Raw genomic sequence first — 57,671 nt, forward strand, 5'->3', positions numbered from 1 at the left:
CGAGCGCAATGAAACCAATGTGAAAGGTGTATTTGCTGCGGGTGACTGTACCACAGTACCTTACAAGCAGATCATCATTGCTACAGGTGAAGGCGCGAAAGCATCACTGTCTGCATTTGACTACATCATCCGTTCGGGTCAGTAATCATTTAAATTAAATAAAAACAGCCTGCTTTATGCAGGCTGTTTGCAATTTAGAGATTACGTTAAATAGGCGATATGCTTGAATAGAGTCATTGAGAATTTTTAGAGGAAATTCTGTTCATCATCAGATAATTTAAATAAATTAAAATTCTTTCTGGATAAAACACTGTCCACAATTGCTTACATGTTTAATCTCACGATGCACTATCGAATACAAACATTTCCTCACATAATATAAACACACAATTCAAAATTGATGTTTAAAAATAATAACCATAAAAACTAGTAAAATAAGGAGAAGAATATGCAGTATCAATATCATTGTGCATGCTGCAATAAAGCTGTTTCATCTACCGATACCTCATGTCCAAATTGTGGCTCACACAGCATCAGAAGTCCTTATAGTTTCTGGATGTTGTGCCTATTGGCCTGCTTAGCTGCAGCAGTCATATTTAAAGTGGTTCATGTCTCTTCACAAGCCCAACAGGATGTACCCACCAAAGACACTATTTTCAATGCATTACAACTCGAAGTAAAACAATCTTCCTAATTCAAACAGTGATGATTTTCATGGTTCATTTTTCTCAGGGGCCTGATATTCAGTATCAGGCCGAATCATTTTATAAACACTGATTCTTGCAAGACTAGGTATATATCTTAGAAATTCCGCAATGCTCTGCCCAGTTGATTTACAATAATACAAGTCTTGTAGAGGTTTTGAGTATGGTGCAGTTAATTCGCAAAGGTGGTTTAAGAGAACGTGCGAACCGCAGTCGCAGTTATCAAGGTTCAGAAAATACAGAAGCCACGTTAAAACCAAACCGTTATAGCTCTTCACAAAAAACAAATGAAAAAAAAGAAGAAACTACTGTTTCCCCTATTCCGGCTGACCAAGATCTCTCTCATCAGGATTGATCTTCTTAATTCATTAAAACCAATGCGTCATACCAAAGCCAGATTGCAAAGATCAGGAACAGTATGCCCGAAATCAAATCTATATAGTTGCCTGCACGTTGGTACAGCACTTTGATTTTCGGCTGAGAGATGAGTAGCATCAGCAAAGCAAAAGTCAGGAAAGTTTGTAGTGGAATAATCACTGCCAGCTGTGATTTCAGATAATCTGAAGCTGATGAGCTGAGGGCCAATGAAAAAACACTGCTAAAATAAATCAGTGTTTTGGGATTAGACAGATTGGTCAACAAACCCAAAGTAAAATAATTTTTCGCTTCATTCATCATTATTTGATCATCGCTGGCTTCATGGCGCTGTTTAAATGCCTGTAATCCGCCTTTGAGCATCGCCCAGCCCATTCTTGCCAGAAATGCTCCACCCACAATCATGAGTACTTGCTGAATCCAGGGGAATTGGTCAATCAGCACGGTAAAACCAGCCAGGGTCAGCACTACCCAAACCACGATCCCTGCCGAAATGCCGGCAATAATTTTTAAGGTATTGGCACGGGTAGTAGATGCTGCACTTCGTGCAATCAGCAGGACGTCCGGTCCGGGGCTCAGTTGAGCAATAAAATGCAAACCACAAATGGTTAACAACAAAGACATATTTCTTCTATTAGCAATGACTGAAACCGCAGCATTATAACTTTTGTTTAAATTTTCGCAGTACTTTTATCTTAATTTACTCACATAAAAAAGCCGAATCATTGGATCCGGCTGCATAAATGTAAATCGAAATTATTTTGGATTCACATCTTTCATTTCAATCTTTTTCGCTTCTGGCGTCACTTCACGTGCTTCACCATCAATAATGGTTGAATCGCCACGACCACCTTGCTGATTTTGCATTTCCTGCATCTGACGCATCATTTCTGCAAATGGATTCTGACCTTGAGCACCGCCCATATCGCCCATCATGCCACCCATCATTTTTTCCATCATGGCTTGCTGGCGTTTCATCATGACTTTCATCATCGTCGCTTTAAATGCCTGTTGTACAGCGGGGATCAGCATTAATACCGCCAACACGTCTGTAATCAGACCTGGAATCAGCAGGAAAAAACCAGCTAGAATTTTCGGCAGATTATTGGTCATGGCCGGATCGGCACTCATCTGGCCCATTTGCATTTGTTGCATCTGCGGCATGAGTCCGGTGGCATATTTACGAATCAGATTCATACCGATAAAGAATGCGGCCACAAACCAGAAAAAGACGTACCACATGCTCCCGACGAGGTCGCCCACGCCAATCCACACAAATACTTCCAGGATTACGCCAGCAAGGATAATAAGAAATAATTTCATGAAAATTAATCTAATCTCTATTCAATAATTAAGGATGTAATCAACTGCTTCATCAGGATCAAGCTTTTTTGATACGCTTATGTAACAATATGGGCATTATTTTATTTTTAAAGTGCAGGCATGTCATTAATTATTGGGATTGACCCAGGTTCACGTCTTACAGGGTATGGCATTATTCAAAAAGAAGGTTCCAAACTGTCTTTTGTGGATGCAGGAACCATCAGGACGGAAACTGCGGAAATGCCTGAGCGATTAAAGCGAATTTTTGCCGGGGTTGAACGTATTGTTAAATTCTATGGTCCGACAGAAGCGGCCGTAGAACAGGTGTTTATGGCACAAAACCCGGACTCTGCCCTGAAACTCGGCCAGGCCCGTGGTGCGGCCATTGCAGCACTGGTCAATCTGGATCTGCAAGTCGCTGAATATACGGCACGTCAGATCAAACAGTCTGTGGTTGGCTACGGTGCAGCAGAAAAAGAACAGGTACAGATGATGGTCATGAAAATTCTAAACCTCAGCATCAAACCCCAACAGGATGCAGCGGATGCCTTGGCTGCGGCAATCTGTCATGCCCATGCTTCGGGTAGCATGAGCAAGATGGCAGTACTGAATGCTTTAGGTGGCATGGCACGTGGACGTAGCCGTGTCAGCAGACGTCGTTAATCATTATATGAATATTTGATCTGAAAATTGTCAAACTGATATTCAGCAGGATTTAATTCAAGTTGCTGAATATCAGCTACATCTGCATAAATTGATCCCTTTTGACTACGTATAATCATCTCTTGAATTTTTCTCTCATCTCCAACCACTACAGCCTCTACCTGTGCAGTTGGCAGATTTTGTACATAGCCTTTTAATTCCAGTTCTACTGCCTGAACTGCAAACCAGTTTCGATAGCCTACTTTCTGCACTTTTCCTGAAATCATCAGTTTCACAGCCTGCATCATGACTTCCCTACAGATTAACCACTTTATAAATGGCCTGTTTCATATCCTGTGCCTGCAAACCACGCTGACCATATTTTGCCAACTCATCTCCGGCCAAGGCATGTAAAGTCACGACTTCATGCAGATGAATATTCTCATGCAACTGGGCTTTCAGACTGGCAATCATGCCAGCCAGTACATCGCCCATCCCTCCAGTGCCCATACCCGGATTACCCGCAGTACAGATATACAGCTGATCTTCCAGAATTAGACTGCCCGAGCCCTTCAAGACCCACTGTCCTTGGAATTTCTGCTGTAAGGTATGAATGGCAGCGATTCGGTCAGCTTCGATTTCTTGAGTTTTAGATTTTAATAAAGTCGCGGCTTCGCCCGGATGAGGGGTGCAATAGGTTCGTGGATTTAATTGTTCTGGTTGTGTTGATAGAAACCAGAGTGCATCTGCATCTAATATGATTTCCAGTTCTGATTGCTGAAGTGCAGAAAACCAGAACTGATACTGCTGTTCAGCCCAGAGATCACGTCCCAGGCCCATACCAAAACAAACGGCATCTACTTGCTGCAACAGATTATCACGCTGATCTTCATCTAGGGCATTCATATCCCGAAGCATGATATTTGGTGCCCGTGAAAGGATTGCCATATGATGTTTGGCATCACAAATGACAGTCACTTTACCCGCTCCTGCTGCAAATGCAGCTTCCGCTGACATGATTACCGCACCGCCCATATCAGCATGACCGCCAATCACCAGCACATGTCCATAACTGCCCTTATGTCCAAAGGCCTGACGTTTGGGTAAATGGATGTGAGTACCAGATAATTGAGCAACAGGTTTCAATTCAGCATCGGTTGGAATTGCAGATATACATTCCACCTGCCCAGCGTAGGCTTTCCCCTGCCCGGTAAACAAACCTGTTTTAAGCCCCAGTGCCGTATAAGTATAATCAGCCTGAATAGCGACTGGCAAAGGTTGCCCAGTATTAGCATGGAGACCACTTGGAATGTCGATTGCGATCTTTAAGCCCTTTTGAGCATTAATACTTAGAATCATCTGTTGCCATGTGTCATTCAGATCACGGTTAAGACCTATCCCAAATAACGCATCAATATAGACATCATATTCAGTCTGAAAATCAAAATGCGGATAGACTTTTATGCCTGCATCAAGTGCTTCCTGACTCGCCGAAGCCAGATCCTGTGAACCACCCTTTTCTGCTGCATAAATCTCTATCTCAAAACCAGCCTGCTGTAGGTACTTCCCAACCAGATAGCCATCTCCGGCATTATTACCCTGCCCACAACAGACCGCGACCTTTTGAACATTTTCTTCAACAAATAAAGGAATCAGGCGCTGCACAATGCTCCAGGCGACTTGCTGCATCAGACCATAAGAACTGTTTTTTCGGGCAAACCAACGCTGCTCCCAAGCTTGAATACTTTGGCTATGATAAACGGGGCTATGGTAAACTTGTTGCTGCATTTTTTATTCCCTGTTCCCGGTTTATGACTACACCCGATTCTCCCGCGCAAATTCAGGTTTTTCAAGAGGATTCAGAAGCCCTCAAAGCATGGATCAAAGTACAAGCGCTGGAATTAGGTTTTTCTGATTGTGTCATTGCCCGGCCGGATGCTCAAGCAGAATTGCCACGTCTGAAGGAATATCTGGAGCGTGGTTATCATGGCGATATGAAATTTCTGGAAGAAAATCTGGAAAAACGCGCTGATCCAACACTATTAATTCCAAATACTAGATCAATCATCTGTGTTCGTATGGATTATCTAGTCGAATCACCTGAACCGAGAATGGTTCCCGATGCACCAAATTCTGCAATTATTGCCCGCTATGCCCGTGGTCGTGATTATCACAAGACCATGCGTGGTCGGCTAAAAATGCTGTCAGCTAAAATCAAAGAAAAAGTCGGAGAATTTGAATCACGTCCTTTTGCCGATTCAGCACCCGTTTTTGAAAAGTCTCTGGCTGAAAATGCCGGTATGGGCTGGACTGGTAAACATACGCTGCTGATTCATAAAAAATCCGGTTCTTTCTTTGTACTCGGCGAACTGTTTACTTCACTGGAACTGCCATTTGATGAACCGACGACCAAACACTGTGGTTCTTGTACGGCCTGTATCGATATCTGCCCGACACAGGCGATTGTTGAGCCGTATATGCTGGATGCACGGCGCTGTATTGCCTATCTGACCATTGAATATAAAGGCATTATTCCTGAAGATCTTCGTCGTGGCATTGGTAACCGGGTATTTGGTTGTGATGACTGTCAGTTGATTTGTCCCTGGAACAGCTTTGCCAAGACGACGACCATTGCAGATTTTCATCCACGGCATGGACTGGATCAAGCCAGCCTGCTGGATTTATGGCAATGGGATGAGCCCACCTTTTTAGCTTCGACAGAAGGTAGTCCGCTACGGCGTACCGGTTATCAAAGCTTTATACGCAATATTGCTATTGGTTTAGGCAATGCGCCGTTTAATCCAGCGATTATTCAGGCCTTACAAAACTCTCGCGCTCAACATGATGAAGTTGTACAGGTACATATCGATTGGTCGATTCAGGAACAACTTTCTAAATCCAGATAATTGTCTATTTTTACCTGGTGTCACAGATTCCCTTAAAAGCCTTACACACCTTATTTTCAGACTGTGGCATAAATTTAAATAGTCTCAGAAATGAAATGGAGGGACGATGATGTCATCAAAAAATCCAAATCAAGAGTTGCTGGAACAGCTGCAAAATGAGCACCAGAATCAAATTCAGCAACAGCAGCAACCTCAGCAGCATGGGCCAGTTAATTCGCCTAAGAACAATCAGCATGAACAGGATGAACGGGTTTTAAACAAACAGCATCGAGCAGATCTGCAAAATCAGAATATTCATGGCAATCACCGTGAATAGGAATAAATCGCTTCTGAAGTTAATAAAGCCCGCCTTAGGTGGGCTTTATGATATGAGTTTAAAATTTATTTATTTTTCGCTTGATAAACCTTTTTAATTAAAGATTTTCTATTTATCAGGTCAGATTCAACTCCAATCACGTAAATAGATTATTTTTGATCGAAGTTAGAGGTATTAGCAAAATTATGTGCCGTAATCAGGATGCCATATTTCGCATTGAGGTAATCCCCTACCCGAATGACATCACTGCCATTGGCATGTTCTACTGTAAGTGTCTGAGTAATGGCATTATAATTTAGTGACTCGAAACTTTCCTGATGCAGACTAAGCCAATGTAAGGTATCTGCGAGATTTTCATCAACAATATAAGTTTCAGCCTGAAAGTCTTTACTCATTCTGCCCCCATTGACGTTTTAACAATGCCATATTTTAACGGAATATTTTTAATTTCAGGCATAAAAAAGTGAGCAAATGCTCACTTTTCTGGGGGGTAGGTATTAATCTTTACTGATGCCACACTTGCGACATTCTCGCTGTGTGCCAATTTCTTCCATGTGTTGATATTCATAAATGTGCAAGCAAAATATTTTTTTCAAAAGCTGAAGCATTGTCAAAACTCCCGTTTCATCATTATTTAAATACGCTTCTGTAGCCCACTCTTCCTGAGTGTCTATTATTTTGATTAAAAAACCACCCCTTACTTATAATCATCTTTTTTGAAAATGTAAAATCAATTTCATGCATTTTTTCGACTTTCCGATAAAGTTAAATTTCAATTGATTCATCCTTTTAATCAGCTAAAGTGATGCATATCGCAATTTCATCATCTTAAATAATGTTATCTATAAAAAAAGCGAACCGGGGTTCGCTTTTTGAATCATTTTAAAAGAATCCGGCTGGTTTGGTTGAGTAGCTGACTAACAGGTTTTTGGTCTGCTGGTAATGGTCCAGCATCATCTTGTGGTTCTCACGGCCAATGCCTGATTTCTTATAACCACCGAAGGCCGCATGTGCCGGATAGATGTGATAACAGTTGGTCCAGACACGCCCTGCCTCAATCGCACGGCCAGCACGATAAGCGGTATGGGTAGAACGTGACCAGACACCAGCGCCCAGACCATAGATGGTATCGTTGGCAATCTTGATCGCATCATCAAAGTCTTTGAAGGTGGTCACGGCCAATACCGGTCCAAAAATTTCTTCCTGGAAAGTACGCATGTTGTTGGTACCTTTAAAGATGGTCGGTTCAATATAGTACCCCTGACCAACTTCATGACGTGCACCACCACCAACGAGCACTTCTGCACCCTCGCCTCGACCGGTTGCGATACAACCGAGAATTTTGTCCTGCTGTTCCTGCGATGCCTGCGCGCCAATCATGGTTTCGGTATCCAGTGGATGACCTGTTTTGATTCGTTTAACCCGTTCAACCGCCAGTTTCAGGAATTGATCGGCAATACTTTCTTGTACCAAGGCACGTGATGGACAGGTACAGATTTCTCCCTGGTTCAGGGCAAACATAGTGAAGCCTTCCAGTGCTTTTTCCAGGTAATCATCCTGCTGTGCCATGACATCTTCAAAGAAAATATTCGGTGATTTACCACCGAGTTCCAGGGTAACAGGAATAATATTTTCAGTGGCATATTGCATGATCTGCTGGCCCACAGAAGTCGAACCGGTAAAGGCTATCTTGGCGATACGCGGATTCACTGCGAGTGGACGTCCCACTTCAACGCCATAACCATTGACGATGTTTAATACGCCTTCCGGTAACAGATCCTGAATCAGTTCCACCAGCACCAGAATACTAACCGGTGTCTGTTCTGCAGGTTTCAAGACAATACAGTTACCTGCTGCCAAAGCCGGTGCCAGTTTCCAGGTTGCCATCAGAATCGGGAAGTTCCATGGAATAATTTGCCCCACCACGCCCAAAGGTTCATGGAAGTGGTAGGCAATGGTATCTTCATCGATTTCTGAAATGCCGCCTTCCTGTGCACGGATACAACCAGCAAAGTAACGAAAATGGTCAATTGCTAAAGGAATATCAGCCGCTAAGGTTTCACGGATCGGCTTGCCGTTGTCCCAGGTTTCAGCCACTGCCAGAAGCTCCAGATTGGCTTCCAGACGGTCAGCAATTTTTAACAGAATATTAGAACGAGTTGTTGGAGAAGATTTACTCCATTGTGCTTTGGCTTTATGCGCAGCATCTAGTGCCAGCTCAATATCTTCTACGCTGGAACGCGGCACCCGGGTAAATACTTTACCGTCCACAGGTGAGAGATTATCAAAATATTCGCCTTTGACTGGCGCTATCCATTGCCCGCCAATAAAATTTTCATACTGGGCTTTGAAATGAACTTTTGAGCCAGGCTGATTCGGATCGATATAACGCATATGTATTTCCTTTGCTTATTTTAATCTATAAAAAAGCCGCATCTACAGCTTTGGTATAAGGTACACCCGTACATTATTTGATTAACATAACCTGCATAAGGTTGGAGAAAGGTTGGAACTCAGCAGGTTTACATTTCTTTTGATTCTTCATAAAAACAATAATAATTACATCGGATGTAAATCATGAATTATTGTGAGGATAAGGAATGATGACAGAACAAAGTTTGATACAACACAGGCAGAAAATTGACCAACTGCGTCAAAGTAGCAGTTTATCGCCATTGCATGCTGCACAGTTAGAACAGAGCATTGTCAGCTCCTGGCAACGCTCATCTTCAGCAGATATACCGAAGGATCGTTTGGCAGCCCCGCTGATCGATATCCAGAAAGTCTGTTCATCCTCGGCTTTAAGCCATGCTTTACAATATTGTGCTGAAAATCTAAGGCATATTGCTGAACAGTCTTCTATGGTATTGGCTGTAGGAGATATTGGTAGCACCGTTCTCTGGACAGCATCCTGTCCTGAAATGCGTAAAGTTGCTGAAAATGTGCATCTGATTGAAGGCGGACAATGGCGGGAGGAACTGGTCGGTACCAATGCCCTCGCGCTGTCGATCAAAACCCAGCAGTCGAGTTGTGTATTTTCAAGTGAACATTACATGTCATCAGCACATGACCTGGTCTGTTATGCCGCGCCGATTATTGATCCTTATTCGAAACAAATCCTGGGTGTGATTGATCTGTCAACAACCTGGCATAAGCATAACAATTTAGGGCTGCTTGCTGCTGAGCATTGCTCCACACTCATTCAATCGGCTCTATTGGAATATCAGAAACAGCGTTTGTATATTCGCGCTTTTTCCGTCCCAAATGTAATTTTCAATGGCAAGGCACTGGTTCTGACACCACGCCAGATTGAAATTCTGGCAATTCTGGCTTTATGTCCGCAAGGCCTAAGTCTGGATAATCTACATCAGGCCCTCTATGGCGAACGCAAAGTCAGTATCGGCACCTTAAAAGCGGAAATGTCACAGCTACGTGATATCTTGGGTGGTATGCTCGGTTCCCGACCTTATCGTTTACTCGCTCATGTAGAAGCAGACTTTTTACAGACAGAACAGTCCCTGGATGCGGGTTATATCGATTCTGCCTTGAAGTTATATACGGGTATATTTCTGGCAAAAACAGAGAGTCCATTTTTATGCGCCTGGCGGGATTGTCTGGAATCACGACTTAGTGATGCCATTTTTAAAGCCAATGAAACTGATGTACTACTCAAGCATGTGGCACGTTTCCCGGAAGCCATTGATGCTGTAGAACGCCTGATTGAGCTGATGCCAAAGAACCATCCGGTGCATCAGACCTTACTTAAGTTTCACGATATTTAAGCCTTAGGAGCTTTTGACTTTCAAGTTGATAATAGGCTTGATTTATCTAACAATAATTTTTAATTGAATCGAATATAAAAAGTTATTCAGCACTTTAAAATTATAATTTTTATAAAACTTTTTCACTGCATCCATGACAAGAATCACCTTGTAATAAGGTATATGATTTAATCATTTTTATAGAACTCATTCACCCCCTATTAATCAGTGATTCCAAGATGGAAAAACACTCTATATATCTTTTTGAGTTAACTAAATTTTAGTTAAAAAAAAGAGCAACGCCTGCTCTTTATCCTTATCAAGGGTGTAAGGATAAGCCAAGACAATCATATGGGGATACACTTGTCTTGGCACACTTCATAAGAAGTGCGAGCAGGGTTGCAAAAAATGTAAGTCTGCCGAGTGGAGAGATGACTTACATTGAGGCATTACATTGCCGCTTTAAAAATGTCGACTACTTGCGCATGACTGGCCTTACGAGGGTTGGTCAGCATGCAGGCATCTTTTTGCGCATTTTCTGCCATGATGCCAAGGTCTGTTTCTTTTACACCGAGTCCTGTCAGACCAGATGGAATTCCAATGGAAGCTGAAAGCTGGCGAATGGCATTGATTGCTTCATAGGCTGCTTCAGTGACTGTTAGTCCTTCTGTATTTACACCCATCAACTGAGCGATTTTTGCATAACGATCTGGACAGGCAATCAGGTTAAATTCGCATACATGCGGGAGTAAAATGGCATTACATACACCATGCGGCAGGTTATAGAATCCGCCAAGCTGGTGTGCCATGGCATGCACATATCCTAAGGATGCATTGTTAAATGCCATACCTGCCAGATACTGTGCATAACTCATCGCATCACGCGCTTCGATATTATCGCCATTCGCTACTGCTTGGCTCAGCCATTCACTGATCATGGTAATGGCCTTTTCAGCGCAGGCATCGGTAATCGGATTGGCCGCAGTCGACACATAAGCTTCTACCGCATGTGTCAAGGCATCCATACCGGTTGCTGCAGTTAAGCCTGCTGGTTTGGCAACCATCAGTTTAGGATCATCAATTGCGATTAACGGTGTACAACGCCAGTCCACAATCGCCATCTTTACATGGGTATCAGTATTGGTGATGATACAGAAGCGGGTCATTTCCGATGCTGTACCAGCTGTGGTATTGATGGCGATCAGTGGTGTCATCGGTACTGTACTTTTATCAATACCTTCGTAATCGCGGATATGACCACCACCTGCTGTGACCAGACCAATACCCTTGGCACAGTCATGCGATGAACCACCGCCTAGCGAGACAATGAAATCACAGCCATTGTCATTGTAGGCTTGCACGCCATTATGGACGTTAATATCGGTTGGGTTTGGCTCTGCGCCCGGGAAGATATAGCTGTCGACACCCGCCTCTTTTAAATAAGTTGCGATGGTATCTGCGACACCAAATTTGTATAAGCCGTCATCGGTCACAATCAGGGCTTTTTTTGCACCTAGATTTTGGGCTTTAGCACCAATTTCTTTGGCACAGCCTGGACCGAAAAGTGAAACACAAGGGATATAAAAACCGTTGGTTTGATCTGCAATATTCTTAAAAGCCATGGTGTGATTCCTTCTACCATTCATCTTATTATCGGTGACCCTCACCGTCATTAGAGTATTGAATGAAGCTAAAAAGAATCCTACCTTTGATAAAGTTTTGAATTTTCATTATTTTCTAATTATTTTAGATATTTATTTTTATGAAAGGGATAAATAAAAAAGCACTTAGACGTTTACTTCTAAGTGCTTAATAATTTGGTGGGCCCACACAGACTCGAACTGTGGACCAACGGATTATGAGTCCGCTGCTCTAACCGACTGAGCTATAGGCCCTATATACCGAAAACCTTATTTATCAATAGGTTTAGGCGACAAGAATACTAGCTAAGATTTTTTTAAAAGACAAGCCTTTTTATGCCCACTTGCACACTTCATCAGCAATTATAAATTAGAAAAAAATAGACACTTTGGAAATTCCTCATACTTTAGAAGGCTCTGATAGTCATTCAGAAGGAAAATTTCCATTTCTTTACAAAACAGAGCTGCTATCAAAATATATTTAAAAATTAGCTTTGACTATACTTTTATACTTTTTATATATAATTATTTAAATACTTTGAATGGCTGAATTAATTTTTATATCCGGATCAATTCAGCTATGAAATTAATTAAAAGTTTAAGCTTCGTGCTCCAAATTCTCTTTTTTGCGCATATCCAGATAAATTTCGATCAAAGACCATACAACAATGAGTGCAAAAATGAACAATGAGAGCACCAAAGCCGTTAAATAAGTCATTCTTTATCCTCTCTAGCAAACATGATTGGAAGTGTCTTAAAGCCGAAACATATCCCTGGACTTCGACAAAAGTCTAATAACTATTTTTTGTACTGAACAGCCATTTTTTAGCATTTTTAAGAGTATTTTTATCTATTATAAGATGTTTAACTAATTAAAATTAATTTTGTTATTGTTTTTAGATCTTAATTAGCCCTTACTCTATATATTTATTCACTTGCTTTTTGAATGTATTTAAGGCTTTTAAATTAATTCCACTTGACGAAATATAAGAACAAGCACAAATTATGTTTTTTTTTCACACACTCCATCCCCTATGTTTAAGAAATTCATTGGCGAATCTGCGTTTAAACTTGCAGGCTGGCAATATCACGTTGAACCAAATGTGCTTGAAGACAAGCAAGTGATTGTGGGCTTTGAGCATACTTCAATGATGGATGCCGTGCTTTCTCTGGCCTTATTTCAGATATACGACATCAAAATTCATACTTTGATTAAAAAAGAATTATTTAAAGGTCCATTTAAGCCATTATTAGAAAACATTGGCGGTATTCCGGTAGATCGTAAATCGAGCAAGGATATTGTGACCCAGATGGTTGAACTTTTTCAGAGTAATGAAAAATTCAATTTGGTGATTGCACCTGAAGCGACTCGTGCCAAAAATGGTGAAGAGCGTCGACCAATTCGTACCGGTTTTTGGCATATTGCCAAAGCAGCGAATGTGCCTATTGTACTCATGTATGCCAACTCTAAAACCAAACAGGGTGGCATTTTCGGAAAAATTTATCCAACAGACCTTGAACATGACTTGGCTTTAATGAAACAGCTTTATAAAGACAATGTCGGTCTGGATATCGTGATCCCTGAAAAAAAATAATGTATGTCCATGAGATGTTATGCATGACCTAGCATCTCATTTCTTCTTCTCCTTCTATACTCTTTTCCACAATAAATATTTTTTATTTTTAAACTAAATTATTACCTTTAATCCCCGAATAAATTTCTCAGTGCGTCTATTTTTTTGTCATTATCGTTAAATCTAAAAACCAGGCTCTTTTTTTAAAAAAAGCCCTTATGGTAGAATTTGCCCAATTCGATAGGCATACAGCCAATCTACAAGGAGCATATTTCGCATGGCGGGTCATTCCAAGTGGGCCAATATTAAGCATCGTAAAGCAAAACAAGATGCTAGCCGCGGTAAACTTTTTACCAAATATATTCGTGAATTAACTACTGCTGCAAAACTCGGCGGACCAGATGCGGGTAGCAACCCACGTTTACGTGCTGTTGTCGAAAAAGCATTGTCTGTAAACATGACACGTGATGTGATCAACCGTGCGATTCAACGTGGCGCAGGCGGCGAAGATAACGACGATCTTAAAGAAGTAACTTACGAAGGATATGGCGTAGGTGGTGTTGCCGTAATTGTAGAAACAATGACAGACAACCTGAACCGCACTGTACCTGACGTACGTCACTGCTTCTCTAAAACTGATGGTAACTTAGGGACTAATGGTTCAGTTGCATTCCTGTTCACCAAACGTGGTGAGATTACTTTTGAAGATGTGTCTTTAGAAGATCAAATCATGGAAGTCGCTCTTGAAGCTGGTGCTGAAGACATCGAAGTTAATGAAGATGAAATCCTGGTCATTACTACACCAGAAAGCTTCGGTACAGTTCAGGATGCTTTAGCTGCTGCAGGTTTAAAATCTGATAATGCTGAAGTTGTGATGAGCCCTTCCACCAAAGCTGAAATCACGGATATAGATCAAGCGAAAAAAATCATGAAAATGATTGATATGCTTGAAGATCTGGACGATGTTCAAAACGTTTATACCAACGTTGAATTCTCTGAAGAAGTATTGGCTCAGCTAGACGCTTAATCTTCAGGAAAACAAAAACGCACTTTTGGGTGCGTTTTTTATTTTGATCTATCTTATTAAATCATTTTGTAGGTGATTTCAATCAATTTACTTAGTTATTCGGAGACAAATATTTAGATAGTGCTATCTCTTCAATTAAACTTTATTGAGTAAGCCACTGCAGTTAAAAACATTATATTCCTTGATCACGAAGCTGGAATGCAGTGCGACTACATGTTCAATCTTGCCGATCTTGTTAAGCAGGATCTCACTGTAGTTTTCCATATCACGTGCGACTACTTCGACAATAAAATCTGCCGATTGCCCTGTTACCAGAAAGGCATTAATCACTTCAGGAATACTTTCCAGCTCACCCAGAAATTTGGCAAAAGTGTCACTATCATGTTTGCTTAAGGAAACCTGCAAAAGTACATGCAGACTGAAACCAAGCTTTTGATAATTAATTTCCCGTTTTAGACCACTAATAATATTATGGTCAATCAACTGTTTAATACGGCGGTGAACCGAGCTGACCGAAAGATTCACCCGTTCAGAGAGTTCATTCAAATTGACATCTTCATGGGTCAAAATTTCAAGAATGTGCTTATCAAAACGATCTAATTCCATCTTTAATCTCTTGCCACTTTATTAAAATACATCATTATTTTACGCATAGTATTAATATTTTTTTCATAAATTACCAGATATTTGCAAAAAAATACCAGATGATGATCTAGAGGAAATTTAAGTCCTTTCGATAGCCATTCATCACATAAAATATATTTTAGATAAACGCAAATATCTAATAAACCCTTATTATTTATCATAAATTAATCTATTTAAAGCTTTATTCAGGCAAATAATACTATTTTCAAAACGTGATTATTCATGCTTAGATTTACACTTGTATAGAAATTGAATAAAAATTAGTCGTTTTATTTACAACGCAAAATAATCAAAACAAGACAAAAACGCAAGGAACGGTTATGGCTTTCAGTATTTTTAGTTCAATTAAAAGTAAACTCAGCCCGGTGCTCACGACAGAGACGCAAAACAAGAGTTTACTTAGCGGTTTTTTAGGTGGCAGTCTTTCTGGCATTATTGGTTCTATCACGGGTTCTACTCCCGCTACTCCTTCCCTAGATTCCCTCTTAAATAGCTTACTTTCAGGTAAGAGTTTAAGTTCAAGCTCCCTGACTGATTTAATTACTCAATTTACCGGTTCGAATGCTACAAAACTCGATATTAACAGTTTAATTAGCAAACTCACTCAAGCCAACGGCGGCAGTTTTGATCTGGGTTCGATCAGTAATCTGCTGGGTAGTTTAATGGGTAACAATACATCAAATTTAGATTTAAATGCCGTGATTAAATTAATCAGTGGGTTAATTGGTGGTAGTTCCGGTAATTTAGATCTCAGTAAAATTGCTGACCTGGCTGGTAACCTTCTGCAAGGCGGTGACATTGATATCGCGCAGATCGCTCAACTCGTTGGTGGCTTAATCGGTGGCTCTGGTGGTCTTGAAGGTATCGACATCGGGGCAATTGCAGGCTTGGTTGGCGGCTTAATCCAAGGTGGCGACATCGACATTGCACAGATCGCTCAGCTTGTCGGTGGCCTGATCGGTGGCTCTGGTGGTCTTGAAGGTATCGACATCGGGGCAATTGTAGGCTTGGTTGGCGGCTTAATTGAAGGCAATGGTGACATCGATATCGGTCAGATCGCTCAACTGGTCGGTGGCTTAATTGGTGGTTCAGGTGGTCTTGGTGACTTCGACCTAGGTGCGATTACCGATATTATTTCTGGCTTCAGCAATAATGGCGGTGACTTCGACCTTTCACAATTGACCAATTTACTTGGTGGTCTCGTGAGTGCGAATGATAGCTCTAATCTGAGTGGCTTACTGGGTGGTTTAGGCGACCTAGGCAATGGTTTAGATTCAAATGCATTTGAAGGCTTACTTGATGGAAGTCTAGGCGACTTAGGTTCGAGCATTATTCCAGAATTAGGTGATCTTATTTCAGGTGGTAGCTCAGTTGATAACAATATCAGTATTACTGAAATTATTCCGACCATCAAAGAAACAATTTCCAATATCTCGAGCGGTAGTCCATTACCGAAGTTTGACTTTAGCTCACTTCTCAGTGGCTTTAATAAACAGAGTGATATTGATCTCACAAACCCTTGGGGCTAAGTATCAAATAAAAAAACGCGCTTTAAGCGCGTTTTTTTATTTCACTATTTAACTTATACACCGCGCCAATCAATACGAGCATTACGTTCATGACGATAGATGTTTTTAATATATTGGCCTAAAGGCAATTCCGAGAGATAGGTCTGATAATCCCGATATTCATCTGACATAGATTCAAAGCTGTCACGCTCCCACGGCGTACCGGAAATTGCCAACAAAGGTGCCAACATTGAACAGACTGCAATATCAGCCAGACTAAAACGCGATCCCGCAAAATAAGCTCCCTTATTCTCGATCAGTGTCTGGTTCAGCTGTTCAACTGTCTCTTTAATATATTCACGGGACTGAGCAAGTGTATCTTCAGTAAGTGCATAACCTTTGCTGAGAAGAGTTTTAAGCAAAGGCTTGGAAAATTTTTCGAACTGACGTAGATATCCCTTTTCACCGATCAGGATCTCCATCGATTCATGATCATGGGATAAAGCCTGGGCCAGCATCCAGCGACGGATATGACGTCCCAGTTCCTGAGTCATTTCATCAATCTCCAGCACTTTTTGACGTAAGCGCCCTTCTACTGGTAATAAACGATGCTCAGGATAATGTTCATCCAGATACAAGGCGATCTGAGTCGAATCTGCAATCCATTGCTCCTTGTCACGCAAAATTGGCAGACGGTTCTGTCCGGTTTTAAGACGAGCAAAGGCACGATGCGCCCCTGGCATGAGGTTTTGTGCGACATAATCCAGTTCTTTATGATCAAGCATCCAACGTGCTTTTTCACAAAAATGTGATAAAGGAAACTGGTATAAGGTGCGCATAAAATCTCCATGTTGATTATTAAATTCGGTCGCATTAAAACCATCTATTTCAGTTGGATACTTTAGACACCCTTCATTGGAAATACAATGTGCTTTTAATTCAAAATTAAGATGTTGCTTATTCAACTCCACAATGTTTATTTTTATACATTTTTTTGTCTTGTTTATATTTAAAGCAGATATGTCTTTTTAAAAGTCATACTTATAGGTTAAAAAACAAATTAAATCCTTTTGTTTTTTAACTATTTACTATATTCAAAATTGATAAAAACCTAGCAGTTTTTGTCCTAAATAGGTTTTTTCATAAGCTTTGCGAAAGCAATTACTTAATCTCATAAAGCTTAGCCTGTAACGTTTTGATATCGATTTAGGATGTCATTATGTCTCGTTTAACTTTTGAAAAAGTTCATATTATTGAAAATGATCACGACGCAATTAATGCTGCCTACCATGTTGCAGACTTTGCTCTGGAAGGCCGAAATCAGCGTGATCAGCAACGTGTACTTCCTCTTGCTGAAATTGACCTGTTCAGCCAAAGGGGTCTGGGCGGTATACGTATTCCAAAACAGTACGGCGGTGCCTTCGTTTCCAATAAAACCCTGGCGCATGTATTCCGTATTGTGAATAAAGCTGACTCGAGTGTCGGGCAAATCCCTCAGAACCAGATCGCATTACTCAACATGATCCAGATCATGGGTACAGAACAACAAAAAAAGTTTCTTTATAGTGAAATTTTAAAGGGTAAACGTCTGGCCAATGGCGGTCCGGAACGTCATACCAAAGATACTAAAACTCTGGCGACCACGCTTACAATCGAAAATGGTCGCTATTTTGTCGATGGCGAAAAATTCTATTCAACTGGTAGCAGCTTCGCGCACTGGCTGGCAATTAAAGCGATTCATCCTGAAGGGCATGTGGTGCTCACTATTGTCGACCGGACTACTGACGGTGTTGAAGTGATTGATAACTGGAATGGTTTTGGTCAACGCACCACCTCTAGCGGTACCGTTAAACTGCAACATGTCGAAGTCGATCCACTACTGATTTTTGATGAGCGTCTGTTAGGGAATCAACCAAGTTACCGTGGTGCCTATTCTCAGCTGATGCAGGTGGCAATTGATGTCGGGATTGCTGAAGCGGCTTTTGCCGATACGTTGACTGCCATACATAAGGCTCGTCCGGTTGTGGATGCACAAGTCGAAAAAGCCAGCTTTGAGCATTACACCCTGCAGGAAGTGGGTAAGTCATCTGTGTTATTAGATGCCGCGATTCTACTGCTGGATGAAGCTGCTGAATATCTGGATGAACTGGATCAACTGGAAGCAGTGACCGATGAGCAGGCAGCCAAAGCCTCAATTCTGGTGGCTGAAGCCAAGGTCTATGCCAATGATGCAGCCTTAAATATTTCGGAAAAATTACTGGAATTGGGCGGCAGCCGCTCCAGCCTGAGTCAGCACAATCTGGATCAGCATTGGCGCAATGCCCGGGTACATACCCTGCATGACCCGATCCGCTGGAAGCTGCATGCACTCGGGGATTATTACCTGAATCATAAACTCCCTGCCCGCCACGCCTGGATTTAAGGAGATTTGCCATGACTTCATTTCAAAACATTATTCCATTTCAATCCGAGCAGCTGGCGCAAGCTCATATCATCCAGTCTGATAAGGAAGCCTTAGAAATTGCCCGTAATCTAGCAGATCAATTCAAGGTGGGTGCGGTACAGCGTGATGCTGAACGTATTCTGCCGTTCGAGGAAATCGAAGCTTATAGTCAGTCTGGACTCTGGGCAATTACCGTGCCTAAAGAATATGGCGGCGCAGAAGTGTCTAGCTATACCGTAGCACAAGTCATTGCCCTGATGAGCGGTGTAGATGGCTCAATTGGCCAGATTCCACAAAATCATTTTTATGGTCTGGAAATTCTGCGCAATAACGGTACTGAGCAACAAAAACATAAACTCTATGCCGAAGTGCTAAAAGGCGCCCGTTTCGGTAATGCCCTGGCTGAGTTCAAAACCAAGACTGCCGCACAACGCCAGACTGCAATCCGCAAGACCGAGCAAGGATATGTAATTAATGGAGAGAAGTTCTATTGTACCGGTAGCCTATTCGCACACCGCATTCCGACACTGGTCGTAGATGAAAATGAGCAGCAATTTCTGGCTTTCGTCCCACGTGACAGCGCCGGTCTGACGCTGATTGATGACTGGAGCGGTTTTGGTCAGCGCACGACTGGCAGTGGTACAGTAAAATTTGACAATGTTCCAGTGCTTGAAGAAGATGTCGTACGTTTTGATACTGCCTACTCTCGTCCCACCATTTCTGGTCCTTTCGCACAATTGCTGCATGCTTCTATTGAAACTGGTATTGCCCGTGCTGCCTTTGAAGAAACCTTAAACCGCGTGCGTCAGGCACGTCCGTGGATTGATTCTGGTGTGGACCAAGCCAGAGATGATCCACTGACCAAATTTGAACTCGGCCGCGTAGTTGCTGATGTACGTGCTTCTGAAGTTTTACTCAAACAGGCTGCGTACGCTGTCGATGCTGCCAAAGCCAATCCGACTGAAACCAGTGTTGCCAAAGCCTCTCTAGATGTGGCTAAAGCGCGTGCGCACAGTACCGAAACTGCATTAAAAGCATCTTCCAAACTTATTGAACTGGCTGGCAGCCGTGGTAGCCAGCGTGAAGATGGTCTGGACCGCTTCTGGCGCAATGCTCGCGTGCATACCCTGCATGATGCTTCACGCTGGAAATATTATTTCATTGCTAATTATTTGCTGAATGGTGTTCTGCCTCCACGCCGGGGGACGTTGTAATGACAAATATTATGAACAGCTCGAAAGCGAAGGAAATCCTGCTCAATGCCTTTGATATGAACTGCGTAGGTCATATCAATCATGGCCTGTGGACTCATCCACGGGATGAATCGCATCGTTTTAATGAGCTGAGCTACTGGACCGATCTGGCAAAAATGTTAGAACAAGGATTGTTTGATGGTCTGTTTATTGCCGACATCACCGGGGTCTATGACGTCTACCAGAATGGCATTGATCTGACTCTAAGAGAATCGATTCAATTACCGAGTCATGATCCAAGCACCCTCGTGTCTGCCATGGCAGCCGTGACCCAGCATCTCGGTTTTGGTGTCACGGTGAATCTCAGCTATGAATCGCCATATCAGTTCGCCCGCCGTTTTGCCAGTCTGGATCACCTGACCCATGGCCGTATCGGCTGGAATATTGTCACCGGTTATCTGGACAGTGCACAACGTCTGATTGGTGAAAATGGCCTGAAAGACCATGATCTGCGCTATGAACAGGCCGAGGAATTTTTACAGCTGTGCTACAAGTTCTGGGAAAGCTCCTGGGAAGATGATGCTGTCTTAAAAGATAAGCAGCAGCGTATCTTTACTGATCCAGCCAAGGTGCATCAGATCAATCACCAAGGCCAGTTTTATCGCAGTCAGGGCGTATTCCAGGTTTCCCCTTCTGTTCAGCGTACGCCGGTACTATTCCAGGCTGGTGCATCACCGCGTGATATGGCTTTCGCTACCCAGCATGCTGAAGGCATGTTTATTGGTGGTGAGCATCCAGACAAGATCAAGAAACAGGTCGATCAGATTCGTCGTCAAGCGGTTGAACAAGGCCGTGATCCTGAAGCAATCAAAATTTTTGTCGGCATTACCGTCGTGACTGCAGCAACGGATGAACTAGCACAGCAAAAGCTGGATGAATATCGCGCCTATGCCAGCCCTGAAGCAGGTCTTGCACATTATTCCAGCTCAGTTGGCATTGACCTGTCCAAATTTGCTGATGATGAACCAATTCTTTACAAGAAGACCAATAGTATTGCGACGGTTAATGACAAATTCAAAGAGCAGCAGATCACACCCAATGACCTAAAAGCTCAACATGAGCTGGGTGGTCGTTATCCACTGATCGTAGGTAGTGGCGCAACGGTGGCAGAAAAACTGATTCAGCTGATTGATGAAACTGGTATTGATGGCTTCAACCTGACCCGCACGGTGGCACCTGAATCGCATCAGGATTTTATCCAATTTGTGATTCCTGAATTACAGCAGCGCGGACGCTATAAAACTGAATATGAACAAGGCAGTTTCAGACACAAACTGTTTCAGCAAGGTGACCGCTTACCTAGCGCGCATCCAGTACAGCAATTCCGATGTCAAAACTCTGCCTCTACCGCGAACACAAACTTAAAGCAAAAACAATCAGCATAAATTTATTTTGAGGTGCAACATGGCACAAACAGCTAAAACAAAATTCACCATTATTGGGGTGATTATTGCCGCCGTGATTATCGGCTTGGTGATCTGGAATCAACAAAAGAAATCCGGTTCGGATGAACTGGTGATTGGGATCAGCCCGTCCTTCGCTAAACCTTTACAAGTCGCAGCCGAAGAGGCCAAACAGCAAGACATCAATGTCAAACTGGTCGAGTTCTCAGACTGGAACACACCAAACATCACCCTGAATCATGGTGACATTGATGCTAACTTCTTCCAGCATCAGCCATTTTTGGATAATGCGAAGAAAGAAACTGATTTTAAAATCAAGGCGTTTGCCAAAGGTGCAGCAACTCATGTTGGTCTATATTCCAAGAAAATTAACAGTCTGGATGAACTTAAAGACGGCGCGAAAGTTGTAGTGCCAAACGATCCAGTCAACCAAGGCCGTGCTCTATTGTTATTACAACAGGCTAAACTGGTGACTTTAAAAGATCCGAATAACCACCTTTCTAGCCTAAAAGATATTGCAGTGAATCCGAAAAATCTGCAATTCGTTGAGGTTGAAGGTCCGCAAACTGCACGTGCCATTGATGATGTTGATCTGGCTTTCGGTTACCCGCACTATCTACGTCTGGCTAAAACAGCTGATCCAGAACAGGCATTGCTATTTGACTCTAACAAGGACAACCGTTACGCGATCCTGTTTGCGGTACGTGAGGACTATCAGGACAAAAATGACAAGCTGAAAAAATTTGTTGAAATCTATCAGAACTCACCTCGCGTGAAGGAAGCATTAGATGCTGACTTCGGTGCGAAACTCTGGTTCCCGGGCTGGAAATAAGGTGTAGTTATGACACAAGTAAATTCGTCAAATTCGAATGCAAAGAAGTGGATCATTGGCGGCGTCATCCTCGCACTTATTCTTGGTCTGGCGGCTTACCGTTGGACCAAGGGTCAGCAGCAGGAAGATGTACTGACCATTGGCATTAGCCCACCTTATGCAGACTTATTGCAAAGTGTGGCTGATGAACTGAAACCGCAAGGTATTAATGTGAAACTGGTTGAATTTTCCGACTGGCATGCACCCAATGTCGCGGTACAGAATGGCGACATCGATGCTAACTTTTTCCAGCAAAGTGTCTACTTAAGAAATGCCATTCGTGAAACCAACTTCGATTTACATAGTTTCGCGCCCGGTACGGGTAGCCATGTCGGTTTATATTCTAAGAAATATAAATCGCTGGATGAGTTACCACAAAATGCCCGTGTGGTCATTCCAAATGATCCGGTGAATCTGGCACGTGCCTTGATCCTTCTTAACCGTGCAAAACTGATTGAACTGAAAAATATCAACAATGAATTATCAACCGTTAAGGACATCAAGAATAATCCTAAACAGTTGCAGTTTATTGAAGTTGAAGGCTCACAAACGGCACATGCCTTGAATGAAGCTGATCTGATCTTTGGTTATCCACATTATCTAAAACTTGCTAAAGCAGCAGATCCACATGATGCTCTGTTCCTGGATCCAATCGACAAGAAATACGCCATTCTGTTTGTGACACGCAAAGACTATGAAGATAAAAACCAGAAACTGGCGACTTTCGTAAAAGCTTTCCAGAATTCTGAAAAAGTCAAAGCAATTCTGGACCAGGATTTTGGTACTGGTATGTGGTTTGAAGGCTGGAAATAAGGTGAATACTATGGTGAGTTTTGGTTCTCAGGTGGCGTTTTCCGTCCCACATATCAAAATCCGTGACCTGAATAAATACTATGAGGTACAAGGCAAATCGGTACATGCCTTGAAAAACATCAATCTGGATATTCCTGAAGGCAAGATCTTCGGGATTATCGGGAAAAGTGGTGCGGGGAAATCCTCGCTGCTACGTACCCTAAATGGTCTGGAACAGATCAGCGAAGGTCATATCCATATCCATCAGCAGGATTTGGCTGGCTTAACCCATGCTGAACTGATCCAGCTTCGTCAGCGTATTGGCATGATTTTTCAGCACTTCAACCTGATGTCTGCCAAAACCGTCTGGGAAAATGTAGCTCTGCCTTTAAAAGTTGCAAATTATAAAAAATCAGACATTGATGCGCGTGTAAACGAAGTGCTGCAACTGGTCGGCTTAAGCGATAAGGCTCAGAACTACCCTTCTCAGCTATCCGGTGGCCAAAAACAGCGTGTCGGTATTGCCCGCGCGCTGGTGCATCACCCGGAAATTCTACTCTGTGATGAAGCCACTTCTGCACTGGATCCGGAAAGTACCTCAGTGGTGCTGTCTTTACTGAAAGAAATCAACCAGAAACTCGGCATCACTATTGTACTAATCACCCATGAAATGCAGGTCATTCGTGAAATCTGCGATCAAGTCGTCGTGATTGAAAAAGGTGAAATTGTTGAAGCGGGTGAAGTCTGGTCAGTGTTTTCCAATCCACAGCAGCAGATTACCCAGGAACTGCTGAATCTGGAACAGCTGGAACTGCCATTTTCGATCAGTCCTGAAGTGACAACAGATACCACGCATAGCATTATCAAACTGCGCTATGCCTCTAGTGTTCAGTATTCCCCAGATTTGAAAGTGATTTTCGAACAGTTCGAGCATCCGGTGCATCTCTATCAAAGTCATATCGACAGCATCCAGAATCATCTGGTCGGTAGCCTGATTGTCGCAGTTGCCGATCTAAATCTGGATACTGACTTACTTCAGCAAAAACTAAAACAACACATTGCACAGATTGAGGTGATTGGCTATGCACGACCAACTCATTGATTTATTACTAACAGGAACCACCGATACCCTCATCATGGTTGGTGTATCCGCAATCGTTGCCTTTCTGATTGGTTTACCGATGGCAGTAGTACTGGTCAGTACATCTGAACACGGGATCTATCCATCCAAACCCATTAATCAGGCTCTGGGCTGGATTGTAAATATTACCCGTTCGGTGCCTTTCCTGATTTTAATGGTCGCTTTAATTCCCCTTACCCGCTGGATTGTAGGCACCAGCTATGGCGTCTGGGCAGCAGTTGTACCTTTAACGTTGGCCGCGACTCCTTTCTTTGCGCGTATTGCTGAAGTGAGTTTACGTGAAGTCGATCAGGGACTGATTGAAGCGGCTCAAGCGATTGGCTGTAACCGTAAGCAAATTATCTGGTATGTGCTATTACCTGAAGCTTTACCAGGGATTGTGGCCGGTTTTACCGTCACTTTGGTGACCATGATTAACTCATCAGCAATTGCCGGTGCTATTGGTGCCGGTGGTCTGGGCGACATTGCCTACCGTTATGGCTATCAGCGTTTTGACATGCAGATCATGCTGGCGGTGATTGTGGTGCTGGTGATTCTGGTCATGCTGGTTCAGGCCACTGGTGACACCCTATCGAATCAGCTCGATAAACGTAAAATTTAAAAACATCTATTTCATAAGTTTTCAACAAAGCACCCAGCCATGACCTGACTTTGTCATGGCTTTCATGTAAAATCACTGGCAATTTTTATATAACGCTTTGTGAGTTATTTCATGGGTTTTAATTGTGGTATTGTAGGCCTGCCTAACGTTGGTAAATCTACGCTTTTCAATGCATTAACTAAAGCTGCAATTGCTGCGGAAAACTTCCCATTCTGTACGATTGAACCAAACACCGGTATCGTGCCTGTACCAGATCCACGCTTGGATAAACTTGCTGAAATCGTAAAACCACAACGCGTGGTACCAACTACCATGGAATTTGTGGACATCGCGGGTCTGGTTGCTGGTGCATCTAAAGGCGAAGGTCTGGGTAACCAGTTCCTGGCGAATATCCGTGAAACTGATGCAATTGCTCATGTTGTTCGTTGTTTCGAAGATGAAAACGTGATTCACGTCAACGGTAAAATTGATCCGCTTGATGACATCGCAACGATTAACACTGAACTTGCTCTAGCTGACCTTGAAACTGTGACTAAAGCAGTGACTCGTCTGGCGAAGTCTGCAAAAGGTGGCGATAAAGAAGCTGTAGCCACTAAAGCCGTTCTTGAAAAAATCCTACCTTTGCTTGATGAAGGCAAACCTGCCCGTGCAGCAAATCTGGATGATGACGAACGTAAACTGGTACGTGGCTTTGGTTTGTTAACGCTTAAACCAACGATGTACATCGCTAACGTGGCAGAAGACGGTTTTGAAAATAACCCGCACCTCGATGCGGTACGTGAACTGGCAGCTGCTGAAAATGCAATCGTGGTTCCGCTTTGCAACCAGATCGAAGCTGAAATTTCATTGCTTGAAGATGAAGACCGTGCTGAGTTCCTGGAAGCAATGGGTATGGAAGAGCCAGGTCTGAACGTGGTGATCCGCGCAGGTTATTCACTGCTTGGCCTACAAACTTACTTCACTGCCGGTGTACAGGAAGTTCGCGCCTGGACGGTTAAAGTCGGCGCTACTGCGCCTCAGGCAGCGGGTGTCATTCACACTGACTTCGAAAAAGGCTTCATCCGTGCAGAATGTATTGCTTACGAGGACTTCGTACAGTACAACGGCGAAGCTGGCGCCAAAGAAGCAGGTAAATGGCGTCTGGAAGGTAAAACTTATATCGTTCAGGACGGCGATGTTCTGCACTTCCGCTTCAACGTATAAGTTGAAGATAAAAATGCCTCGATAATTCGGGGCATTTTTTATGTATTTTAAAAAGGATTAATCAGCTGCTATTTCCGCATATGAGGTGTCTTGTTCCATTAGCAAGCGTTGCTTACGTGCTTCAAGTAACATTTTTGCTTCTAGTTCCTTGCGAAAGCCGAACAGGAAAATTAATTCCGCAAGAACAAATAAAGGTCCGATCGCCAGGCCAATCAGATCATCCATAAATGCCGGTTTTTTCTTTTCGTAGAAATGACCTACAAACTGGAATGCCCATCCAATGGCGAAAATTCCAACGCTGGTACTCAGCCAGGTTCCAGTATCCCACTGTGCCACATTATAGGCATAAGGATAAACAAACATAAAAATGAAGGCCATGATCAATGCAAAAAATACATCAATAGTTAAATAATAAAGAATTGAAACAATGAGAAGTCCCAAGGCGAGAGTCACCTCAAAGCCGGACATCATCAGTGATACACGTGCAGTAAGACAAATAATGGAAAAAACAATTAATGGGACCCCAATAAAATGTGTCATGACATTCTTACGGTCTAAATGATAAGCTGCATACTGGCTTAATAGTCGTTCTACTCTGGTCATATTATTCTTCCTTGACTGGCCATAGAATTTGACTATAGCGCAACAATAAAAGATAAGTTGTCAGCTGGACGACAACTCATAAAACTTGGAGCAATAAAGCGAGTGGAAGAAAAACATCTTGTTGAATTAGAAAAAAATTCCTGGTTCTCAAAATTACCTTCTCATTTCCAGAACGTCCTGCTGAAACATGCAGTTACCTTATCCGTCGATAAAGACCAGACCGTATTTTATTCAGGTGATGTGTTTGATGGAATTTATGCTGTGTTAGAAGGTGCAATTGGTTTAGGGTCTATCAATATTGAGGGTAAAGAGGCAGTTTCTGCAATTGTGGAACCCATTGTCTGGTTTGGTGAAATATCATTGGTAGATGAACAGCCGCGTTCTCATCACGCCATCGCCTGCAAGAAATCCCTGCTCTTGCATATTCCCGCGCAATTTATTTATAAGCTGGTGGCTGAACACCCTGCATTCTGGTTTCACATCTCCCAGCTCATGAGCCAGAAATTACGTTATGTGTTTCTGGAATTATTTTCTATTCAGACCCAAACCATGCAACAACGCCTAGCGCAGCGTTTACTGTTTATTTTGCAAGGCTATGGCAATCACCTGGTCATTAAAAACCGTACCATTCAGTTGTCGCAGGAACAATTGTCACAAATGCTGATGTGTTCCCGCCAGACTATTAATCAGGAACTGCAACAGCTGGAAAAAATGAATATCCTGAAAATTGCCTTTAAACAGATTGAAATTCTGGATGTGCAACGACTACATCAATTGACTGGCGTCCCGCTCCACTGATTCCGAACCAAGAAAATCAAAAAGGCTGAGCATATGACTCAGCCTTTTTGATACGAATAAAATATCGATCAGCTTGCGACACCCACCTGTTTCGGATCAGTATTGCCCAGTTGTGGATGAGCAATTGCACTTTCACACTGTTTTTTGTCACGTTCATAATCGGCTTGCTTCTGTGCCAGACTATTCCCATCTTCAAGTGTGGTACGTGCCCAGATTTCCAGACTGGTTAAAGCCTTACGACATAATGCATATTTTCCTTCAGTCACGGAATCAGTCATTTTCACATTAATGCGCCAATCCGTGCTCAACTTGCGTGCAGGCTGACGAACGCGTTTTTCAATCTGATCAATCTGCTTGTTGTAGACCAGCGGATCTACTTCATTCATAAATGTCCAAGCTTCATGGGCATAAGTGGTCGCATCATTGCTCAGTTTCGGGGCTGGCTTAATTTCCGGTGCTTGATTGCCTGAACCCTCATTTCCGCATGCCTGTAACAACAATGCTGTGCTGACTAAAGCAACACTCAATATATAACGTGTCTTGAACATGAACATTATCAGGCTCGCCATCTTAAACAATTCGGCACTATGCTATTAAATTCACGTACAATACTCAATTACCATTTGACCCCTTGTTCAACTCTCCCTCCAAGGTGTGCTGTGTCCGAACTGAATCAACACGCTGTAAAACCTGCCAGTTTTTGGCAAGGTGCCAAAGACAGCCAGGCGATTATTTTTACCTATTTGCCCGTTTCTTTTGCCTTTGGGGTTTCTGCGACCCAATTTGGCTTTACCGCATGGGAAGCATTATTCCTGTCTTGCTCCATGTATGCAGGTGCCAGTCAATTCCTGGTTGTTGCACTCTTAGGGAGTGGCACCTCCATTTGGATGACTGCATTAACCGTGATTGCTCTGGATATCCGTCATCTACTTTATGGCCCTGCGCTACAGAATTTGATTCAGGATCGGCTCAATTTGAAAAAAACCGCAGTCTGGGCTTGGGGACTCACAGATGAGGTATTTGCCTCTGGCATGATCAAACTGTCGCAACGGCGTCAGGAATGGTCTGAATCGTGGATGCTGGGGTTGAGTTTATTCAGCTGGCTGTCCTGGGCAACAGGTTCTTTTCTGGGTGGCTTATTTGCAGATCAGGTCAGCAACTTACCGCAATTTTTACAGGCTGCTTTAGACTTTCTGTTACCTGCGCTATTCCTAAGCTTCCTGCTAGCAGCCTTTGAGAAGAAACATACTTTTGTTGTCGCTGTGACGATTGTCGTATCAGCCATAGCCTGCTACATAATCGACCTGTCTGCTGCAATCTTTATCGGCATCAGTTCCGGTATTCTGGCAGGCCTGTTCAAGCACTATGTACTCAAACGTCCCGATCCTGAGCATATGGGAGAAGAACTATGAATTTAGAAATTATTCTGGTTGGTATTCTGGTCGGAATTGCCAATTTCGCTTCCCGTTTCGGACCTTTTTTTGTGATTCAGAAATCGCAGCAAGGTTCACAAAAGCGTGGTGCGCTGTGGTTGAAAATTGCCTTAGGTGCGATTGGAATTTCTGCAATTAGCTCAATGTTGGTCGTGGCGACACTACCGCCTTTGCTGGAAACTCCCGATAAAAGTGTGGCGATGCTGGCCGGTTTTATTGTATTAACAGTGCTGTATTTCAAGTTTAAACGCATTGTGATGGCCACTTTGACGGCTGCCCTCACCTATGGCCTGATTTATACTTACCTGCCGATTCATTTTTAAAGATTAAATCAATGAATATAAGAGGCTTATGCTACGTTCCGGTATAAGCTTCTTTTAATGATAATAAGAAAATTGGCATGCTTGAGCCAAAACAGATTATTAAAGGAAGATCTTTATTCATCAGCGCTGGGGTGAAGCATTACAATATTCTCGAAACTGTTTCCCTGCCGGATTTCGAATGCTTTACTCAGTCTTTTCTATTGGCTTGGTTCTTCCCTTTGCTGCTCCCTATCTTTATTAGCAACCCAATCAAACCATGAAACCCCTACCTTAGCTGGAATTAAGTCCGGGGGGTAGATTCTGAAAATGAAAAAACTGAATCCGCAAAATCATATTTATTATTTAGATCCTCAAATCGATCCGGTGAAAGTATCCTTCTGATTTCTTAATCTAAATTTTGCGAACTTTATAAATAAAATTGTTGGTCAATATCACAATTTTATATGAAACTTGGCTTATCTCCGCAGAGAGTTCTGCTATGCTAAAAGCCCATAAAATCAAGCATGGATGATTTACATGAGCGTGACGATTGGTACCCCATTACAGGCTTCTGCCTTCAAGGTTTTATTACTGGGTTCAGGCGAACTGGGCAAGGAAGTGGTGATTTCCCTGCAACGGTTAGGTGTCGAGGTTCACGCAGCTGACCGCTATGACCATGCACCTGCCATGCAAGTTGCCCATCAGTCGCATACCTTGAATATGGCTGATCCAGCAGAGCTCAGACAGCTGATTGTTCAGGTGAAACCAAATCTGATTGTTCCAGAAATTGAAGCGATTGCCACTCAGGTGCTGGTTGAAATTGAAGAGCAGAATATCGCAACAGTAATTCCATCCGCGAAAGCAGTGAATCTGACCATGAACCGTGAAGGCATCCGTCGTCTGGCCGCTGAAGAACTGGGCCTGCCAACATCTGCTTACCGTTTTGCCGATACTTTAGAATCTTTCCGTGCCGCTTGTGATGATATTGGTTATCCAAACTTTGTGAAGCCTGTGATGTCCTCTTCAGGAAAAGGGCAATCTCGCGTAAAAAGCTTCGATGAAGTTGATGCTGCCTGGGAATATGCGCAAACGGGTGGTCGTGTAAATCAAGGTACCGTCATTGTTGAGTCACAGATTGATTTTGATTTTGAAATCACCCTGCTGACTGTTCGTGCCAAAAATTCGAAAACAGGTGAAATCGAAACCTCTTATTGCGACCCGATTGGTCACCGTCAGGATTCTGGGGACTATGTTGAAAGCTGGCAACCTCAGTCAATGACACCTGCTGCATTGGAAGAAGCCAAGCGAATTGCCAATAAAGTAACCGTTGCGCTCGGTGGTTGCGGTATTTTTGGGGTAGAACTCTTTGTCAAAGGCGATAAAGTATGGTTTAGTGAAGTGTCACCACGTCCACACGACACCGGCTTAGTCACTTTAGCTTCCCAGTTCCAAAGTGAATTTGAGTTGCATGCGCGTGCAATCCTGGGCCTTCCGGTAAATACCACTCGTCATAGCGTTGCAGCCAGTGCTGTGATTTACGCCGGTGTAGATGATCAGAATCTTTCTTATTCTGGTCTGGATCTTGCTTTAGCAGATGGCAATACAGACTTGCGCCTGTTTGGCAAGCCTGAAGGCTTCAAACGACGTCGTATGGGTGTAGCAACTGCACGTGCTGAAACAACAGATCAGGCACGTGAACTTGCGCAACAGGTGGCTCAACAAGTCAGTGTCAACCAAAACTAAGCTGAAAAACGAAACGGACGACTGTTCATGATCAATACCCTGCCATTGCTGAATTACACCAAAAGTAACCATGACATTAAAGCTATTAACGAATGGCGCAGTGATGTCGAGCACCAGCTGCAGGAATGTTTTGAAAATGGTGAGTCGATCCGTGACATTATTCTGACCCGATCAAATCTGATTGATGAAGCGCTACAGTTCCTGTGGAAACATGCTGAACTCGATCAGACTGATCTGGGTCTATTTGCTGTCGGTGGCTACGGCCGCCGCGAAATGCTACCCTATTCTGATGTCGACATCATGATCCTGTCAGAAGATGAAATTACGTCTGAACAGGAACAGTTGATTTCGACCTTTATTTCATCCTTATGGGATGTTGGCAATTTCAAGCCAGGTATTAGCGTCCGCACCATTAGTGAATGTGTCAATCAGGCCAGCAGTGACCTGACTGTAGCCACGACCCTGATTGAGTCCCGTCTGATTACCGGTAATGAAAGCCTGGCCAAATGGCCACGTCGTATCGTGTCTCAATCCTGGACCGACAAGACCTTTTTTGATGCGAAAATGGAAGAACAGCATAAACGCTATGCTCAACATAACAATACCGAAAGTAATCTCGAACCAGACATTAAAAATGCCCCCGGCGGTATTCGTGATATTAACCAGATCGGCTGGATTGCCAAACGCCATTTTCGCGTAAACCGTATTTATGATCTGGTACATCTTGGTTTTATTTCAGAATTTGAACTGGCCGTTTTAGAAGAAGCCGAAAGCTTCCTCTGGGAAATCCGTCATCATCTGCATCGCATTACCAAACGCGATGAAAACCGCCTGTTATTCGACTATCAGCGTGATATCGCCGCGAAGTTCGGCTATGTACGTGAAGAAGGCCAACCGCAGAACTATCCGATTGAACAGTTTATGAAGCGCTATTACCGCAATGCCCAGCAGGTATCGACGCTGAACGAAATGCTGTTGGCTTATTTTAATGAATCGGTAATTACCCCGCGTCTGCCAAACTATGAGCGTAACATCGAAGAAATTAACCAGAACTTTAAACTGGTTGATGGCAAACTTGCGGTACAGCACCATAAAACTTTCTCGGAAAATCCAAGCGCGATTCTGGAAATTTTTTATCTTCTGGCAAACCGTCCGGAGATTGAAGGCATCCGTGCCCGTACTTTGCGTCTATTAACGCTCGCAGCAAAACGGATTGATCAGGATTATCGCAATAATCCCGTTCATCAAGCGCTGTTCATGGCGATTATCCGTTCACCACATCGTTTATATGAAACCTTGGTAGCAATGAAACGCTACGGCGTATTAGGGAATTATATTCCGGCCTTTGGCCAGATTATGGGGCTGATGCAGTATGACCTGTTCCATATCTATACCGTAGATGCGCATACCCTACTGCTATTACGCAACCTGAACCGCTTTAAAGAACCGGAATTCGCCAAAGAATTCCCAGTAGTCAGTTCAGTGTTCCAGCGTCTGGCCCGTCGTGACATCGTCTATCTGGCTGCCCTGTTCCATGACATTGCCAAAGGTCGTGGTGGTGACCATAGCGAACTCGGTGCCACTGATGCGATTGCATTTTGCCGCACGCATGGCTTTACCGAGCGTGAATGCAATCTGGTTGCATGGCTGATTCAGAATCACCTCATCATGTCAGTGACTTCACAGAAAAAAGATATTTCTGATCCGGATGTGGTCCGTGAATTCGCAGAACAAATGGGTGATATGGAGCACCTGGACTATCTGTATACCCTGACCGTTGCCGACATTAATGCCACCAATCCCAAACTGTGGAATACCTGGCGTGCATCTTTAATGCGTCAGCTATATACGCATGCGCGCGATGTGATCCGTTCTGGTCTGGGTCGTCCGGTGGACTATCAGATGCTGATTGAAGACACCAAGTTTGCTGCCAGCGAACTACTGGTACAGGACTTCTCTTTATATGATGTGGAAACCATCTGGCAGGAACTCGGTGATGACTACTTCCTGAAAGAATCGCCAGATGAAATCGCTTGGCATACTCGTGCCATTTTACAGCATGGTGATAATTCTGAACCGCTGGTGCTGATGCGTCCGCATCGTAAATATGCGCAAGATGCAGTGCAAATCTTTATTTATACGCAAGATAAACCAAATCTGTTTGCCACCACAGTGGCCGTTCTGGACCGCATGGACCTGGATGTACAGGATGCGCGGATTATCACGGCGACCAAGGCGTTCAGTCTGGACACTTATGTCGTGCTTGACCGTTTCGGTACACTCCTCACCGATCCGGAACGCGAGCTGAAAGTGATTGATGCACTTAAAGATGCTTTAAGCCACTCCGATAAATATCCAGGCCTGATGCAGCGCCGTATTCCACGTCAGCTTCGTCATTTTGATATTGAAAATACGGTAGATATCAGCCTGAACCCTGTTTTGAACCAGAATATGGTGGAAATTGCCACGCTCGACCAACCGGGTCTACTTGCCAAAGTAGGCGGATTATTTATGATGCGTGGTCTGGATATCCATTCTGCTAAAATTGCCACACTTGGCGAACGTGCCGAAGACATTTTCTTTGTCACCAAAAAAGATGGCATGCCGTTGAACCCTGAAGAATCTTCTGAATTTGCCTCTGCGTTAAAAGCAGCGCTGGATGAAGCCTCTAATCAGGTCAACAGTCAACACTCACATTAAAACGCGGTAACTCATTCATGAACTCTAGCTTGTCTTTATTGCATCCTTATCCATTTGAAAAGTTGAATAAGCTTTTTGCGGATATTAAGCCTGCGAATATGCCACTCATTCCCCTATCGATTGGTGAACCAAAGCATCCAGCTCCTGAGTTCGTGAAACAGGCGATTATTGATAATTTCCAGCACCTTTCGACTTATCCAAACTCGAAAGGTTTACCTGAACTGCGTACCAGTATCGCCAACTGGCTGACTCGCCGTTTTAAACTGAACAGCATTAGCACAGACAGCAATATCTTGCCAGTATCGGGTACCCGTGAAGCAATCTTCTCTTTTGTACAGGCCCTGATTAATCGTGAAGATGCACCTTATGTGGTGATGCCAAATCCTTTTTATCAGATTTATGAAGGTGCAACGCTACTTGCAGGTGCAAAACCGTACTTTATCAACTGCACTGAGGAAAATAATTATCTTGGTGATTTTGATACAGTCCCTGCTGAAGTCTGGGAAAGAACCGCACTTCTATTTGTCTGTACACCGGGTAACCCGACAGGTGCAGTCCTGTCTAAAGAACAGTTTAAAAAGCTAATTGCACTTTCTGATCAATATGATTTTGTGATTGCTTCAGATGAATGCTACTCAGAGTTATGGTTTGATGAAGCCCCCATCGGTTTACTGGAAGTCTGTGCAGAAATTGGACGTGATGACTACAAAAACTGCGTAGTATTCCATTCACTCTCTAAACGCTCGAATCTTCCAGGCATGCGTTCAGGCTTTGTTGCGGGTGATGCGGATTTGCTTAAACCTTATCTGCAATATCGTACTTACCACGGTGCAGCGATGCCGGTTCAACATCAGCTGGCTTCAATTGCTGCCTGGGATGATGAAGCACATGTTGAAGAAAACCGCGTACAGTACCGTGCCAAGTTTGATCTGTTCCAGAAAGAGCTTGGTCACTTGTTGCCACTGAAAAAACCGGATGCGGGTTTCTACTACTGGTTGAAAGTAGACAATGATGAAGAATTTGCCAAATGCTTAATGCAACAGGCACATATCAAAGTACTTCCTGGCCGCTACCTGTCTCGTGATACAGAGCAAGGCAATCCAGGTGAAAACCATGTACGTCTGGCACTGGTTGCTGATCTGGCACAATGTGAACAGGTCATTGAGCGCTTAAAAGCCATTCTTTAACCTAAAATTTTTAATAAAAAATCCACTATATTTATAGTGGATTTTTTATTTCAATCTTATGTTCCAGACTATACACCAGATTGTGGTCTACACCCTTAATCGGCTCCAGCTTGGCAGCCAGCACCACTTCTTTAACTTTAGCATCGACAACTCTCAAGCCAGAACTCTGAATGATCTCAACGTCGGTAATCTGCCCTGTACTGGCGATGACCGTCATTTGCACGATTACTGTCTTGGCACGTTGCAGTTCTGCATCATTAAATCTCAGATACGGTACTTTTAGCCAGCTGACTTCATAGCCTTGCTTCGCCAGCAAATGTGGCGGCACAGCATTTTTGACAGTAGGCGGCTGATACGCTGGAACAGGCTGCTTCAGCCTTTTTAGTAATTGCCGGGTTTTTTCATCCTGTGCATAAGCAGGAGCTAAAAACAGCCCGATACATGCGCTAAATAGCAGGCTCTGAACGAGGATTCTGAATGGCATAGAATGGCTTGAAGAGAGTAAAGGCGGCCAATAACCGCCCTGAATAAGCGCCTTACAGCGCTTTTTCGATCTCAGCTTCCAGGTCTTCAGGCTTGGTGGTTGGCGCAAAACGGTTCAGTACCTTGCCATCACGCCCAATCAGGAACTTGGTAAAGTTCCATTTAATACCATTACCCAGAATCCCTTTAGAATTATTGGTCAGATAACGGAAAATTGCATGTGCTTCAGGACCTTTGACATCGATCTTGGAGAACATCGCAAATGTCACCCCATAGTTCTTCTGGCAATATGCACCAATTTGCTCATTACTGCCTGGATCCTGTCCGCCAAACTGGTTACAGGGAAAGCCTAAAACTTCCAGGCCACGATCTTTATATTTCTCGTAAAGTTTTTCCAGGCCGGCGAACTGCGGTGTGAAACCGCATTTACTTGCGGTATTCACAATTAACAGTACCTTTCCTTCATAGTCTGCAAATTGTTTGGTTTTTCCATCTAACAATTCAGCTTCAAACTGATATATGCTGGTCATGGATAAGTTTCCTCATCATTCTTTTCTTGTGTTTTTAATTCTAATGAAGCGGAGTTCACACAATAACGTAAGCCTGTTGGCTGAGGTCCATCAGTGAAAACATGCCCTAAATGTGCATCACAGTGATGGCAAACAATTTCTGTTCTGACCATACCATGAGATGTGTCTAAATGCTCTTCAATTGCAGAGCCGTTGATCGCCTTATAAAAGCTTGGCCAGCCACAGCCACTGTCATATTTGGTTTCTGAGGTAAATAAAGGTTCACCACAACAACGGCATACATAAGTACCATCTTGTTTCGTATTCCAGTATTTACCGGTAAATGCTGGCTCCGTCCCTTTTTGACGTGTAATACGGAACTCTTCAGGTGATAACTCTCTTTGCCATTCTCTGTCTGATTTACTGAGTTTTCCCATGATGACGGTCCTTTCTATCTTGCTATTTTAAATAGGATAATTCTATATTTACGTCATTCATTTTAAAAATTCTAGTGTTTGTTTAACATTTTACAAAAGACATATAATTCCCAAAAAAGCAAAAAGTAAGCAAATAAATAAAATAAAAGTAAGCATTTCGTTCATTAAATGCTTTTTTGTAAGCAATTTTAGTGGTAGGCTTGGTACTAAATTTGCTCAGGATTAAATAATGTCGCAAAAAAAAAGCGTAATTTTTAAAAACCTATTGCCGGTGATTAAACAATATCAACAGCTTGGATTTACGCATGAAAAAATTGTTGCATTACTCCGAGATGAGCACGATCTCGATCTAGTCACCACTGAGACATTTAAAAGCTATTTATATCGTTATGCAAAAGTGACCTCCACTCTTTCAGAGAACATCAAAATGCCGAACACTTTCCAAAAATCTCGCGAAATCAAAAAATCGTCTAAACTCGAGCATGTATGCTACGACATTCGCGGACCAGTGTTACGAGCGGCCAACGAGATGGAGGAAGCCGGACATAAGATCATCAAGCTGAATATCGGCAACCCTGCTCCATTTGGTTTTGAAGCACCACAAGAGATTATCAATGATGTGGCACTCAACCTGCCAAATGCGATTGGATATACCGACTCAAAAGGTATTTTCCCGGCACGTAAGGCGATCTGTCAGTACTACCAGCAAAAAGGTATTCTGGATATGCACGTCAATGATGTGTATGTGGGTAACGGCGTGTCCGAGCTGATTGTAATGGCAATGCAAGGCTTGCTGGATGACGGCGATGAAATGCTGATTCCAATGCCTGATTATCCTTTGTGGACTGCGGCAGTGAACCTGTCTGGTGGTACTGCGATTCACTATAAATGTGATGAAGAAAATTACTGGTATCCAGACATCGCAGATATGGAAAGCAAGATCACACCAAATACCCGCGGTATCGTGATCATTAACCCGAATAACCCGACAGGCTCAGTTTATCCACGTCACGTATTACAGCAAATCGTGGATCTGGCGAAAAAGCACGACCTGATTTTGTTTGCTGACGAAATTTATGACAAGATCGTTTATGACGGTATTGAGCATGTTGCCGTTGCATCACTTGCCGGTGATCAGCTATGTATCTCTTTCAATGGCCTGTCTAAAGCTTACCGTATTGCAGGTTACCGTTCTGGCTGGATGGCTATTACGGGTGATAAGTCTCGTGCAGCAGATTACATCGAAGGTCTGGATATGCTGGCATCGATGCGCCTTTGTGCCAACCATCAGGCTCAATATGCAATTCAGACTGCTCTCGGTGGTTACCAGTCAATTAATGACCTGATCCGCCCAGGTGGTCGCCTGTATGAGCAGCGCAATATTGCATGGGAAATGCTCAATGAAATTCCTGGTGTCACTTGTGTGAAACCAGAAGGTGCAATGTACTGCTTCCCGCGTCTGGATCCGGAAATTTACCCGATTGAAGATGATGAAAAACTGATGCTGGATCTGCTGCGTGCCGAGAAAGTATTGCTGGTTCAAGGTACAGGCTTTAATTGGCCAACTCCGGATCATTTCCGTGTGGTATTTCTGCCAGCAGAAAATGAATTGCGTGAAGCCATTAACCGTTTGGGCCGTTTCCTGGCAAAAATTCGTTAATAGCACCGATAAAAAAACCGCGTTTAATAACGCGGTTTTTTCTACTCATTTGCTTTTAAGTCTTTTAGTGGATTACCAAATTGTTTCAGATATTCAATCCCTAATTGGCGTGAACCCTGATCATTAATATGGTTATCATCTTTTAAGCGATATAAAGGCACATCATTCAAGATGATCTTACATACCTGCTGATCACAGATCACTTTGGTCGGATCAATGATTTTCAAATCAGGGTATTTCAGTTTGGCTTCAGCCAGAATCTGATTAAATGGTTTTAGATAAGTATCGTAGCTTTTTCTGGAAACCGTACATTGTGCATGTCGATTTAGAATTTCATTACGGATATTACAGTCTGAAGGTATCCCCTCCCAATCTAATCGTGGTACATCGTTCAGTATTACCACTTGATCACTCGCTTTGTGGGCAATTTCTAGCGCTTTCATCAAGCCCGCTTTAAAGATTTCATTATTGCGCTGATGAATCCCATCTTTAAGTTTTACCTCATCTCCAAAATATGGCGCATAAGAACCGGCTAAAATAATCATTGGATAATGGGTTTTAGACAGATGTTCGGTAAGAGCATTATTACGTTGCTCAAACTTAATGAGTTCTTCCCAACGTCCGAGCTTTAACTCAGAACGCTGCACGCCAGGCAAATAAAAAGTTGAACTCTGGGTAATATCATAACCACGTAAATTGGCATCTTTGGCCCATTCATCCAGCATTGCAGTATAGGCATTGGCATGTGAATCACCGATCAACAAGAAATCAATATCATCCTTCGTGTGCCCTAATATACAATCTTTGGGATCAGGCAAGGTTTTCGGATTCGTATCCATACACTGGCTACGAATCACATGCGCATAAGCCTGCAATGCTTCCTGCTTGATATATACGGAGGGTGGAAACCGATCAGGAAAACCTTCATTAGTTTTAATGATCTGGGCAATTACAATAAAGATAATCGCAGGAATTAAAAATCCGAGAAGAATCACCTTGTAATTGGCAGCCATTACAAAGCGTTTTAGGGGTTTTTCTGCCAACTGATAGGTAAGAAATGCCAAAAGCACTGACAGCAGGAGAATGATGATCTGATTTTCTGTATTGAGTGGCAGCATATAAATGCCAAATAACACGATAATCGGCCAGTGCCATAAATACAGCGGATATGAAATTTTTCCGATCCAGGTACTCAGTTGATTACTGAGCAACAGATTGGTAGCGGGTACAGATTGCCCCAGATAAATAATTACTGCTGTTGCCAGACACGGAATCAGCGCCATAAGACCGGGAAATGGTGTCTGTTGATCAAAATAAATCGCTGCTGCAAATAAAACAAGAACCCCAAGCCACACCAGAATTTGTAGTAATTTTTTAGGGAGTTTTGGTCGTGGCAAACAGGTAATCAATGCGCCAATCAGTAACTCAAAAGCCCGGACCGGCATGCTGTAATAGGCCTTGGCTGGATTTTGCGTGAGTTGGTACTGGGCATAAACCAGTAGAACAATAATCAATGTACTGATCATCAACCAGAGATATTTGCGTGATGCTCTGGCAAGAAATAGCCATAATATTAAAGGCCAGAAAATATAGAACTGTTCTTCCACCCCCAATGACCATAAATGCAATAGCGGCACATTTTCCACGCTCGGGCTAAAGTAATCCCCCACTTCATTGCGCATATAGAGGTTTGCAATGAGTACCGTGGCATACATGATACTCTTAAAGTATTCAGTCAGTTCACCCGGCAGCATCACCTGCCAGGCAATCAGGCTAACCACAGCAAGTACGGTAAAATATGCTGGTGCCAAACGGACCACACGTTTTTTATAGAATCGCGCAATTGAAAATTGTTGGGCCTGAATATCGCGTGTGAGAATAATGGTGATCAGATAGCCTGAAATCACAAAGAAGATATCTACGCCAATATAGCCACCAGAAAATAGTGACCAGCCTAAATGATTGAGAATAACCAGAGATACCGCAATAGCACGTAGGCCATCGATATCGGGTCTGTAGGCAATACTCATAAAAACAGGAAAAGCGGGAGATAAGCTATTTTATACCTTTCCAATTTCAGAATAAATTCTTTTAAATTTATCTTACATTACAGCTTTTATCTTCATTCCTCAGCTTTCAAATAAGGATAAGGATTAGTCGCGCCCTGCCCGCTAAAATAAATTCCATAATGCAGATGTGGTGGTGTGGTTTTAGCATTACCGGTGTTGCCCACATAGGCAATGACTTCACCAGCTTCCACCCAGTCACCTTCCTGAATATGCTCAGCATACTCCTCCAGATGTGCATAATAATGCTGGCTCAGCTCCGGTCCTGTTACCCAGATCACTTTACCACCGAGATTATTTGTTCCAATATTTCTGATGATACCCTGGGTTGCACTCAGCACAGGTGTACCTCGTTTAGCAAAGATATCAATTCCTTCATGCTTACGGCCTGCACTTCGTGAAGCACCCCAAGTATCATTGAGCTGTCTTTGGGTTATACCTTCGACTGGAATGGTTAAAGGTTGTGATAAAGTTTCTTTTCTTAATTGCCAATACAGATAAGGACTTTTCCAGCCCGCTGACTCACCAGACGGTGGTGGCTGACAGCCACTCAGAAGTATTAATACAGTAATCAGTAACAAGGAAGCGCTTAAATTCGGCACTGTAATTTCTCATTCATTCTTCTTAAAATAATCTTATTCAATTCAATCTGATTACACGTGCTGTTCTTGTAATTTTTATTGATGATTCCTTTGAAAATTATTTTTTCTCTTCTAAACAATAAAACCCTCTTATAGAGGGTTTTATCATTGATTATCACCGATTCAAAATCATGGACTATTTACGTTTTTTCGCCCGTGATGGTTTAGATTTTTGAGGTTGTTGCTGTTGCTGCTGTTGATCCTCATCCTGCATGGAATCCTTTTTGTCCTTTTGCTGAACCTGCTTATGTTTTGCCTGAGATCTAGCCATTTTTGACTCCTACTCATCTCGATCAAAAAGATTGTTTTTCTACTCTAACCACTATAAATAAATAACCAATGCAAGAGTCGTATCTAATTGCTTCAATGTAATTACATTTTAGCTAAGTTATTCTGTTTTAAGGGGACATGGTTTTTTGTAATTACAAATTTTACAGATTTTCGCAGACTGAAACATGAGATTACTCAGTGTATAATTTATATATTGAGATTTATAAATATGAAGCCAAGATTCTAGTGTCAGTTCCGACTGTAAAGATCATAGACTATGATAACTTTAACTCGGTCATTTTAACCCTGTGTTATTTATCTAAGATATTGGAAGAGTCCCTTCTCTGCCACAATAGTGATTTTAGTCTGTATGTTCAGAAAACCTGGCAAGCAAGATTAAAATTTTTACAGATAGATGAGAGTGATCAAAAAAAATGGCTAAAAAAGAAGTGTTTATTTCTGTCGATATTGAAGCTTCCGGCCCGATTCCCGGGGAATATGATTTGCTATCTATAGGCATGTGTTTTGTCGATCAACCTGAGATCCAGTTTTATTGTGAATTACAGCCTGTTTCCTTTAAAGCTGACACGAAAGCCTTGGCCGTTACCGGTTTCAATTTAGAAGATTTAACAAAAAATGGGATAGATCCCACCACTGCGATGCAGAATTGCACTGCGTGGATTGAGCAACATCTTTCCAAATCTGAAACACCAATTTTTGTCGGATTAAATGCCGGTTTTGACTGGTCTTTTATGAATTATTATTTCCATAAATTTATCGGACACAATCCTTTTGGTGTTTCCTCACTCGATATTAAATCTCTTTATATGGGTGCATTTGGCGGACGTTGGTTAGAAACACGGGCAAAGAATATTATTGAAATTTTAAAGCCACAAAGCAGAGGCAATCATAATGCATTACAGGATGCGATTTTTCAGGCTGAGCTGTTCCGTTTAATTTTAAAACAGATCCAAGTTTGATTTTGTTAACACTTATAGCTGCACTTTACCCTTTCACAAGATACTATTCACAGGTTCCACTGCCAGCGGTTTCAAAAATATTTCGAGATAAGCAACACTTTAAGGCCGTCTTCCCTCATAATACCCATATATAAATCCACCGTTTTTTAGATTTCAATGGGAGATCACGACTATCCCCACGCGAAGAAATCTGCTCATTTTCAAATTTTTGTAATTATAGAAGTCTTTTCCTATGAAAATCGTCATTCTAAATAAACCTTATGACGTCCTCTCCCAGTTTCGTAAAGACGAAGCACACATGACGATGTCTGATTTCGTAGATGATCCTACACTGCGTCTGGCAGGTCGTCTCGATATGGACTCGGAAGGTCTGGTATTCCTGACCGATCATGGTGGTTTAAACCAGTTCATTACCAATCCTGCCAATAAAAAATTCAAGACCTACCTGGTTCAGGTTGAAGGCGACGTGACTGAAGAAGCACTTGAGCAGTTACGTAAAGGTGTAGAGCTGAAAGATGGTATGACCTTACCTGCAAAAGCAATCAAGGTTCAGCAACCTGAATGGTTATGGGATCGCGATCCTCCAGTTCGTTACCGTGCTTCTGTGCCAACTTCATGGGTAGAAATTTCAATTTGTGAAGGTCGTAACCGTCAGGTACGTCGTATGACTGCTGCCGTAGGTTTCCCGACTTTACGTTTGATCCGTACCAAAATCGGTTCTATTGATCTAGTTCAATTAGGTCTGCAACCGGGTGAAACCAAAGAAATTGAACCTTTGCTTTACCCTGACTTCAAAGATGTACCCGCAGAAGAGCCATACCGTTCACGTTCTTATGTGAAAAAACCAGGTGGTACGGGCGGCAAACCACTCAATAAAAAAGTGAATAAAGACGGTACCAAGAAGAAAACCGGTACACCACGTGTTTGGCAACTGGAAGAAGGTGAAAAACCACGTCGTAAGACCAATGGTACGACACGTCCAAATACCAAAGCACCACGTGGTCGCGGACGCGGTCGTGGCTAAGTTTTAATAAAATCTATCAAGCTCACTTCGGTGGGCTTTTTTTATTACATAAATTTAATATTTTTTATTTTTCAGTCTTTTAGACTAATTATAATTATTCATTTTGCGATGGGTCTCATGAAAAAAATTATTTTTGCCTTAGCTGCGACTTCCCTTTCAACTTTTGGCTTTGCCAATCCACTCAGTGTGCATGTGCTAAATCAGGAAACAGGCCTGCCTTCTGCCAATATCACGGTAACTTTAGAAGCCCAGCAAGGTGAGAAATGGGTCAAGCTGAATGAAGCCAAAACAGATAATAATGGCCGGATTAAAGAACTATATCCCAAAGATACCAATCTGCAGAAAGGAATTTATAAAGTGACCTTTAAAACCGGTGACTGGTTTAAGACCAATAATCAATGCACCTTTTTCCTAGAAATTCCGGTTGTGTTTGTGATTGATGGTTCTTTGGAGCATTACCATATTCCACTGTTGTTAAGCTCTTATGGATATTCAACGTATCGAGGAAATTGATTCACTATTGATAATTAGCACCTTATTTTCACTCTTTATTTGAATATCAAAGTAGTGTTCCAATTGAAATTCATTTCCATAAATATCTTCAAAATTAATAAGTATTTTGTATTTAATTTCATTACATTTATTTAAAAGTTTGGCTTCATTTATTGTTAAATAAGATGCTATCCAAACACTCTGGAAATCATTTATACGGTTTAATTTTCGTATTAATTTTAGCTTATCAACCCCACCTAAAATCTCAATAAAACAGGCTTTTTCTTTACCATCATTAAAAACTCTAAACTGAAACAATGGTGCTTCTTGATATTCTATATTGGCATCTAGTGCATCAATAGAATGTGGTTTTAATCTAATTTTAGGATGAGTAAGCTCTAGTATAGGCTTCACAGATTCTTGTAGAGAATTATAGTATTTTTGCTGATCATCAACCAATCTTTTCTGCTGTTTCACACTTTCCTTCATCTCATCAATTTGAAGCTGTAATGCTTGTTCTTGTTGTTCTAACGCTTTGGTATTTTGTTCAAGTTGCTTACCTTGTTGCACATAACCAAGTACTAGCCAAAGAAATGCCACAGGCGCAAAAATACCTGCAAGAAAATCACCTAATTCATTTAAAGATATTGGACTTTTCAAATCTCCGAAAAACCAAAATATAAAAATTATGGCTAACCAGACAACCGTAATTCCCATTCCCCAATTTAAACTCTTCTTATTCATATTCACATAAAAAAACCGATGCCTAAGCACCGGTTTTACATGGTTTATTTAAACTATGCAAATCAAGCTTTCAACCATTTCTCAGCTTTAGTTTGATCTTCAATTTTAAGTTCGACTTCAGTCAATTCAGAACCCGCTGCTTGAATATCAAAGGCCATTAACTCATCACGACGGAATGCATGAACAGTATAAATTCCTTCCTGCTTCGCATATTTCTCGGCAAGCTTTGTCGTCGCTTTCAAGCCATCAATTGCAATGATCACATCATTGGCTGACAGGCCTGCTTTCGCAGCAGCACTATCACGACGAGCGGATTGAATGAATACACCTTCAGGCTTATCTACCAATTTCAAACCAAATGGCAGAGACTTGTCATTTTTCAGGGTATAGCTTACCCCAAACTCAGGGAATAACTGATCCAGTGGCAACTCTTCTGTGGTATTGATCAGATGGTTGATCTGTTCTAACCAGTTATCGCCAGTCAATTCTTCACATAACTCGAAGATAGTACGCTCGTTCACCTGAATGCCATTTTGCGCATTTTCATACAACTTGCGCATCAAGGCATCCAGGCTTGAACCACGTAGACGCAAGCCTAAATCTAAGCAAAGTGCCACTAAACAACCTTTATTGTAATAGCTGGTGCCAGCATTATTCGAGTTTTCATCCTGACGATAGAATTTCACCCAGGCATCAAAGCTTGATTCAGACACACTTTGAATAAAGCGACCTGGGTTTTGCAAATAGCGGTCAATCTGTGCTTTCAGTAAAGCAATATATGATTCCTGGTTAATCACACCACTACGTAGCAGAATCAGGTCATCATAATAAGAAGTAAATCCTTCAAAGATCCAAAGTAAAGAGGTGTAGCCTTCTTTGTTTAAATCGTAATTCACAAAGTTTTCAGGGCGAATAAATTTCACTAACCAAGAATGGAAATATTCATGGCTACATAAACCTAAGAAACGCTGATAATCCTTCGATGGCTCTTCCGGCTCGTTGGCTTTCGGCAGATCGTCACGTGGTGTAATCAGACTGGTTGAATTTGGATGTTCCAGACCACCATAACTGTTGCCTGTTGCCATGGTCATAAAAGTATAGTTACTAAATGGCGCCGAACCAAACATAGAAATTTCGGTACTACAGATCTTTTCCAGATCCTGCTGCATACGTTCAGCATTCATCTCATGTTTGCCAGAAACCACGAACTCATGCGGAATACCATTGGCTTCAAAGCTAAAACGGGTCTGTTCTGCCAGTTCAAATGGTGAATCGATCAGCTCGGCATAATTTTCTGCTTTAAGCGTATAGCGGCCTTTGACCAGGCTCTTGGATGCCATACCGGTTGCTAACTGGAAGTGTTTCAGTTCATCTGGCAGGAAGATTTCAACTTCAATCGCTTTATTTTCTTGTCCTTCCAGTCCCAGACAAGTACAGGCCGGGTTCACATATAGACGTGTTCCATCGACATATGCACCGCGTACGGACAGATCATAGGCATAGACATCATATTCAACCGTAATCAGCTCATGGTCGGTATTAAACAAGCGCCATTTATTCTTTTCAAATTTCTGGATTTTCAGCTGGCGTCCTGCTTCATCAAAGGCTTTCACCCCTTCAATGTGCTTGGAAAATTCACGAATCAGGTAACTGCCCGGAATCCACGTTGGCAAAGACAACACCTGTGTAGGGTCTGCTAAAAAGCGAACAGTCACGTGAACAAGATGCTGACGATAATCGTCAAATTCGATTTGATAATGCAACATAATGGGCGATTCAAAAGAAATTAGAATGTGTTAAGTCTAAGCTTAACATTTTTTTCCAATACATTGCGGAAGTGTCTTAAATGTCTACAATGAGTACTAGCCATGACAAAAAAAAAGGCTTAGCATGCCTAAAATTTTTTTGCTCGCCAACGGACTGGTCGAATAAGGAACCCCCTTGAAATTTATCGCCTCACTGATTGCGACATTGTGCTTTTTTATGTCCGCAATCTCGCATGCTGCCCTACTGAATATTAATCCTGAAAGTGTTGAGGCAGAAGCCTGGACTATTCTGGACAGCCAGACCGGTCAGACTATTGCTTCACATAATGAAGACCTGCAACGTGCTCCGGCTTCCCTGACCAAAATGATGGTAGCTTATATCACGCTCAAGGAAATTCAGGCCGGAAAATTAGATAAAAATGAAGTAATAACTGCAACTTCTGTAGTGAATATGGTGATGTGGGATGAATCCCAGATGTACCTAAAAGAAGGTGATCAGATTTCAGTAGATCAGTTATTGGCAGGCTTAATTGTAATGTCTGCCAATGATGCCGCAGTGACGTTGGCGGAAAAAATTTCTGGAAGCGTACCCAAATTTGTGGAGCGTATGAATAAGGAAGCACAGGCTTTAGGAATGACCCATTCTCATTTCCAGAATCCAGCTGGTATCACCATGCCTGAGCACTATTCCACAGCAGCCGACCTGGCCAAACTGTCTCAGGCTTTGGTCAATGAAACGCCAAACTATCTGTTCTATTCCAAGCAACAGAGCTTCAGTTATAACCAGCGTTTTCACCGTGCCACCAATCTATTGCTAAAAATGGACCCAACAGTAGACGGCTTGAAAACCGGTTTTACCCGTGCCGCGGGTTATAACCTGGCTGCCACCGCGATCCGTCCAAGCATGGACATGAGTCTATCTAACCGTCGTTTAATCGTCGTGGTGATGGGGAGCAAAAGCGCTATAAAACGTGCGGAAGTCGCTCATAAGCTAATGAACCTGGCCTATACCTATACCCGCAATGAGGTAGCACTCAAGGACAAGCAAGTGCTGGCCGAACTGCCTGTGGTTCAATCTACCCTTAAAATGTTTAAGGTAGCGACCAAAAAACCTGAGTTAATTACTACTTCACTCTACGACCAAAGCTATAGCATTGACCTAAACCAGTTTGATCAAAGTACTCAACGCGTGATGTTAGATACAGGGAATGGTACTCTACAAAGCATTGAGCCATTACGCGAAACTCAGACCCACTTAAACATTGAAGTGAATGAGACCCAACTGACCGCGCCACTAGCAAAAGTCATGCAATTGGCAACGGTAAACGTCTATCAGAATAATCAGTTGATTCGTACCATCCTGATTGAAGATCAGGTCGATATTGAAGAAGCGAATTTCTTTGAAAAGTTCCTGCAATGGTTATTTGGCCTATTCTCAAGTACGAACGCAGACGTTATATTGTATCCGATTGGCAAATAAAATCTGAGACAGACAAAGGATGGCAATTATATTAATTAGCCGTCCTTTTTTATTGCCTACATTTATTTTTAATTTTACCAATAACAACCTCCATAAAAGGCATTATTAATTTATATCCTTGAATTGCTACAATTTGTAAGCTGTATAACAATTCTTATCAAGACCTTATTTTAAGCCTGTCATAGTATGTTTTCTTTCTATTTCATTAAAAAAATAAATAGGTTAATAAGGTATGACAGCCCATAAAATTGTGATTATAGGTGGTGGTGCAGGTGGTCTGGAACTGGCTACCCAGTTAGGACAAAGCTTAGGCAGAAATGGTAAGGCCCAGATTACCCTGATCGACCAGAAGCTGACCCATATCTGGAAACCTCTTCTTCACGAAATTGCAGCGGGAACACTCAATCCGCATGAAGAAGAAACCAATTATTTTGCCCATGCCGCAGCAAATCATTATGAATTTGTTCTGGGCACGTTTAAAAATATCGACCGTGAAACCAAACAGATTCTGGTTGAAACCGAATACTTTTCTAAAAAAGTCCAACCTACCAAGAATAGAAATATTGACTATGACACCTTGGTGCTTGCTTTAGGCTCTACTTCAAATGACTTTAATACCGAAGGTGTCAAACAGTTCTGTCATTTTCTAGACAGCCGCGAACAGGCGGATATTTTTCAGCAAGACCTGCTGCATCTTTACTTAAATGCCCAGAATGAAGCAGATAGCCGTGAACTGAAAATTGCCATTATTGGTGCAGGTGCTACAGGCGTTGAACTGGCAGCAGAACTGGTTTCTGCCAAGAATAATTTTCATAAATATGGTCTAAACAAGATCGATCCGAATAAGGTCAAAATTACCCTGATTGAAGCTGCAGATCGTATTCTTCCTGCCCTGTCTCCCAAAGTTGCTGAGCACACGATGAAGCAGCTGAAACAGCTAGGTATTGAAGTACTGACTCAACATCGTGTGGCTAAAGTCGATGAAGAGCATATTTATTTTGCAGATGGTTCAAGTTTGGAAGCAGAAGTAAAAGTCTGGGCAGCCGGGATCAAGGCGCCTGAGGTACTCACGCAACTTGAGGGACTGGAAAGAGACAATATTCATCGCCTTAAAGTTTATGCGACATTGCAGACGACCGCAGATCCGAATATTTTTGCCTTTGGGGATTGTGCACATTGCAAGCCTAGAGCTGATGAACCCGTCCTGGGACCACGTGCACAGGTTGCCAGCCAGCAAGCCAGTTTCCTTGCCAATTCTTTACGATTACGTGCGAATGGTCAGACTCAGTTACCGATGTTCGTCTTCTCGGATAAAGGTTCTCTGGTGTCCTTAAGTGAAAATAAAGCCGTAGGTGAATTACTCGGTCAGGTCAATGTACAGGGCTTTGTCGCCAAGTCGATGTATGTTTCATTATATCGGCTGCATCAGGCCACGATCTTGGGCTATACTCAGGCTGGGGTAATGACGGTAAAAGACTTCGTTACAAGAAAAATCTCGCCGAAGATAAAATTGCATTGAAATTTACAGATGCGCCCCCATCAATGAAAAAATCAGCATTTATATAGGGAAATTGCATTTTTTTTGCTAATTTTAGTCTACAAAAACTCAATTTCACTTTATGATGTATCTCTTAAAAAATTTGATTGGATCAATATCATGACTGCAGTTGCAAATGACCTCGTGGTTTCTTTCCACTACACATTGACTAACGCAGAGGGTGAAACTCTCGATAAATCTCAAGGTGAACCACTTGCATATTTGCATGGTGCAGGCAACATCATTCCTGGCCTTGAAAATGCACTACTTGGTAAAACTGTAGGCGACAAATTCACTGTAACTGTTCCAGCAGCTGAAGGCTATGGCGAATACAACCCAGAGCTAGTACAAGAAGTTCCTGCGAAAATGTTCCAGGGTGTGGACAACATCCAACCTGGTATGCAATTCCAGGCGCAAACTGATGACGGCGTTCAAATCGTAACTGTTAAAGCAGTTGAAGGCGAAAACATTGTTGTTGATGCGAACTTCCCACTTGCTGGCCAAGACCTGACTTTCGACGTTGAAATCGTGGAAATCCGTGAAGCTTCTCAAGAAGAACTTGACCATGGTCACGTACACGGTGCAGGCGGTCACCACCACTAAGATCGATTGATCTGAAGTGCAAAAGGCAAAGTGAAAACTTTGCCTTTTTTTGTTGCCTATATATTTTATTCAGGCATAAAAAAAGCAGAGCCTCTACCCTGCTTTTTTTTATGATTCAAGCAATAATTATTTACGTTGGTTATAAATCTGCATTGCGGCTGGCAGATTTTGACGCATTGCGGCAATACGCTGACTGCTTGATGGGTGAGTCGATAAGAACGCGACACCACTACTGGTTTGCTTACTCATTTTTTCCCAAAGAGTAATTGCAGCATTCGGGTTATAACCTGCACGAGCCATCAACATTAAGCCACCTTGGTCAGCACGGCTTTCCAGGTTACGTGAGTATGGCAGACCAATACCAATCTGGCTGCCCAGCTGTGCAGCTGCTGCACCACCCTGCCCTACACCTGCCGCACTCAGGCCAATGCCTAAAGCTAAGTCAGTCAGTGCCTGAGCACCAATCTTCTGTTTAGAATGCTCTTCTAGCGCATGCACCATTTCATGACCCATAATTGCTGCAATTTCAGCATCAGTTAAGTTCAATTTATTGACGATACCTGTATAGAACACCACCTTACCGCCTGGTGCAACATAAGCATTGACCTGATCGCTCTTCAGTACAGCCAATTGCCAGTCAAATCGGGTGCCTGTCTGGTTCAGCTGGTCTGCATAAGGACGCAATTTGTTAAATACGGTGTTGATACGCTTATAGGTAGCAGAAGACGTATCCAGTGTATTGGCAGCACGTGCTTCCTGAACGGTCTTGTTAAAGCCTTGTGTCGCTACAGCGTTTAAGGTTGATGTATCCGCGCCCGCTATATCAGCGACAGTGGTACAACCTGACAAAGTGACGACTGTTGCCGCACACATGCTGAACAAAAATTTATTTTTCATTATAGATTCTCCACCCCAGTTTCAAGGCACAATACTTGATAAAAATTATAATTGAAACATCGCTATACCTGAAACGTGTAATTACTTCATCTTTTTAGCATTTATGTAATATTTCAGGTGATGAATTGTATGCCAAGCCAATAAATTAGACAAAGTACATTTAAAACCAGATAAAACTGGCTCAAAGGTTGGATCTTCATTTCCAGGCTTTCACTTTTGCGCTTGGCAAACAGGATAGCGTTCTGGATCAGGATCACTGGCACCAATATGCAGGCAATAATGACACTTAAGCCCACCAGCGCATTATAGATAATTTCAGGATTACTGGTTTGAGCACGAATAATCAGCATGGCAATAGTCGGTGCCCCGCCCATGGCAAACAGCAACGAATAGAACATGGTTGCCGAGATATTTTTTTGCATCCTGCAAGCTCTTATATTTTCTTTAATATTTATTCTAACAAGCACAGCAGCATTACACATCACTCTGTGATGCAACTTTAGTCGTGCGCCCGTATTCCTTAATCGATACGTTATAAAAAAACCCTGTGAAATTCACAGGGTTTTTCTCATTTTCAGCTTAAGGGATTAAGCATCAAACGGATGACGAAGAACAATTGTCTCTTCACGGTCTGGACCAGTTGAAATGATGTCGATTGGACATTCAATCAATTGCTCAAGACGTTTCACATAATTAATTGCAGCTTGTGGTAATTGATCTAATGATTTGGCACCGAAAGTAGACTCAGACCAGCCTGGCATCGTTTCGTAGATCGGTTTTAAAGTTTCGAATGCAAGTGCATCAGAAGAACCTACACAGCCAGAATCAGCAGCTTCGTAACCTACACAGATTTTTACTTCTTCTAAACCGTCAAGAACGTCAAGTTTAGTCAGGCAAATACCAGAAAGTGAGTTTACTTCTACTGAACGGCGCAGGATTTCCGCATCAAACCAGCCACAACGACGTTGACGGCCAGTAGACGCACCAAATTCTGAACCTACAGTACCCAAGTGTTTGCCGATTGCATCGCCAACATCATTTGCAGCATCGTACACAAGTTCAGTTGGGAATGGACCAGCACCTACACGTGTTGTGTATGCTTTGGTAATACCCAATACATAATCGAGGTGTAATGGACCAAGACCTGAACCTGAGCTTACGCCGCCCGCAGTCGTATTTGAAGAAGTCACGTACGGATATGTACCGTGGTCAACGTCAAGAAGTGAACCTTGCGCACCTTCAAACATGATGTTATCACCGTTTTTACGGTATTTATGCAACTCACCTGTTACGTCGATAACAAGCGGCGCAACCACTTCACGCCATTGGTCGCAAAGTGCAAGTACTTCTTCAAGCTTAACTGCTTCTACGCCGTAGAATTGAGTTAACTGGAAGTTATGGTATTCAAGAAGCTCAGTTAACTGCGCTTTAAGATGTTCACCACCACGTACCAGATCAGCAACACGAATTGCACGACGAGCCACTTTATCTTCGTAAGCTGGGCCAATACCACGACCAGTCGTACCAATTTTTGCATTACCACGTTTGATTTCACGTGCTTGATCAAGCGCAATATGGTTTGGAAGAATCAAAGGACAGTTTGGCGAAATACGTAAACGTTCTTTAACTGGCACGCCTTCTTTTTCAAGAATATCCATCTCTTTGATGAGCGCTTCAGGTGAAAGAACCACACCGTTACCAATTAAGCACAGTACGTTTTCACGTAAAATACCTGATGGAATGAGGTGAAGAACTGTCTTTTTACCACCAACTACAAGAGTATGGCCTGCGTTGTGACCGCCTTGATAACGTACAACTGCTGCCGCTTGATCTGTGAGCAGGTCGACGATTTTACCTTTACCTTCGTCGCCCCATTGGGTACCAAGTACCACAACATTCTTGCCCATAATAGCCTCATTACATCATGCTGTTAAAGTTGAAAAGCCTGGCCCAGCGACATGAATACTGAGCCTGACCATTAAATTGTTTTGACTGTCCACTCACCGTCAACATTCACCAGCTGGTGAGTTGCATACGGCACCGAGTTTAAACCATCATTACCTAATAACTGAATTACACTTAAGCCTTGTGCACGTGTTGCCTGAATCGCATCAAGCAAAGCAGCATCATTACCTTTAGGTGCAACAATAATCTGTGCAGTTTCAAATTTGCCTGCACTTAAGCTATACAAGTCACAAGAGAAACCGGTTGCAGGACGGGCACGACCAAAGTGTTGACCAATACCGTCATAACGGCCACCTTGTGCCAGTGGTGCAGCACGGTTTGGTGCATACACGGCATACATCAGGCCAGTGTGGTAATGGTAAGAACGCAATTCAACCACATCGACACCAATTTCCAGATTCGGCCAGCGTGCCTGGATTTCCTGTTGTGTGGTGATCAATGCATCCAGTGCCTGTTTAAAGTCTGGATTTGCCAGTACTTCAGCACTCAATTGTGTTTGTAATGCATTCAAATCACTTGCATAGCGACCCAATACATAGAAATCATGACCCTGATTCAGTGTCGCAGTAAACTCTTGCAGTTCTGGCAATGCTTTACGCTGATACAGATCAGACAATTGACGTTCAGCTGCCTTACTTAAGCCCGCTTGAGCTACAAGACTACGGAACAGACCGACATGACCCAAGTCAAGGTGAATACCATCTGCCAGACCAGATTCCTGAATCAGACTCACCATCAGGTCAATCATTTCTACATCGGCATCAATACTGTCTGAACCGAATAATTCTGCACCCAGCTGCAGCGGTGCACGCGTGGTGTTAAAACCCTGCGGTTTGGTATGTAAAACCGTACCTGCGTAGCAGTAACGAGCTACACCTTCCACTGGATGTACATGCGCATCGATACGAGCCACTTGTGGTGTCATATCGGCACGCACACCAAGCAAACGGCCAGAAAGCTGGTCGATCACTTTAAAAGTGGCTAAGTCTAAATCCTGATTCGATTCTGAGAGAGAAGATAGAGATTCAATGTATTCAATGAATGGCGTGTACACCAGCTGATAACCTCGAGATGCGAGGAAATCCAGTGACTTACGACGCAAATGCTCAATGACTTGCGCTTGTTCTGGTAATACATCAGCTACACCATCAGGTAATAACCATGTCTCTGAAATGGGCATGTTGTAAACCTAAATTCTTGTCAGCGCGGAACAAATCCGCATAAAAAAATCGGGAGCACACCCGATTTCTCCTAGTCTAGCACGATCATTTAGGCTGTGCATCGCAATTTTTATAATTTTCTCTGACTGATCAAATGACTAACATTGATAATGAAAATCCGGCGGTGAAGACTTGGGCCAAGTCGATTAAAAAAATATCAAAAGCTAAAGTATCAACATGATTTTAAAAATTTTATTCCTGAAAAAAAACTTTAAGGTTTTATCTTGAACTCTATACTTTCCGAAATAACCAGCAAATGCTTCAGAAAAATTAATTTTTAAATGTTTAAAAATAATCCAGCATAAATGCAAACTGCACGGATTTGAACACCTAAGAAAACAGCACTATTCAGGCAAATTTGAAGTTAACAGGACAACACGCTGCACCTCTTTATAAAAATACAGTTCGTTATTAGATTAAATTTAGCCTACATCTATATGTAATACATCAGGTTTCAGTATGCTGTCTACCATTATGATGAGTGTAATTTCGGCAGGAGTTTTGTGCAGCTTGCTCTTTTAGACTGCTTAATCAGAAAACCATTTTCGAAGATTATTGTTTTGGTTCAACTACTTTTGCCAGCAGATGTACCAGCTCGGCATTCTGTAATTCAACCTGTTTTAGTTTGGTCGTGGTCTGGTCCAGTACTTCTTGCTGTACATGCATCTTTTTAGCCAGATCCTGCATAATCTCTAAGGTTTTTTTTAGATTATCTTCCAGATTCGCGACCTTTTGCTCGACCGCAACACCCTCCAATTCAGGACCAGTTTCAACCTGATTGAACTGCAGCCAGATCAGGAAAATTACTGCCAGTGTCAGGAGGGTAATAAAGCCCCACATTAATAACATTGCTTTTGCTCTTCTAGTTGGTCGCCTGAGTTTTATCATAATCAAAAAAACAGGCGATATTGTAACGATTTTATCGGAATGCCAGCACCAGATATCGACTGGTAAAGTAAATTAATTTTCTTTATACATCAATATACTTAAGAATAAAGTTTACTTAAGCCATAGATTAGAGCGCTTTATGCATTAAAGGAATGACATAAATCTAGTAACCGGTTGGCATAACCCCATTCATTGTCATACCAGGCAAATACTTTGGCCTGCTTGCCTACGACTATGGTCTGGGTCATATCCACAATCAATGAATACGGTGAATGATTAAAATCGGAAGAGACCAAAGGTTCATCCGTAATCGACATAATTTCAGTATAGTCCTGAGCTGCTGCTTTGATTAGGACGTCATTCAGTTGATGATCGGTAATATTGGCTTGAGTCACAAAAGTTAAATCAATCGCTGCCACATTAATGGTCGGTACACGAATCGAATAACCATCAATCCGGTTTTCCATTTTCGGCATTACGCGTTTTAAGGCACCTAAAGCCGAAGAAGTCGTTGGAATAATATTTTGCCCTGAAGCTCGGGCACGACGTAAGTCGCGATGTGCATGGTCTAGGACTGATTGATCCGCAGTAACCGCATGAATTTCAGTCATTAGCGCGGTATCAATACCGAAAGCATCATCTATGATTTTAACCAGCGGCACTAATGCCTGCGTGGTACAAGATACGCTGGAAATGATCTGGTCACTGTTTTTCACATCACGATGGTTCACGCCATAAACAATTGCAGCATCTACACTGTCAAATGGCGCTGCACCAATAATTACACGTTTGGCACCGGCAGTAATATGCTGGGTCGCTGCTTCACGGGAACGGAACAGACCGGTACATTCCAGTACCACATCAACATTCAGCTCCTGCCATGGCATCTGAGCCGGGCTGGCTTGACGCAGGACTTCGACTTTTAAACTGACATCCTGATAAGACACATGCAGATAAACACGTTCCTGTTCATAGCTGAGATCGACCTGCCCTGGAAAGCGGCCATGAGTGGTGTCGTATTTGAACAGATGCAGTAAAGTTTCCACATCGGCAATGTCATTAATAGCAACGATGTCAAAATTAAAATCTTTCGGATTTTCAAACCATGCACGTAACACATTGCGTCCGATTCGCCCAAAACCATTAATTGCGATACGTTGCATCGACATTCCCTTAAGCAGCATAAAACTTTGAGTGCCCTATATTAATGGAATTATACAGCTGACTGATAACTATTCAGCCAAATCCTTTAAAATTTACACAGCATGTCCAATATTTCACCGAATAATTTATGCTTTATCATTGTGAATATTCTCTTTAATCCTGACAGATTTTAAATAAATTGCTGTTCTGACAATAGCTTTTGATTTTGCAGGTCATTTTCCAGAATTTACCAATATTCATTCCTTAGAGTTTTATGATCTATAAATATGAAAATCATTGGTCGAACAGGCATTTTCCGTTATAATTTGGCGTTTTTAAAAATTTAAGCCCCGCATTGCAGCAAAGAACCAACCTTCTTGTCAGACTGCACTGCTTTTGCCCAATCAGAAATTATGGAGTGACTTGGTTGTGAGTACTCGTTTTATGACATCAGCTGAAATTCGCGAAGCTTTTTTAAGCTACTTTGAATCGCAAGGGCATACACGTGTCGCGTCGAGTTCTCTGGTTCCTGCCAACGACCCAACATTATTGTTTACCAACGCCGGTATGAACCAGTTTAAAGACTGCTTCTTAGGTCTGGAAAAGCGCGATTATGTACGTGCGACATCTTCACAAAAATGCGTACGCGCAGGCGGTAAACACAACGACTTAGATAACGTTGGCTACACAGCGCGTCACCACACATTTTTTGAAATGCTGGGTAACTTCTCGTTTGGTGACTACTTCAAGCGTGATGCGATCAAATTTGCTTGGGATTTCTTAACCAACGAAAAATGGTTAGGTCTTCCTAAAGACAAACTTTATGCCACGGTTTACCACACCGATGACGAAGCTTTTGACATCTGGAACAAAGAAATCGGTCTGGATGCATCTCGCATTATCCGTATTGGTGACAACAAAGGCGGTCAATACGCATCAGATAACTTCTGGGCAATGGGCGATACAGGTCCTTGTGGTCCATGTTCTGAAATTTTCTATGACCATGGCGATCACATTTGGGGCGGTTTACCGGGCACACCTGAAGAAGATGGCGACCGTTTCATCGAGATCTGGAACAACGTATTCATGCAGTTCAACCGTACTGCTGATGGTGTGCTTCACCCTCTTCCTGCTCCTTCTGTTGATACAGGTATGGGCTTAGAGCGTATTTCGGCAGTTCTACAACACGTCAACTCAAACTACGAAATCGACCTATTCCAACATTTGTTAAAAGGAGCTGCGGAAATCATTGGTTTAGATACAGCTGAACTTGAAGCGAAAGCACAAGCTGAAGGCAAACCAGTTGAATACCCTGCATCACTTAAAGTGGTTGCTGACCATGCACGTTCATGTTCATTCCTCATCGCTGATGGCGTAAATCCATCAAACGAAGGTCGTGGTTATGTCCTACGTCGTATCATCCGCCGTGCAGTTCGTCACGGTAACAAATTGGGTGCGACAGGTTCATTCTTCCACAAAATGTTGAAGCCTTTGATTGAAGTGATGGGTGCTGCCTACCCTGAACTTGAAGCACAACAAGTTCGTATCGAAGCGCAACTTCTGAAAGAAGAAGAGCAATTTGCAAAAACACTTGAGCAAGGTTTGAAATTGCTTGAAGGTGAATTAGCTCAACTGAAAGGTTCCGTGATTCCAGGTGAAGTTGTATTCAAACTTTACGATACGTATGGCTTCCCAACTGACCTTACAGCGGACATCGCACGTGAACGTGATTTAACGATTGATGAAGCTGGTTTTGAAACTGAAATGGCTGCTCAGCGTCAACGTGCACGTGATGCCGGTAAATTCGCGATCGACTACAACTCTGTTGTGAAAGTTGAAGGTGAAACTCAATTTGACGGCTACGATGCAACTGCGGGTGAAGGTCAAATCATCGCAATCTATAAAGATGGCGAGCAAGTCGATGAAGTGGTTGAAGGCGATGAAGCATTAATCGTACTGAATCAAACACCTT

At 42.5% G+C, this 57,671-nt stretch carries 56 protein-coding genes, 1 tRNA gene and 1 pseudogene (1 of these 58 running past the window's edge); 32 read left to right on the forward strand and 26 right to left on the reverse strand.

The window, feature by feature from the left end:
* The 3 genes and pseudogenes from B3D47_RS00035 to B3D47_RS00045 all read left to right on the forward strand — a co-directional run.
* Positions 1-145: pseudogene (locus B3D47_RS00035) on the forward strand (pyridine nucleotide-disulfide oxidoreductase); the annotation flags it as partial.
* Between the two features lie 303 nt (positions 146-448).
* Positions 449-694: a hypothetical protein gene (locus B3D47_RS00040; RefSeq protein WP_004892715.1), complete on the forward strand. Its 246-nt coding sequence runs from the start codon at positions 449-451 to the stop codon at positions 692-694.
* A 173-nt stretch (positions 695-867) separates the two neighbouring features.
* Complete coding sequence (locus B3D47_RS00045; RefSeq protein ID WP_286859234.1) at positions 868-1,059, forward strand: hypothetical protein; 192 nt, start codon at positions 868-870, stop codon at positions 1,057-1,059.
* Positions 1,060-1,064: 5 nt separating this feature from the next.
* Here B3D47_RS00045 and B3D47_RS00050 read toward each other — a convergent pair whose 3' ends face one another.
* On the reverse strand, positions 1,065-1,703 hold the full coding sequence (locus B3D47_RS00050) for a LysE family transporter (RefSeq protein ID WP_163165677.1): 639 nt from the start codon (positions 1,701-1,703) through the stop codon (positions 1,065-1,067).
* Positions 1,704-1,835: 132 nt separating this feature from the next.
* Positions 1,836-2,402: an FxsA family protein gene (locus tag B3D47_RS00055; RefSeq protein ID WP_004892709.1), complete on the reverse strand. Its 567-nt coding sequence runs from the start codon at positions 2,400-2,402 to the stop codon at positions 1,836-1,838.
* Between the two features lie 120 nt (positions 2,403-2,522).
* Between B3D47_RS00055 and ruvC the strand changes: the two genes are divergently transcribed.
* Positions 2,523-3,065 carry a crossover junction endodeoxyribonuclease RuvC gene (gene ruvC, locus B3D47_RS00060; protein WP_004815506.1) on the forward strand — a complete coding sequence of 181 codons (543 nt, stop codon included), beginning with the start codon at positions 2,523-2,525 and terminating at the stop codon, positions 3,063-3,065.
* On the opposite strand, the gene B3D47_RS00065 is transcribed toward ruvC, so the two are convergent.
* Both B3D47_RS00065 and B3D47_RS00070 read right to left on the reverse strand, forming a co-directional pair.
* Positions 3,062-3,352, reverse strand: coding sequence for an acylphosphatase (locus B3D47_RS00065; protein ID WP_286859239.1), 291 nt, complete (start codon positions 3,350-3,352; stop codon positions 3,062-3,064). The two genes, ruvC and B3D47_RS00065, sit on opposite strands and share 4 nt — an antisense overlap.
* Before the next feature lie 7 nt (positions 3,353-3,359).
* Positions 3,360-4,832, reverse strand: a complete 1,473-nt coding sequence (locus tag B3D47_RS00070; protein WP_286859242.1) for an NAD(P)H-hydrate dehydratase — start codon at positions 4,830-4,832, stop codon at positions 3,360-3,362.
* A 23-nt stretch (positions 4,833-4,855) separates the two neighbouring features.
* On the opposite strand from B3D47_RS00070, the gene queG reads away from it, so the two are divergent.
* Together queG and B3D47_RS00080 are read left to right on the forward strand one after the other, a co-directional pair.
* A complete protein-coding gene (gene queG, locus B3D47_RS00075; RefSeq protein ID WP_278364615.1) occupies positions 4,856-5,950 on the forward strand; it encodes a tRNA epoxyqueuosine(34) reductase QueG in 1,095 nt (364 codons plus the stop codon).
* Between the two features lie 106 nt (positions 5,951-6,056).
* Complete coding sequence (locus tag B3D47_RS00080) at positions 6,057-6,266, forward strand: hypothetical protein (RefSeq protein ID WP_004892694.1); 210 nt, start codon at positions 6,057-6,059, stop codon at positions 6,264-6,266.
* Between the two features lie 149 nt (positions 6,267-6,415).
* Here B3D47_RS00080 and B3D47_RS00085 read toward each other — a convergent pair whose 3' ends face one another.
* Together B3D47_RS00085 and B3D47_RS00090 are read right to left on the reverse strand one after the other, a co-directional pair.
* Complete coding sequence (locus B3D47_RS00085) at positions 6,416-6,661, reverse strand: hypothetical protein (RefSeq protein ID WP_163169555.1); 246 nt, start codon at positions 6,659-6,661, stop codon at positions 6,416-6,418.
* 487 nt (positions 6,662-7,148) lie between these two features.
* Entirely contained in the window at positions 7,149-8,660 is a 1,512-nt protein-coding gene (locus B3D47_RS00090) for an aldehyde dehydrogenase family protein (RefSeq protein WP_163169554.1), read from the reverse strand.
* A gap of 206 nt (positions 8,661-8,866) precedes the next feature.
* On the opposite strand from B3D47_RS00090, the gene B3D47_RS00095 reads away from it, so the two are divergent.
* Entirely contained in the window at positions 8,867-10,048 is a 1,182-nt protein-coding gene (locus B3D47_RS00095) for a hypothetical protein (protein WP_004892686.1), read from the forward strand.
* A 428-nt stretch (positions 10,049-10,476) separates the two neighbouring features.
* On the opposite strand, the gene mdh is transcribed toward B3D47_RS00095, so the two are convergent.
* Both mdh and B3D47_RS00105 read right to left on the reverse strand, forming a co-directional pair.
* Entirely contained in the window at positions 10,477-11,649 is a 1,173-nt protein-coding gene (gene mdh, locus B3D47_RS00100; protein WP_004892680.1) for an iron-dependent methanol dehydrogenase, read from the reverse strand.
* Positions 11,650-11,845: 196 nt separating this feature from the next.
* Positions 11,846-11,922: transfer RNA gene (locus tag B3D47_RS00105), tRNA-Ile, on the reverse strand.
* Positions 11,923-12,701: 779 nt separating this feature from the next.
* On the opposite strand from B3D47_RS00105, the gene B3D47_RS00110 reads away from it, so the two are divergent.
* Entirely contained in the window at positions 12,702-13,262 is a 561-nt protein-coding gene (locus B3D47_RS00110; protein WP_004815491.1) for a 1-acyl-sn-glycerol-3-phosphate acyltransferase, read from the forward strand.
* Positions 13,263-13,518: 256 nt separating this feature from the next.
* A complete protein-coding gene (locus B3D47_RS00115) occupies positions 13,519-14,268 on the forward strand; it encodes a YebC/PmpR family DNA-binding transcriptional regulator (RefSeq protein WP_004815488.1) in 750 nt (249 codons plus the stop codon).
* Between the two features lie 135 nt (positions 14,269-14,403).
* Here the strand turns inward: B3D47_RS00115 and B3D47_RS00120 are convergent, their stop codons facing one another.
* Positions 14,404-14,874 carry an Lrp/AsnC family transcriptional regulator gene (locus B3D47_RS00120; RefSeq protein WP_004815486.1) on the reverse strand — a complete coding sequence of 157 codons (471 nt, stop codon included), beginning with the start codon at positions 14,872-14,874 and terminating at the stop codon, positions 14,404-14,406.
* A 359-nt stretch (positions 14,875-15,233) separates the two neighbouring features.
* Here B3D47_RS00120 and B3D47_RS00125 point away from each other — a divergent pair, with 359 nt between their 5' ends.
* Positions 15,234-16,442 (forward strand): hypothetical protein, encoded by a 1,209-nt coding sequence (locus tag B3D47_RS00125; RefSeq protein ID WP_286859254.1) that lies wholly within the window; start codon positions 15,234-15,236, stop codon positions 16,440-16,442.
* Between the two features lie 53 nt (positions 16,443-16,495).
* Here the strand turns inward: B3D47_RS00125 and B3D47_RS00130 are convergent, their stop codons facing one another.
* On the reverse strand, positions 16,496-17,260 hold the full coding sequence (locus tag B3D47_RS00130) for a glutathione S-transferase family protein (RefSeq protein WP_004815483.1): 765 nt from the start codon (positions 17,258-17,260) through the stop codon (positions 16,496-16,498).
* A gap of 380 nt (positions 17,261-17,640) precedes the next feature.
* On the opposite strand from B3D47_RS00130, the gene B3D47_RS00135 reads away from it, so the two are divergent.
* From B3D47_RS00135 to ychF, 8 genes are all read left to right on the forward strand, one after another.
* Positions 17,641-18,843 carry an SfnB family sulfur acquisition oxidoreductase gene (locus tag B3D47_RS00135; protein WP_286859258.1) on the forward strand — a complete coding sequence of 401 codons (1,203 nt, stop codon included), beginning with the start codon at positions 17,641-17,643 and terminating at the stop codon, positions 18,841-18,843.
* An 11-nt stretch (positions 18,844-18,854) separates the two neighbouring features.
* Positions 18,855-20,078: an SfnB family sulfur acquisition oxidoreductase gene (locus tag B3D47_RS00140; RefSeq protein WP_286859262.1), complete on the forward strand. Its 1,224-nt coding sequence runs from the start codon at positions 18,855-18,857 to the stop codon at positions 20,076-20,078.
* 11 nt (positions 20,079-20,089) lie between these two features.
* Positions 20,090-21,502: an LLM class flavin-dependent oxidoreductase gene (locus B3D47_RS00145; protein ID WP_286859355.1), complete on the forward strand. Its 1,413-nt coding sequence runs from the start codon at positions 20,090-20,092 to the stop codon at positions 21,500-21,502.
* Between the two features lie 19 nt (positions 21,503-21,521).
* Positions 21,522-22,352 (forward strand): MetQ/NlpA family ABC transporter substrate-binding protein, encoded by an 831-nt coding sequence (locus B3D47_RS00150; RefSeq protein ID WP_286859265.1) that lies wholly within the window; start codon positions 21,522-21,524, stop codon positions 22,350-22,352.
* Between the two features lie 9 nt (positions 22,353-22,361).
* Complete coding sequence (locus B3D47_RS00155) at positions 22,362-23,204, forward strand: MetQ/NlpA family ABC transporter substrate-binding protein (RefSeq protein ID WP_286859268.1); 843 nt, start codon at positions 22,362-22,364, stop codon at positions 23,202-23,204.
* 10 nt (positions 23,205-23,214) lie between these two features.
* Positions 23,215-24,285, forward strand: coding sequence for a methionine ABC transporter ATP-binding protein (locus B3D47_RS00160; RefSeq protein WP_166136197.1), 1,071 nt, complete (start codon positions 23,215-23,217; stop codon positions 24,283-24,285).
* The gene (locus B3D47_RS00165) at positions 24,266-24,925 is read left to right on the forward strand and encodes a methionine ABC transporter permease (RefSeq protein ID WP_163169519.1); all 660 of its coding nucleotides are present in this window, start codon (positions 24,266-24,268) and stop codon (positions 24,923-24,925) included. Before B3D47_RS00160 ends, B3D47_RS00165 begins: the two co-directional genes overlap by 20 nt.
* A 111-nt stretch (positions 24,926-25,036) precedes the next feature.
* Positions 25,037-26,128 (forward strand): redox-regulated ATPase YchF, encoded by a 1,092-nt coding sequence (ychF, locus tag B3D47_RS00170; protein WP_286859272.1) that lies wholly within the window; start codon positions 25,037-25,039, stop codon positions 26,126-26,128.
* 57 nt (positions 26,129-26,185) lie between these two features.
* On the opposite strand, the gene B3D47_RS00175 is transcribed toward ychF, so the two are convergent.
* A complete protein-coding gene (locus tag B3D47_RS00175; protein WP_163165655.1) occupies positions 26,186-26,731 on the reverse strand; it encodes a DUF962 domain-containing protein in 546 nt (181 codons plus the stop codon).
* Positions 26,732-26,833: 102 nt separating this feature from the next.
* On the opposite strand from B3D47_RS00175, the gene B3D47_RS00180 reads away from it, so the two are divergent.
* The gene (locus B3D47_RS00180) at positions 26,834-27,529 is read left to right on the forward strand and encodes a Crp/Fnr family transcriptional regulator (RefSeq protein ID WP_004892645.1); all 696 of its coding nucleotides are present in this window, start codon (positions 26,834-26,836) and stop codon (positions 27,527-27,529) included.
* A 68-nt stretch (positions 27,530-27,597) separates the two neighbouring features.
* On the opposite strand, the gene B3D47_RS00185 is transcribed toward B3D47_RS00180, so the two are convergent.
* On the reverse strand, positions 27,598-28,083 hold the full coding sequence (locus tag B3D47_RS00185; protein ID WP_004892643.1) for a hypothetical protein: 486 nt from the start codon (positions 28,081-28,083) through the stop codon (positions 27,598-27,600).
* A 105-nt stretch (positions 28,084-28,188) separates the two neighbouring features.
* Between B3D47_RS00185 and B3D47_RS00190 the strand changes: the two genes are divergently transcribed.
* The 5 genes from B3D47_RS00190 to dapC all read left to right on the forward strand — a co-directional run bounded on the left by B3D47_RS00190 (position 28,189) and on the right by dapC (position 34,894).
* The gene (locus B3D47_RS00190) at positions 28,189-28,941 is read left to right on the forward strand and encodes an AzlC family ABC transporter permease (protein WP_262478636.1); all 753 of its coding nucleotides are present in this window, start codon (positions 28,189-28,191) and stop codon (positions 28,939-28,941) included.
* Positions 28,938-29,285 (forward strand): L-valine transporter subunit YgaH, encoded by a 348-nt coding sequence (gene ygaH, locus B3D47_RS00195; RefSeq protein WP_005222633.1) that lies wholly within the window; start codon positions 28,938-28,940, stop codon positions 29,283-29,285. Before B3D47_RS00190 ends, ygaH begins: the two co-directional genes overlap by 4 nt.
* 507 nt (positions 29,286-29,792) lie before the next feature.
* The gene (gene purT / locus B3D47_RS00200) at positions 29,793-31,007 is read left to right on the forward strand and encodes a formate-dependent phosphoribosylglycinamide formyltransferase (RefSeq protein ID WP_286859279.1); all 1,215 of its coding nucleotides are present in this window, start codon (positions 29,793-29,795) and stop codon (positions 31,005-31,007) included.
* 27 nt (positions 31,008-31,034) lie between these two features.
* The gene (gene glnD, locus B3D47_RS00205) at positions 31,035-33,707 is read left to right on the forward strand and encodes a [protein-PII] uridylyltransferase (RefSeq protein ID WP_004815450.1); all 2,673 of its coding nucleotides are present in this window, start codon (positions 31,035-31,037) and stop codon (positions 33,705-33,707) included.
* A 17-nt stretch (positions 33,708-33,724) separates the two neighbouring features.
* Complete coding sequence (gene dapC / locus B3D47_RS00210) at positions 33,725-34,894, forward strand: succinyldiaminopimelate transaminase (protein WP_163171149.1); 1,170 nt, start codon at positions 33,725-33,727, stop codon at positions 34,892-34,894.
* A gap of 31 nt (positions 34,895-34,925) precedes the next feature.
* Here dapC and B3D47_RS00215 read toward each other — a convergent pair whose 3' ends face one another.
* Genes B3D47_RS00215 through msrB form a run of 3 tightly spaced genes read right to left on the reverse strand, consistent with a single transcriptional unit; the run spans position 34,926 to position 36,323 of the window.
* Entirely contained in the window at positions 34,926-35,486 is a 561-nt protein-coding gene (locus tag B3D47_RS00215) for an energy transducer TonB (protein WP_286859284.1), read from the reverse strand.
* Entirely contained in the window at positions 35,431-35,907 is a 477-nt protein-coding gene (locus B3D47_RS00220; RefSeq protein WP_163165641.1) for a glutathione peroxidase, read from the reverse strand. The genes B3D47_RS00215 and B3D47_RS00220 overlap by 56 nt, the downstream gene beginning before the upstream one ends.
* The gene (gene msrB, locus B3D47_RS00225) at positions 35,904-36,323 is read right to left on the reverse strand and encodes a peptide-methionine (R)-S-oxide reductase MsrB (RefSeq protein WP_004815441.1); all 420 of its coding nucleotides are present in this window, start codon (positions 36,321-36,323) and stop codon (positions 35,904-35,906) included. Before msrB ends, B3D47_RS00220 begins: the two co-directional genes overlap by 4 nt.
* A gap of 229 nt (positions 36,324-36,552) precedes the next feature.
* On the opposite strand from msrB, the gene B3D47_RS00230 reads away from it, so the two are divergent.
* Positions 36,553-37,983 (forward strand): pyridoxal phosphate-dependent aminotransferase, encoded by a 1,431-nt coding sequence (locus tag B3D47_RS00230; RefSeq protein WP_253170794.1) that lies wholly within the window; start codon positions 36,553-36,555, stop codon positions 37,981-37,983.
* A 41-nt stretch (positions 37,984-38,024) separates the two neighbouring features.
* On the opposite strand, the gene B3D47_RS00235 is transcribed toward B3D47_RS00230, so the two are convergent.
* The 3 genes from B3D47_RS00235 to B3D47_RS00245 form a co-directional block, all read right to left on the reverse strand.
* Positions 38,025-40,013, reverse strand: a complete 1,989-nt coding sequence (locus B3D47_RS00235) for an acyltransferase family protein (RefSeq protein WP_286859290.1) — start codon at positions 40,011-40,013, stop codon at positions 38,025-38,027.
* 92 nt (positions 40,014-40,105) lie between these two features.
* Entirely contained in the window at positions 40,106-40,651 is a 546-nt protein-coding gene (locus tag B3D47_RS00240) for a M23 family metallopeptidase (RefSeq protein ID WP_163171145.1), read from the reverse strand.
* Between the two features lie 175 nt (positions 40,652-40,826).
* Positions 40,827-40,961, reverse strand: coding sequence for a hypothetical protein (locus tag B3D47_RS00245; RefSeq protein WP_004892608.1), 135 nt, complete (start codon positions 40,959-40,961; stop codon positions 40,827-40,829).
* A gap of 433 nt (positions 40,962-41,394) precedes the next feature.
* Here B3D47_RS00245 and B3D47_RS00250 point away from each other — a divergent pair, with 433 nt between their 5' ends.
* From B3D47_RS00250 to uraH, 3 genes are all read left to right on the forward strand, one after another.
* The gene (locus B3D47_RS00250) at positions 41,395-41,940 is read left to right on the forward strand and encodes an exonuclease domain-containing protein (RefSeq protein ID WP_286859294.1); all 546 of its coding nucleotides are present in this window, start codon (positions 41,395-41,397) and stop codon (positions 41,938-41,940) included.
* Positions 41,941-42,172: 232 nt separating this feature from the next.
* Positions 42,173-42,964: a pseudouridine synthase gene (locus B3D47_RS00255; protein ID WP_004815429.1), complete on the forward strand. Its 792-nt coding sequence runs from the start codon at positions 42,173-42,175 to the stop codon at positions 42,962-42,964.
* A gap of 117 nt (positions 42,965-43,081) precedes the next feature.
* Positions 43,082-43,477: a hydroxyisourate hydrolase gene (uraH, locus tag B3D47_RS00260; RefSeq protein WP_163171143.1), complete on the forward strand. Its 396-nt coding sequence runs from the start codon at positions 43,082-43,084 to the stop codon at positions 43,475-43,477.
* On the opposite strand, the gene B3D47_RS00265 is transcribed toward uraH, so the two are convergent.
* Together B3D47_RS00265 and B3D47_RS00270 are read right to left on the reverse strand one after the other, a co-directional pair.
* Positions 43,457-44,200: a hypothetical protein gene (locus tag B3D47_RS00265; protein WP_228722235.1), complete on the reverse strand. Its 744-nt coding sequence runs from the start codon at positions 44,198-44,200 to the stop codon at positions 43,457-43,459. The genes uraH and B3D47_RS00265 overlap by 21 nt on opposite strands.
* Before the next feature lie 62 nt (positions 44,201-44,262).
* The gene (locus B3D47_RS00270; RefSeq protein WP_163171142.1) at positions 44,263-45,966 is read right to left on the reverse strand and encodes a M61 family metallopeptidase; all 1,704 of its coding nucleotides are present in this window, start codon (positions 45,964-45,966) and stop codon (positions 44,263-44,265) included.
* Positions 45,967-46,141: 175 nt separating this feature from the next.
* Here B3D47_RS00270 and B3D47_RS00275 point away from each other — a divergent pair, with 175 nt between their 5' ends.
* The 3 genes from B3D47_RS00275 to slyD all read left to right on the forward strand — a co-directional run bounded on the left by B3D47_RS00275 (position 46,142) and on the right by slyD (position 49,586).
* A complete protein-coding gene (locus B3D47_RS00275) occupies positions 46,142-47,446 on the forward strand; it encodes a D-alanyl-D-alanine carboxypeptidase PBP6B (RefSeq protein WP_286859301.1) in 1,305 nt (434 codons plus the stop codon).
* Positions 47,447-47,678: 232 nt separating this feature from the next.
* Positions 47,679-48,965, forward strand: coding sequence for an NAD(P)/FAD-dependent oxidoreductase (locus B3D47_RS00280; protein ID WP_286859304.1), 1,287 nt, complete (start codon positions 47,679-47,681; stop codon positions 48,963-48,965).
* 138 nt (positions 48,966-49,103) lie between these two features.
* On the forward strand, positions 49,104-49,586 hold the full coding sequence (gene slyD, locus B3D47_RS00285; protein WP_004815419.1) for a peptidylprolyl isomerase: 483 nt from the start codon (positions 49,104-49,106) through the stop codon (positions 49,584-49,586).
* Between the two features lie 126 nt (positions 49,587-49,712).
* Here slyD and B3D47_RS00290 read toward each other — a convergent pair whose 3' ends face one another.
* The 6 genes from B3D47_RS00290 to B3D47_RS00315 all read right to left on the reverse strand — a co-directional run bounded on the left by B3D47_RS00290 (position 49,713) and on the right by B3D47_RS00315 (position 55,719).
* On the reverse strand, positions 49,713-50,483 hold the full coding sequence (locus B3D47_RS00290; protein ID WP_071320659.1) for a M48 family metallopeptidase: 771 nt from the start codon (positions 50,481-50,483) through the stop codon (positions 49,713-49,715).
* A 113-nt stretch (positions 50,484-50,596) separates the two neighbouring features.
* Positions 50,597-50,905 carry a hypothetical protein gene (locus tag B3D47_RS00295; RefSeq protein ID WP_163165627.1) on the reverse strand — a complete coding sequence of 103 codons (309 nt, stop codon included), beginning with the start codon at positions 50,903-50,905 and terminating at the stop codon, positions 50,597-50,599.
* 165 nt (positions 50,906-51,070) lie between these two features.
* Positions 51,071-52,390, reverse strand: a complete 1,320-nt coding sequence (locus B3D47_RS00300) for an adenylosuccinate synthase (protein ID WP_004892578.1) — start codon at positions 52,388-52,390, stop codon at positions 51,071-51,073.
* A gap of 71 nt (positions 52,391-52,461) precedes the next feature.
* Complete coding sequence (locus B3D47_RS00305) at positions 52,462-53,628, reverse strand: ATP phosphoribosyltransferase regulatory subunit (protein WP_163171138.1); 1,167 nt, start codon at positions 53,626-53,628, stop codon at positions 52,462-52,464.
* A gap of 592 nt (positions 53,629-54,220) precedes the next feature.
* Positions 54,221-54,517, reverse strand: coding sequence for a hypothetical protein (locus tag B3D47_RS00310; protein ID WP_004892573.1), 297 nt, complete (start codon positions 54,515-54,517; stop codon positions 54,221-54,223).
* A gap of 176 nt (positions 54,518-54,693) precedes the next feature.
* Positions 54,694-55,719, reverse strand: a complete 1,026-nt coding sequence (locus tag B3D47_RS00315) for a type I glyceraldehyde-3-phosphate dehydrogenase (protein WP_163171137.1) — start codon at positions 55,717-55,719, stop codon at positions 54,694-54,696.
* Positions 55,720-56,128: 409 nt separating this feature from the next.
* Between B3D47_RS00315 and alaS the strand changes: the two genes are divergently transcribed.
* Positions 56,129-57,671: the 5' portion of an alanine--tRNA ligase gene (gene alaS / locus B3D47_RS00320; RefSeq protein WP_286859308.1), read on the forward strand. It continues 1,151 nt past the right edge of the window; 1,543 of the gene's 2,694 nt are visible here — the first part of the coding sequence; it begins with the start codon at positions 56,129-56,131; its stop codon lies beyond the right edge, outside the window.

The organism is Acinetobacter sp. UBA3461, assembly GCF_002381195.1.
Lineage (GTDB): Bacteria > Pseudomonadota > Gammaproteobacteria > Pseudomonadales > Moraxellaceae > Acinetobacter > Acinetobacter schindleri.

What these genes read in the sequence shown, in the direction of transcription:
- B3D47_RS00040 (WP_004892715.1), top strand. Translation starts at nt 449, where the DNA reads ATGCAGTATCAATATCATTGTGCATGCTGCAATAAAGCTGTTTCATCT.
- B3D47_RS00045 (WP_286859234.1), top strand. Translation starts at nt 868, where the DNA reads ATGGTGCAGTTAATTCGCAAAGGTGGTTTAAGAGAACGTGCGAACCGC.
- B3D47_RS00050 (WP_163165677.1), bottom strand. Translation starts at nt 1,703, where the DNA reads ATGTCTTTGTTGTTAACCATTTGTGGTTTGCATTTTATTGCTCAACTG.
- B3D47_RS00055 (WP_004892709.1), bottom strand. Translation starts at nt 2,402, where the DNA reads ATGAAATTATTTCTTATTATCCTTGCTGGCGTAATCCTGGAAGTATTT.
- ruvC (WP_004815506.1), top strand. Translation starts at nt 2,523, where the DNA reads ATGTCATTAATTATTGGGATTGACCCAGGTTCACGTCTTACAGGGTAT.
- B3D47_RS00065 (WP_286859239.1), bottom strand. Translation starts at nt 3,352, where the DNA reads ATGATGCAGGCTGTGAAACTGATGATTTCAGGAAAAGTGCAGAAAGTA.
- B3D47_RS00070 (WP_286859242.1), bottom strand. Translation starts at nt 4,832, where the DNA reads ATGCAGCAACAAGTTTACCATAGCCCCGTTTATCATAGCCAAAGTATT.
- queG (WP_278364615.1), top strand. Translation starts at nt 4,856, where the DNA reads ATGACTACACCCGATTCTCCCGCGCAAATTCAGGTTTTTCAAGAGGAT.
- B3D47_RS00080 (WP_004892694.1), top strand. Translation starts at nt 6,057, where the DNA reads ATGATGTCATCAAAAAATCCAAATCAAGAGTTGCTGGAACAGCTGCAA.
- B3D47_RS00085 (WP_163169555.1), bottom strand. Translation starts at nt 6,661, where the DNA reads ATGAGTAAAGACTTTCAGGCTGAAACTTATATTGTTGATGAAAATCTC.
- B3D47_RS00090 (WP_163169554.1), bottom strand. Translation starts at nt 8,660, where the DNA reads ATGCGTTATATCGATCCGAATCAGCCTGGCTCAAAAGTTCATTTCAAA.
- B3D47_RS00095 (WP_004892686.1), top strand. Translation starts at nt 8,867, where the DNA reads ATGATGACAGAACAAAGTTTGATACAACACAGGCAGAAAATTGACCAA.
- mdh (WP_004892680.1), bottom strand. Translation starts at nt 11,649, where the DNA reads ATGGCTTTTAAGAATATTGCAGATCAAACCAACGGTTTTTATATCCCT.
- B3D47_RS00110 (WP_004815491.1), top strand. Translation starts at nt 12,702, where the DNA reads ATGTTTAAGAAATTCATTGGCGAATCTGCGTTTAAACTTGCAGGCTGG.
- B3D47_RS00115 (WP_004815488.1), top strand. Translation starts at nt 13,519, where the DNA reads ATGGCGGGTCATTCCAAGTGGGCCAATATTAAGCATCGTAAAGCAAAA.
- B3D47_RS00120 (WP_004815486.1), bottom strand. Translation starts at nt 14,874, where the DNA reads ATGGAATTAGATCGTTTTGATAAGCACATTCTTGAAATTTTGACCCAT.
- B3D47_RS00125 (WP_286859254.1), top strand. Translation starts at nt 15,234, where the DNA reads ATGGCTTTCAGTATTTTTAGTTCAATTAAAAGTAAACTCAGCCCGGTG.
- B3D47_RS00130 (WP_004815483.1), bottom strand. Translation starts at nt 17,260, where the DNA reads ATGCGCACCTTATACCAGTTTCCTTTATCACATTTTTGTGAAAAAGCA.
- B3D47_RS00135 (WP_286859258.1), top strand. Translation starts at nt 17,641, where the DNA reads ATGTCTCGTTTAACTTTTGAAAAAGTTCATATTATTGAAAATGATCAC.
- B3D47_RS00140 (WP_286859262.1), top strand. Translation starts at nt 18,855, where the DNA reads ATGACTTCATTTCAAAACATTATTCCATTTCAATCCGAGCAGCTGGCG.
- B3D47_RS00145 (WP_286859355.1), top strand. Translation starts at nt 20,090, where the DNA reads ATGAACAGCTCGAAAGCGAAGGAAATCCTGCTCAATGCCTTTGATATG.
- B3D47_RS00150 (WP_286859265.1), top strand. Translation starts at nt 21,522, where the DNA reads ATGGCACAAACAGCTAAAACAAAATTCACCATTATTGGGGTGATTATT.
- B3D47_RS00155 (WP_286859268.1), top strand. Translation starts at nt 22,362, where the DNA reads ATGACACAAGTAAATTCGTCAAATTCGAATGCAAAGAAGTGGATCATT.
- B3D47_RS00160 (WP_166136197.1), top strand. Translation starts at nt 23,215, where the DNA reads ATGGTGAGTTTTGGTTCTCAGGTGGCGTTTTCCGTCCCACATATCAAA.
- B3D47_RS00165 (WP_163169519.1), top strand. Translation starts at nt 24,266, where the DNA reads ATGCACGACCAACTCATTGATTTATTACTAACAGGAACCACCGATACC.
- ychF (WP_286859272.1), top strand. Translation starts at nt 25,037, where the DNA reads ATGGGTTTTAATTGTGGTATTGTAGGCCTGCCTAACGTTGGTAAATCT.
- B3D47_RS00175 (WP_163165655.1), bottom strand. Translation starts at nt 26,731, where the DNA reads ATGACCAGAGTAGAACGACTATTAAGCCAGTATGCAGCTTATCATTTA.
- B3D47_RS00185 (WP_004892643.1), bottom strand. Translation starts at nt 28,083, where the DNA reads ATGTTCATGTTCAAGACACGTTATATATTGAGTGTTGCTTTAGTCAGC.
- ygaH (WP_005222633.1), top strand. Translation starts at nt 28,938, where the DNA reads ATGAATTTAGAAATTATTCTGGTTGGTATTCTGGTCGGAATTGCCAAT.
- purT (WP_286859279.1), top strand. Translation starts at nt 29,793, where the DNA reads ATGATTTACATGAGCGTGACGATTGGTACCCCATTACAGGCTTCTGCC.
- glnD (WP_004815450.1), top strand. Translation starts at nt 31,035, where the DNA reads ATGATCAATACCCTGCCATTGCTGAATTACACCAAAAGTAACCATGAC.
- dapC (WP_163171149.1), top strand. Translation starts at nt 33,725, where the DNA reads ATGAACTCTAGCTTGTCTTTATTGCATCCTTATCCATTTGAAAAGTTG.
- B3D47_RS00220 (WP_163165641.1), bottom strand. Translation starts at nt 35,907, where the DNA reads ATGACCAGCATATATCAGTTTGAAGCTGAATTGTTAGATGGAAAAACC.
- msrB (WP_004815441.1), bottom strand. Translation starts at nt 36,323, where the DNA reads ATGGGAAAACTCAGTAAATCAGACAGAGAATGGCAAAGAGAGTTATCA.
- B3D47_RS00230 (WP_253170794.1), top strand. Translation starts at nt 36,553, where the DNA reads ATGTCGCAAAAAAAAAGCGTAATTTTTAAAAACCTATTGCCGGTGATT.
- B3D47_RS00235 (WP_286859290.1), bottom strand. Translation starts at nt 40,013, where the DNA reads ATGAGTATTGCCTACAGACCCGATATCGATGGCCTACGTGCTATTGCG.
- B3D47_RS00245 (WP_004892608.1), bottom strand. Translation starts at nt 40,961, where the DNA reads ATGGCTAGATCTCAGGCAAAACATAAGCAGGTTCAGCAAAAGGACAAA.
- B3D47_RS00250 (WP_286859294.1), top strand. Translation starts at nt 41,395, where the DNA reads ATGGCTAAAAAAGAAGTGTTTATTTCTGTCGATATTGAAGCTTCCGGC.
- B3D47_RS00255 (WP_004815429.1), top strand. Translation starts at nt 42,173, where the DNA reads ATGAAAATCGTCATTCTAAATAAACCTTATGACGTCCTCTCCCAGTTT.
- uraH (WP_163171143.1), top strand. Translation starts at nt 43,082, where the DNA reads ATGAAAAAAATTATTTTTGCCTTAGCTGCGACTTCCCTTTCAACTTTT.
- B3D47_RS00265 (WP_228722235.1), bottom strand. Translation starts at nt 44,200, where the DNA reads ATGAATAAGAAGAGTTTAAATTGGGGAATGGGAATTACGGTTGTCTGG.
- B3D47_RS00270 (WP_163171142.1), bottom strand. Translation starts at nt 45,966, where the DNA reads ATGTTGCATTATCAAATCGAATTTGACGATTATCGTCAGCATCTTGTT.
- B3D47_RS00280 (WP_286859304.1), top strand. Translation starts at nt 47,679, where the DNA reads ATGACAGCCCATAAAATTGTGATTATAGGTGGTGGTGCAGGTGGTCTG.
- slyD (WP_004815419.1), top strand. Translation starts at nt 49,104, where the DNA reads ATGACTGCAGTTGCAAATGACCTCGTGGTTTCTTTCCACTACACATTG.
- B3D47_RS00290 (WP_071320659.1), bottom strand. Translation starts at nt 50,483, where the DNA reads ATGAAAAATAAATTTTTGTTCAGCATGTGTGCGGCAACAGTCGTCACT.
- B3D47_RS00295 (WP_163165627.1), bottom strand. Translation starts at nt 50,905, where the DNA reads ATGCAAAAAAATATCTCGGCAACCATGTTCTATTCGTTGCTGTTTGCC.
- B3D47_RS00300 (WP_004892578.1), bottom strand. Translation starts at nt 52,390, where the DNA reads ATGGGCAAGAATGTTGTGGTACTTGGTACCCAATGGGGCGACGAAGGT.
- B3D47_RS00305 (WP_163171138.1), bottom strand. Translation starts at nt 53,628, where the DNA reads ATGCCCATTTCAGAGACATGGTTATTACCTGATGGTGTAGCTGATGTA.
- B3D47_RS00310 (WP_004892573.1), bottom strand. Translation starts at nt 54,517, where the DNA reads ATGTTATTAATGTGGGGCTTTATTACCCTCCTGACACTGGCAGTAATT.
- B3D47_RS00315 (WP_163171137.1), bottom strand. Translation starts at nt 55,719, where the DNA reads ATGCAACGTATCGCAATTAATGGTTTTGGGCGAATCGGACGCAATGTG.